This is a genomic window from Bacteroidota bacterium (assembly GCA_005882315.1).
Classification (GTDB): Bacteria; Bacteroidota; Bacteroidia; order Chitinophagales; family Chitinophagaceae; genus VBAR01.
In genome coordinates this window covers 346,029-403,699 of record VBAR01000001.1, presented here as the reverse complement: position 1 = coordinate 403,699, position 57,671 = coordinate 346,029, and the positions used below count along the sequence as shown (strand labels likewise).

General features: G+C 38.2%; 52 protein-coding genes and 1 pseudogene (2 of these 53 cut by a window edge). 37 read left to right on the top strand and 16 right to left on the bottom strand.

Annotated elements, in window-relative coordinates:
• The 6 genes from E6H07_01590 to E6H07_01565 form a co-directional block, all read left to right on the top strand.
• Window positions 1-711, top strand: the 3' portion of a protein-coding gene (locus E6H07_01590; protein TMI64635.1) for an MFS transporter. It extends 882 nt beyond the left edge of the window; 711 of the gene's 1,593 nt are visible here — the last part of the coding sequence; its start codon lies beyond the left edge, outside the window; it ends in the stop codon at window positions 709-711.
• Window positions 677-2,074, top strand: coding sequence for a TolC family protein (locus E6H07_01585; GenBank protein TMI64634.1), 1,398 nt, complete (start codon window positions 677-679; stop codon window positions 2,072-2,074). The genes E6H07_01590 and E6H07_01585 overlap by 35 nt, the downstream gene beginning before the upstream one ends.
• Window positions 2,075-2,152: 78 nt before the next feature.
• On the top strand, window positions 2,153-4,795 hold the full coding sequence (locus E6H07_01580) for a glucosidase (GenBank protein TMI64633.1): 2,643 nt from the start codon (window positions 2,153-2,155) through the stop codon (window positions 4,793-4,795).
• 126 nt (window positions 4,796-4,921) lie between these two features.
• The gene (locus tag E6H07_01575) at window positions 4,922-5,566 is read left to right on the top strand and encodes an ABC transporter substrate-binding protein (GenBank protein ID TMI64632.1); all 645 of its coding nucleotides are present in this window, start codon (window positions 4,922-4,924) and stop codon (window positions 5,564-5,566) included.
• Window positions 5,567-5,973: 407 nt separating this feature from the next.
• Window positions 5,974-6,780 carry an acyl-ACP--UDP-N-acetylglucosamine O-acyltransferase gene (gene lpxA, locus E6H07_01570; protein TMI66436.1) on the top strand — a complete coding sequence of 269 codons (807 nt, stop codon included), beginning with the start codon at window positions 5,974-5,976 and terminating at the stop codon, window positions 6,778-6,780.
• Window positions 6,761-7,396, top strand: coding sequence for an ABC transporter ATP-binding protein (locus E6H07_01565; GenBank protein ID TMI66437.1), 636 nt, complete (start codon window positions 6,761-6,763; stop codon window positions 7,394-7,396). The genes lpxA and E6H07_01565 overlap by 20 nt, the downstream gene beginning before the upstream one ends.
• A gap of 106 nt (window positions 7,397-7,502) precedes the next feature.
• On the opposite strand, the gene E6H07_01560 is transcribed toward E6H07_01565, so the two are convergent.
• The 3 genes from E6H07_01560 to tsaE form a co-directional block, all read right to left on the bottom strand.
• Window positions 7,503-7,853, bottom strand: a complete 351-nt coding sequence (locus E6H07_01560) for a hypothetical protein (GenBank protein TMI64631.1) — start codon at window positions 7,851-7,853, stop codon at window positions 7,503-7,505.
• 57 nt (window positions 7,854-7,910) lie between these two features.
• A complete protein-coding gene (locus E6H07_01555; protein ID TMI64630.1) occupies window positions 7,911-9,125 on the bottom strand; it encodes an alanine dehydrogenase in 1,215 nt (404 codons plus the stop codon).
• Between the two features lie 193 nt (window positions 9,126-9,318).
• On the bottom strand, window positions 9,319-9,744 hold the full coding sequence (gene tsaE / locus E6H07_01550; protein TMI64629.1) for a tRNA (adenosine(37)-N6)-threonylcarbamoyltransferase complex ATPase subunit type 1 TsaE: 426 nt from the start codon (window positions 9,742-9,744) through the stop codon (window positions 9,319-9,321).
• 92 nt (window positions 9,745-9,836) lie between these two features.
• Here tsaE and cadA point away from each other — a divergent pair, with 92 nt between their 5' ends.
• From cadA to E6H07_01530, 4 genes are all read left to right on the top strand, one after another.
• Entirely contained in the window at window positions 9,837-11,963 is a 2,127-nt protein-coding gene (cadA, locus tag E6H07_01545; protein TMI64628.1) for a cadmium-translocating P-type ATPase, read from the top strand.
• Window positions 11,964-12,035: 72 nt separating this feature from the next.
• Window positions 12,036-12,386: a four helix bundle protein gene (locus tag E6H07_01540; protein ID TMI64627.1), complete on the top strand. Its 351-nt coding sequence runs from the start codon at window positions 12,036-12,038 to the stop codon at window positions 12,384-12,386.
• On the top strand, window positions 12,386-14,320 hold the full coding sequence (locus tag E6H07_01535; GenBank protein TMI64626.1) for a RecQ family ATP-dependent DNA helicase: 1,935 nt from the start codon (window positions 12,386-12,388) through the stop codon (window positions 14,318-14,320). Before E6H07_01540 ends, E6H07_01535 begins: the two co-directional genes overlap by 1 nt.
• Before the next feature lie 78 nt (window positions 14,321-14,398).
• A complete protein-coding gene (locus E6H07_01530; GenBank protein ID TMI64625.1) occupies window positions 14,399-15,415 on the top strand; it encodes a tryptophan 2,3-dioxygenase in 1,017 nt (338 codons plus the stop codon).
• 1 nt (window position 15,416) lies between these two features.
• On the opposite strand, the gene E6H07_01525 is transcribed toward E6H07_01530, so the two are convergent.
• The 3 genes from E6H07_01525 to E6H07_01515 form a co-directional block, all read right to left on the bottom strand.
• Window positions 15,417-16,304, bottom strand: a complete 888-nt coding sequence (locus E6H07_01525) for an alpha/beta hydrolase (GenBank protein TMI64624.1) — start codon at window positions 16,302-16,304, stop codon at window positions 15,417-15,419.
• An 86-nt stretch (window positions 16,305-16,390) separates the two neighbouring features.
• Entirely contained in the window at window positions 16,391-16,882 is a 492-nt protein-coding gene (locus E6H07_01520) for a hypothetical protein (protein ID TMI64623.1), read from the bottom strand.
• A gap of 69 nt (window positions 16,883-16,951) precedes the next feature.
• Entirely contained in the window at window positions 16,952-18,151 is a 1,200-nt protein-coding gene (locus tag E6H07_01515; protein ID TMI64622.1) for an MFS transporter, read from the bottom strand.
• A gap of 94 nt (window positions 18,152-18,245) precedes the next feature.
• Between E6H07_01515 and E6H07_01510 the strand changes: the two genes are divergently transcribed.
• The 7 genes from E6H07_01510 (at window position 18,246) to gldN (ending at window position 27,271) form a co-directional block, all read left to right on the top strand.
• Complete coding sequence (locus E6H07_01510) at window positions 18,246-19,187, top strand: DUF4271 domain-containing protein (protein TMI64621.1); 942 nt, start codon at window positions 18,246-18,248, stop codon at window positions 19,185-19,187.
• Between the two features lie 38 nt (window positions 19,188-19,225).
• Complete coding sequence (locus E6H07_01505; GenBank protein ID TMI64620.1) at window positions 19,226-20,026, top strand: uroporphyrinogen-III synthase; 801 nt, start codon at window positions 19,226-19,228, stop codon at window positions 20,024-20,026.
• Window positions 20,027-20,115: 89 nt separating this feature from the next.
• Window positions 20,116-22,170 carry a thioredoxin domain-containing protein gene (locus tag E6H07_01500; GenBank protein ID TMI64619.1) on the top strand — a complete coding sequence of 685 codons (2,055 nt, stop codon included), beginning with the start codon at window positions 20,116-20,118 and terminating at the stop codon, window positions 22,168-22,170.
• 160 nt (window positions 22,171-22,330) lie between these two features.
• Entirely contained in the window at window positions 22,331-23,650 is a 1,320-nt protein-coding gene (locus E6H07_01495; protein TMI64618.1) for a gliding motility-associated lipoprotein, read from the top strand.
• 125 nt (window positions 23,651-23,775) lie between these two features.
• Entirely contained in the window at window positions 23,776-24,597 is an 822-nt protein-coding gene (gene gldL, locus E6H07_01490; GenBank protein TMI64617.1) for a gliding motility protein GldL, read from the top strand.
• A gap of 109 nt (window positions 24,598-24,706) precedes the next feature.
• Complete coding sequence (gldM, locus tag E6H07_01485) at window positions 24,707-26,239, top strand: gliding motility protein GldM (GenBank protein TMI64616.1); 1,533 nt, start codon at window positions 24,707-24,709, stop codon at window positions 26,237-26,239.
• A gap of 15 nt (window positions 26,240-26,254) precedes the next feature.
• The gene (gene gldN, locus E6H07_01480) at window positions 26,255-27,271 is read left to right on the top strand and encodes a gliding motility protein GldN (protein TMI64615.1); all 1,017 of its coding nucleotides are present in this window, start codon (window positions 26,255-26,257) and stop codon (window positions 27,269-27,271) included.
• 237 nt (window positions 27,272-27,508) lie between these two features.
• Here gldN and E6H07_01475 read toward each other — a convergent pair whose 3' ends face one another.
• The 6 genes from E6H07_01475 to E6H07_01450 all read right to left on the bottom strand — a co-directional run bounded on the left by E6H07_01475 (window position 27,509) and on the right by E6H07_01450 (window position 34,386).
• The gene (locus E6H07_01475; protein ID TMI64614.1) at window positions 27,509-29,314 is read right to left on the bottom strand and encodes an excinuclease ABC subunit C; all 1,806 of its coding nucleotides are present in this window, start codon (window positions 29,312-29,314) and stop codon (window positions 27,509-27,511) included.
• The gene (locus tag E6H07_01470) at window positions 29,311-29,901 is read right to left on the bottom strand and encodes a hypothetical protein (GenBank protein TMI64613.1); all 591 of its coding nucleotides are present in this window, start codon (window positions 29,899-29,901) and stop codon (window positions 29,311-29,313) included. Before E6H07_01470 ends, E6H07_01475 begins: the two co-directional genes overlap by 4 nt.
• A 98-nt stretch (window positions 29,902-29,999) precedes the next feature.
• Window positions 30,000-31,394 carry a PorT family protein gene (locus E6H07_01465; GenBank protein ID TMI64612.1) on the bottom strand — a complete coding sequence of 465 codons (1,395 nt, stop codon included), beginning with the start codon at window positions 31,392-31,394 and terminating at the stop codon, window positions 30,000-30,002.
• 39 nt (window positions 31,395-31,433) lie between these two features.
• Window positions 31,434-32,012, bottom strand: coding sequence for a sigma-70 family RNA polymerase sigma factor (locus E6H07_01460; protein TMI66435.1), 579 nt, complete (start codon window positions 32,010-32,012; stop codon window positions 31,434-31,436).
• A gap of 317 nt (window positions 32,013-32,329) precedes the next feature.
• Window positions 32,330-32,845 carry a cytochrome C gene (locus E6H07_01455; protein ID TMI64611.1) on the bottom strand — a complete coding sequence of 172 codons (516 nt, stop codon included), beginning with the start codon at window positions 32,843-32,845 and terminating at the stop codon, window positions 32,330-32,332.
• A 17-nt stretch (window positions 32,846-32,862) separates the two neighbouring features.
• On the bottom strand, window positions 32,863-34,386 hold the full coding sequence (locus E6H07_01450) for a 2,3-bisphosphoglycerate-independent phosphoglycerate mutase (GenBank protein ID TMI64610.1): 1,524 nt from the start codon (window positions 34,384-34,386) through the stop codon (window positions 32,863-32,865).
• Window positions 34,387-34,580: 194 nt separating this feature from the next.
• Here E6H07_01450 and E6H07_01445 point away from each other — a divergent pair, with 194 nt between their 5' ends.
• The 3 genes from E6H07_01445 to E6H07_01435 all read left to right on the top strand — a co-directional run bounded on the left by E6H07_01445 (window position 34,581) and on the right by E6H07_01435 (window position 36,261).
• Window positions 34,581-34,970, top strand: a complete 390-nt coding sequence (locus E6H07_01445) for a DUF4783 domain-containing protein (protein ID TMI64609.1) — start codon at window positions 34,581-34,583, stop codon at window positions 34,968-34,970.
• A 61-nt stretch (window positions 34,971-35,031) separates the two neighbouring features.
• Entirely contained in the window at window positions 35,032-35,886 is an 855-nt protein-coding gene (gene nadC / locus E6H07_01440) for a carboxylating nicotinate-nucleotide diphosphorylase (GenBank protein ID TMI64608.1), read from the top strand.
• 30 nt (window positions 35,887-35,916) lie between these two features.
• Window positions 35,917-36,261: a translation initiation factor gene (locus E6H07_01435; GenBank protein TMI64607.1), complete on the top strand. Its 345-nt coding sequence runs from the start codon at window positions 35,917-35,919 to the stop codon at window positions 36,259-36,261.
• Here E6H07_01435 and E6H07_01430 read toward each other — a convergent pair whose 3' ends face one another.
• Window positions 36,262-36,486 carry a (4Fe-4S)-binding protein gene (locus E6H07_01430; GenBank protein TMI64606.1) on the bottom strand — a complete coding sequence of 75 codons (225 nt, stop codon included), beginning with the start codon at window positions 36,484-36,486 and terminating at the stop codon, window positions 36,262-36,264.
• Window positions 36,487-36,511: 25 nt separating this feature from the next.
• Complete coding sequence (locus E6H07_01425) at window positions 36,512-37,963, bottom strand: NADP-dependent isocitrate dehydrogenase (protein TMI64605.1); 1,452 nt, start codon at window positions 37,961-37,963, stop codon at window positions 36,512-36,514.
• Window positions 37,964-38,085: 122 nt separating this feature from the next.
• On the opposite strand from E6H07_01425, the gene apaG reads away from it, so the two are divergent.
• Entirely contained in the window at window positions 38,086-38,472 is a 387-nt protein-coding gene (apaG, locus tag E6H07_01420; protein TMI64604.1) for a Co2+/Mg2+ efflux protein ApaG, read from the top strand.
• 64 nt (window positions 38,473-38,536) lie between these two features.
• Here apaG and E6H07_01415 read toward each other — a convergent pair whose 3' ends face one another.
• Complete coding sequence (locus E6H07_01415; protein ID TMI64603.1) at window positions 38,537-39,553, bottom strand: hypothetical protein; 1,017 nt, start codon at window positions 39,551-39,553, stop codon at window positions 38,537-38,539.
• A gap of 81 nt (window positions 39,554-39,634) precedes the next feature.
• Here E6H07_01415 and E6H07_01410 point away from each other — a divergent pair, with 81 nt between their 5' ends.
• Window positions 39,635-41,317, top strand: a complete 1,683-nt coding sequence (locus tag E6H07_01410; GenBank protein ID TMI64602.1) for an NAD+ synthase — start codon at window positions 39,635-39,637, stop codon at window positions 41,315-41,317.
• A gap of 11 nt (window positions 41,318-41,328) precedes the next feature.
• On the opposite strand, the gene E6H07_01405 is transcribed toward E6H07_01410, so the two are convergent.
• Complete coding sequence (locus E6H07_01405; protein ID TMI64601.1) at window positions 41,329-41,784, bottom strand: hypothetical protein; 456 nt, start codon at window positions 41,782-41,784, stop codon at window positions 41,329-41,331.
• Window positions 41,785-42,028: 244 nt separating this feature from the next.
• Here E6H07_01405 and E6H07_01400 point away from each other — a divergent pair, with 244 nt between their 5' ends.
• From E6H07_01400 to E6H07_01330, 15 genes and pseudogenes are all read left to right on the top strand, one after another.
• Window positions 42,029-43,030, top strand: coding sequence for a MoxR family ATPase (locus E6H07_01400; GenBank protein ID TMI64600.1), 1,002 nt, complete (start codon window positions 42,029-42,031; stop codon window positions 43,028-43,030).
• A gap of 62 nt (window positions 43,031-43,092) precedes the next feature.
• Window positions 43,093-43,470 carry a four helix bundle protein gene (locus E6H07_01395; GenBank protein TMI64599.1) on the top strand — a complete coding sequence of 126 codons (378 nt, stop codon included), beginning with the start codon at window positions 43,093-43,095 and terminating at the stop codon, window positions 43,468-43,470.
• Between the two features lie 26 nt (window positions 43,471-43,496).
• A complete protein-coding gene (locus E6H07_01390) occupies window positions 43,497-44,369 on the top strand; it encodes a DUF58 domain-containing protein (protein TMI64598.1) in 873 nt (290 codons plus the stop codon).
• A 12-nt stretch (window positions 44,370-44,381) separates the two neighbouring features.
• The gene (locus E6H07_01385) at window positions 44,382-45,260 is read left to right on the top strand and encodes an LPXTG cell wall anchor domain-containing protein (GenBank protein TMI64597.1); all 879 of its coding nucleotides are present in this window, start codon (window positions 44,382-44,384) and stop codon (window positions 45,258-45,260) included.
• Entirely contained in the window at window positions 45,260-46,264 is a 1,005-nt protein-coding gene (locus tag E6H07_01380) for a VWA domain-containing protein (GenBank protein ID TMI64596.1), read from the top strand. The genes E6H07_01385 and E6H07_01380 overlap by 1 nt, the downstream gene beginning before the upstream one ends.
• Window positions 46,265-46,313: 49 nt before the next feature.
• Window positions 46,314-47,243: a ribosome small subunit-dependent GTPase A gene (rsgA, locus tag E6H07_01375; protein ID TMI64595.1), complete on the top strand. Its 930-nt coding sequence runs from the start codon at window positions 46,314-46,316 to the stop codon at window positions 47,241-47,243.
• A 31-nt stretch (window positions 47,244-47,274) separates the two neighbouring features.
• Window positions 47,275-48,846 (top strand): sodium/solute symporter, encoded by a 1,572-nt coding sequence (locus tag E6H07_01370; protein ID TMI64594.1) that lies wholly within the window; start codon window positions 47,275-47,277, stop codon window positions 48,844-48,846.
• 92 nt (window positions 48,847-48,938) lie between these two features.
• The gene (locus E6H07_01365) at window positions 48,939-49,916 is read left to right on the top strand and encodes a dihydrodipicolinate synthase family protein (protein TMI64593.1); all 978 of its coding nucleotides are present in this window, start codon (window positions 48,939-48,941) and stop codon (window positions 49,914-49,916) included.
• 13 nt (window positions 49,917-49,929) lie between these two features.
• Complete coding sequence (locus E6H07_01360) at window positions 49,930-51,078, top strand: iron-containing alcohol dehydrogenase (GenBank protein TMI64592.1); 1,149 nt, start codon at window positions 49,930-49,932, stop codon at window positions 51,076-51,078.
• Entirely contained in the window at window positions 51,079-51,921 is an 843-nt protein-coding gene (locus E6H07_01355; GenBank protein TMI64591.1) for a dihydrodipicolinate synthase family protein, read from the top strand. It abuts the gene before it with no gap.
• A gap of 160 nt (window positions 51,922-52,081) precedes the next feature.
• On the top strand, window positions 52,082-53,083 hold the full coding sequence (gene pdxA, locus E6H07_01350) for a 4-hydroxythreonine-4-phosphate dehydrogenase PdxA (protein TMI66434.1): 1,002 nt from the start codon (window positions 52,082-52,084) through the stop codon (window positions 53,081-53,083).
• Between the two features lie 72 nt (window positions 53,084-53,155).
• Window positions 53,156-54,235 (top strand): hypothetical protein, encoded by a 1,080-nt coding sequence (locus E6H07_01345; protein ID TMI64590.1) that lies wholly within the window; start codon window positions 53,156-53,158, stop codon window positions 54,233-54,235.
• A gap of 48 nt (window positions 54,236-54,283) precedes the next feature.
• Window positions 54,284-55,825, top strand: a complete 1,542-nt coding sequence (locus E6H07_01340; GenBank protein TMI64589.1) for a sodium/solute symporter — start codon at window positions 54,284-54,286, stop codon at window positions 55,823-55,825.
• A 200-nt stretch (window positions 55,826-56,025) separates the two neighbouring features.
• Window positions 56,026-57,402, top strand: a pseudogene (locus tag E6H07_01335) (acetylxylan esterase).
• A 57-nt stretch (window positions 57,403-57,459) separates the two neighbouring features.
• Window positions 57,460-57,671, top strand: the start of a protein-coding gene (locus E6H07_01330) for a sugar phosphate isomerase/epimerase (protein ID TMI66433.1). 553 nt of this gene lie beyond the right edge of the window; only the first 212 of its 765 coding nucleotides appear in the window; its start codon is at window positions 57,460-57,462; its stop codon lies off the right edge, out of view.

Below are 57,671 nucleotides of genomic sequence, written 5' to 3'. Positions count from 1 at the left end.
ATGCCGTTACAAGATATTTTTCATTTTGTTAATTTCCTGGCCCTTGTAATTTTTATTTCTTTAATAATCAGTTTTATCCTGATCGTAAAAAAGATCAGCGCTTACTGGATAATGATCACCGGTCTTTGTTGCATAGCATTTGGCGCTTATTCTCTTTCACTACTAAATACAGAGTTTAGCTTTAATAATATCGTTACTCCTTCTTTGGTTGGAATGATGGGCGCAGGTATGGTTGCCATTTCAGTAGTAATAATTGCTATGAAAGCGGTACCACCAAACCAGATGGGTAAGGTTGCCAATTTCAGATCTGTTGCTTTTTTGATGGGCATTGCAATTACAGCAGTTGACCTCGGTCGCATACTGGATTGGGGAAGAGTAAAAAATTTTAATTCCATGCTGAGATATACGGACCCTTCAAATTCTCAATTCATGGAAAGGTTTAATGCGTTGCAGTCATTTTATTCTGGTAAAGGTTATGATCCTGATGAAGCTTACCAGGCGGCAGTGAACGGTGTAACAGGAATGATAAAATTGCAGGCCTTTTTTAAAAGTATGAGCCAGGTGTTTCAAATCGCAGTTGTTGTATGCCTCGTATTGATAGCTGTGATTTTTATTTTATGGATACTGCAGAACTACCGTATGCTTATTGATTTTTTTACATTCAAAAATAAAACGAATGAAAATGCAAATGCTGTATCACCAAAAGCTTAATTTATTTTTGGTGATATTATTTTTATACGGATCACAGTCAATATATGCACAGAAGACTTTTTCCGCCCAGCAATGTGTGGAATACGCTTTTATGCACAACCCATTGCTGCAGGCATCATCAACCGATACTGCTATCAGCGACCTTGATATTAAAAGAGTAACCGGGCTCTATTTGCCAAGGGTAAATTTCGGCGCAGCAGTTCAATATTTTATTACTAAGAGGAACCTGCTTGTTGAAGGAGGAACTGCTCTTGCTCCATCAACTGTGCCATCGGGTGAGCCGTATGCAATTCCTGTAGGTTACAACAATACATGGTTCCCTACACTGAGTGTGAACCAGCTTATTTTTGATCCTTCTTATCGTAACTCCTATAACATTGCCTCGCAAAATAGAATACTGCAACAACAGGAAATAGCAGATTTTAAAATTGGCCTCGTCTCAGGAATTTATAAAGCCTATAGTGCATGCAGGTTATTGGAAGTACAGGCAAAATTTCTTGTAGAAAATATTAAGAGAATTGATACACTGATAGAACTTACTCGTGTAAAATTTAAAGAAGGGGCAGGTATAAAAATAGAAGTGAATCGTGTAGAAGTTACTGGTAACCGGATGCGCAGTGCATTGGCAAATGTTAGGAACAGCTTTGCCGGAGCAATGCTTGGTTTACAGTTCCAGATGAATTACCTGGAGAAAGATAGTATGATACTTTCCGACGCATTTTCTATACCCCAAATTTTAAGCGTTACGGATCCTATAATGCAGGAACTCTTATTGGGTGATCCGGCAAAGCGAATAGAAAGCCAGATGCTAAAAACTCAAATTGCATTGGCTGATGAATCAATCAAACTGGAGCGGGCAAGAAAACAGATCAGCATTGGCGCTGACGGCCAACTGGGTTTTACACCGGCTGCCAATAGTATTGATAAAATTTTCCAGGGCGAAAGATGGAAGCCTTATTCCTACGTCGGTGTAAGTGTTTTTGTGCCTATATTTAATGGGAGTGATGTAAACAGGGCTGTTGAACAAAAAAAGTTTCAGGCATCCCAGGTAAGAAATTATTTTGATCAGTTTACAAGTCAATTTGAAAATGAAAAGAAAACAGTTTTTTACCAGATAAAAAATGCAAGGGAAAAATTTCTATATGCTGAAACAAATTTAAAACTGGCCGAAAATAATATTTATTTACTCCATGAGGCCTTTGTGAATGGTGTAGCTGATAACCAGGATCTGATATTGGGTGAAAATGATCTTTATGAAAACCAGGCCCGCTATTATGACGAGTTATTACAATTATTATTGAGCCAGATCGAAGGACGACATGTAACCGGCTCATTTAATACAATTGTTGGCTTATCGAATTAAAATAATTAAACAGGAAAATAATTATGTTATCATCTTTATCAATGATTCTAAAATTAGCCCAGACTTTATAATACTGGAATGAAAAAAGACCTTTCTCAAACAGCCGAACAAAAAAGGCTTGATGAAAATTTAAAAAAGACTATTCCACTTGAACTTTGGGGGCCTTATTTAAGTGAAAGACAGTGGGGCACAGTACGTGAAGATTACAGTGCCAATGGCGATGCATGGAATTATTTTACTCACGACCATGCCCGTTCAAGAGCTTACCGGTGGGGCGAAGATGGTATTGCAGGTTTATCCGATTATAATCAATACTTATGTTTTTCACTTGCATTATGGAATCATAAAGATCCAATCTTAAAAGAAAGAATGTTTGGCCTTACCAATTCGGAAGGGAATCATGGAGAGGATTGTAAAGAATTATATTATTTCCTGGAGAATACGCCTACACATAGTTATATGAGAATGTTGTATAAATATCCGCAGGCTCCATTTCCATATGAAGAATTGATAAAAGTGAACCAACAACGGGGAAAACTGGATCCTGAATACGAATTGCTGGACACGGGGATCTTTGCATATAACAAGTATTTCGATGTATACACTGAATATGCTAAGGTAGATAGTACGGATATTATGATTCGCATAACTGTCATGAACCGCGGCACTAATACAGCTGAACTGACCTTAATGCCTACACTTTGGTTCCGTAATGAATGGTCATTTGACCCTGATGCGATAAAACCAAAAATGCAACTGGTAACAAATGAATTTGGAAAATATATTTCTGCAGATCATCCACAACTTGGTAAATATCATTTGTATTTCAACCAACCTGCAGATATTTTGTTTACGGAAAATGAAACCAACCAGGAAAAATTATTTGGTATACCGAACCCACATCCTTATGTAAAAGATGCTTTTCATGATGTGATCGTAAATGGCAAAGCAACTTTGTTACAAGGTAAAACAGAAGGCACTAAAGCTGCTCCTGTTTATAGGTTAAATGTAAAAGGCGCTGATAAAGAAGAAATTTATCTTCGGTTATCTCAAACTCCCGTTATAGGCTCACCGGTGGAGGATCCGGGAAAAATTTTTGAACAACGGCTTAAGGAAGGAAATGAATTTGGCAAATGCCTTGTCCCTGACAATGCAGACACTGACCTGGCTGTTATAATGAGGCAGGCCACAGCCGGACTTTTATGGAGTAAACAATTTTATTATTATGAAGTTGATGAATGGCTTACTGGTGATAAGGGCACTCCTTCTCCGCCTCCTGAAAGATATTTTGGACGCAACAATGAATGGAAAGCTCTTTCAAACAGGGATATTATTCTAATGCCTGACACGTGGGAGTATCCGTGGTATGCTGCGTGGGATCTTGCATTTAATTGCATACCGATGGCATTTATTGATTGTCAATTTGCCAAGCATCAAATGATCTTATTGCTTAGAGAATGGTATATGAATCCCATGGGTCAGCTTCCTGCTTATGAATGGAATTTTTCAGATGTCAACCCTCCTGTTCATGCATGGGCCAGCCTCAATATTTACAGGATAGAAAAAACAATTCATGGTAAAGGTGATGTTGATTTCCTGAAAAGAGTATTTCAAAAACTACTGATCAATTTCACCTGGTGGGTTAATAGAAAAGATAAAGACGGGAATAACATTTTTGGGGGCGGGTTCCTGGGTTTAGATAATATAGGTGTTATAAACCGGAATGAGATACCAGAAGGTTATGCATTGGAACAAATAGATGGAACCAGTTGGATGGCCATGTATGCCCTGAATATGTTGGATATCGCTCTTGAAATAGCTAAAACAGATCCAACATTCGAAGATGTAGCTACGAAATTTTATGAACACTTCGTACTTATTTCTGAATCTCTTAATCAAGCACATCTCTGGCACCAGAAAGATGAATTTTTTTATGATGCATTTGTCAATCCAAATGGAAAATTATTTCCTGTCCGGGTCAGATCTATTGTAGGACTCACTGTGTTATTTGGAGTTTCTGTTATATCCGGCGAGACCATGAAATCTTTAAAGGATTTTCAAAGACGCACCCAGTGGTTCAAAGAGAATCGTAAAAGAAAAAATCGCCATTTGCCAAACGAAGAAAGAAAAGAAGATAATGCAATGCTGCTTTCTCTTATAAGTAAAGAAAGGCTGGAAAAAATATTGAGGACAATGCTGGACGAAAAAGAATTTCTTGGACCCGGTGGCATCCGTGGGTTATCAAAATACCACCATGAACATCCAAAGCATTATTCGCATGAGGGTAAAAACTATGATATCAGTTATGATCCGGCAGAATCTACCACAGATATGTTTGGTGGTAATTCCAATTGGAGGGGCCCTGTTTGGATGCCGATCAATTATCTTTTGATCAAAGCTTTAAAGAAGTATCACCAGTTTTATGGTGATACTTTTAAAATGGAATATCCAACGGGTTCTGGCAACTGGCTCAATCTTGGCGAAATATCACACGAACTTGCCAAACGGGTTATCAGTATTTTCAGAAAAGATGCAATGGGAAACCGACCGGTACATCATGATCATGCTGAGTTTTATAATCGTCCTGAAAACAAGGACTTGGTATTGTTTTATGAATATTTTCATGGAGACAATTCAAAGGGTTTAGGTGCTAATCACCAAACTGGATGGACTGCATTGGTTGCAGAACTCATCAATGACGATGCATGGGAATGGGAGTAAAAAAGAATTAATAAAAATAGCAGTCAGAAAGGGACAATTCTGAAAATACAGGTCATCTTGTTTTTGAATTAACGTATCATTGTAATACTATTTTATAAATTCATATTAATCTTAAAACTAAAGACCATGAAAAAAAGCCATTTACCATTACTGGCTCTTATTATTTTAATTTTTGGAGCATGCTCCTCTCCCAAGCAATCGACAGGTGTATGGGTAAATAAGGAAAAGATACAGGGGAAGACCTTCAAAAAACTATTCATTGTAGTGATGACGGCCGATATTGAAGCGAGGTCTGTAGTAGAAAATGATTTAGCAAAAGTGGCAACTAAGAAAGGTTTGGAAGTGGTAAAAAGTATAGATGTGATGTCGCCAAATCTAAGTGACCCGCTGGCTCCTGCAAAAGATGAAATAGTGAAACAAGTAAAAGCTACCGGTTGCGATGCTGTATTAATTGCGGCCCTATTAAAACAGGACGAAGATGCACATTACACACCGGGTGGCACCGCTTATACAGTAATGCCAACTGTAGCATGGAGCGGGACCTATGTTGGATATTATAGCTACTATCAACCTACCGTTTACACTCCATCGTATTATTCAAAGGAGAAATCCTATTTCATGCAGAGTAATTTATATGATGCAGCTTCACAGGAGATCATGTGGTCAGTACAATCAGAAATTTTTAATCCCTCCTCTCTTGATAAATTTAGCAGAAGTTATACGCAAACATTGATAAAACAGCTGCAGGATGATGGATTGGCGAAAAAATAGTATTTGCCGGTTTATTAGAAAATAAATTGATAAAGCAATATAGTCAGGCAGATTTATTACATTTAATGTATAAAATCTGCAGTAGCAATGCAGCATTTATAAATGCTGCATTGCTTTTTGCATTCAATGATCTTAATACTTATAAGGATCATAAATGCAGAGTGAATTAAAGTTTTTATTTTATAAAGGCATACAGCCATGCTCATTGAAGATTTGTTACCCTTGGAAAAACTAAAGGCATTTTAGTATTTCATTATATTGATTTTTAAAAAGCGGCATCATTTTTTCTGATGACTGCTGCTTTTATACTTAAATACTCTCTTATGAAGCCAGCCAAAAAACCAAAATCAGAAAACCACCTGAAGGTAATCGGGTCATCAAATCAGCCTATATTTGCACCACTTTTTATGATTCACCCGCATACCTATATACATCCGAATGCAAGACTGGCAACTAATGTAAAGGTTGATCCTTTCACTGTCATCCACCAGGATGTAGAGATCGGCGAAGGCACCTGGATAGGCAGTAATGTAACGATTATGGAAGGCGCAAGGATAGGTAAGAACTGCCGCATCTTCCCCGGTGCAGTTATTTCAGCTATTCCGCAGGATCTAAAATTTCAAGGTGAATATAGTAATGTGGTAATTGGCGATGGTACAACCATCCGCGAATTTGTAACCATCAATCGCGGTACAAAAGACAGAGATAAAACAGAAGTTGGAAAGAATTGCCTGATCATGGCTTATTGCCATTTGGCACATGATTGCCTTGTGGGGGATAATTGTATCATGAGTAATAACACACAGGTGGCAGGTCACGTTACCATTGGCGATTGGGTGATACTCGGTGGTATGTGTGCCGTTCACCAATTTGCAAAGATCGGTTCACATTCTTTTGTAAGCGGAGGTTCATTGGTAAGTAAAGATGTACCTCCATATATCAAAGCAGGTCGTACACCCTTGAGTTATGCAGGTGTAAATTCTATTGGTTTAAAAAGAAGAGGTTTCAGCATAGAACGTATCAATCATATTCTCGACATCTACCGTGTGCTGTATAATAAAGGGATGAACACGAGCCAGGCAATCGAATTTATAGAAGAAGAAATGCCGGCTACTGATGAACGGGATGAAATTGTAACTTTCGTACGTGAAAGCCCAAGAGGAATTATTAAACGTTTTACAAAAGGCAGTGCCGATGACGATCTCCCTGTCTGATGCCGGCAAGCGGTATAACCGCGACTGGATCTTTCGCCACCTTACTTACACTTTTAAAGCTGGTAAATCATATGCTATCACAGGACCTAATGGTTCTGGAAAATCAACATTACTTCAAGCAATAGGAGGGGCCTTGCATTTGAATGAAGGGAAAGTTGAGTTTCAAGTCGGAAATCAGGGCTCAGGAATCAATAACCCAATAGCTCCTGAAAATTTTTACCAGCAAGTTTCTATCTGCGCCCCTTATTTAGAAGTAGTGGAGGAAATGACGGCGAAAGAGTTTTTAGAATTTCATTCTCAGTTTAAACCACTTCTTTCATCAATCTCTATTGATAATATCATTGCACTCGTTGGTTTGGAAAAAGCAGTGAACAAACAGATCCGTTATTACTCGTCAGGCATGAAGCAAAGGGTAAAACTGGCACAATGTATTTTTTCTGATGTGCCGGTTGTGTTGCTTGATGAACCTTGCACTAATCTTGATGCCGAGGGAATTGCCTTATACCAGAAACTGATTTCAGATTATTGTGCTGATCGTTTAGTTGTAGTAAGTAGCAATGATGAAGTGGAGTTTGGGTTTTGTAAAGAAAGAGTGAGCATAATGGACTGGAAGTAATGAAAAAAAAATGACCGGTTTGCCGACCATTTTGGAGCTTTCCCTTTATCATCCCAGGTTGTACGCTGTGTCCAAACAGGAGAGTCAATTAATATTACCCCTTTTATTAAAGTTGTTCGACTTGCCAATGTCCCCAACTAATAATATTAAACTCCTTTTGTGAATATGCTGAATTGTCTGATTTATTAAAAATCAGTTCAACTTCGTTTTTTTTAAAGAATACTAACCACGGAGAACATAGTTTATTTGTTATATCTAAACTTTCCGTAATTGAGTTTGCAGTATTATGAAAATTTAATATAAAATCGAATTTGTATGAATTTTCAAATTTTGAATATTTATCAATTTGGTAATTCTTACTTGCGCCAGTCACTTTACAAATAAGCTTAGCAAGATTCTCTGCTTTTGTGGCGTTATTCTGATTCTCTGTTACAATTGATAACCTCGCAATTTTCATTTCCTCATAGTTTATCGCAGATGTAGTTAATGCGTAAGTATTTATTGGCTAATAATTTTACCTCTGACTTGCAATCAGTAAATTTAAATCAGTAAACTTTAAACTGAAACGTTCACTTAAATAGAAATTAGTAAGTGAACCTTTGAATAAATAAATACCACTGCGCAGATTGATATTATGCCAGATGAGATTTTCAAATCCGCCATCTTCACCGGCTTCGAGCAACAATGGCATCAGCACATTACTGATTGCCTGTGAAGCTGTTCTTGCAAAACCGGATGGAATATTAGGAACGCAATAATGGATCACGCCATATTTCATAAAGATGGGATGTTCATGCGATGTGATCTCTGAAGTTTCAAAACAACCGCCACGGTCAATGCTTACATCAATGATAACAGCACCGGCCCGCATATTACTTACCATTTCTTCTGTTACTACCATTGGTGTTCTTCCTGTTTCGCTGCCCAATGCACCAACAGCTACTTCACATGTTTTAAGTTGTTTGGCCAGCATGCGGGGCTCAATCACTGAGGTCCATAAACGATGACCAATATTATTTTGCAAACGCTTTAAACGATACACACTATTATCAAAAACTTTTACGGAGGCTCCAAGTGAAAGAGCAGCTCTTGCTGCGTATTCACCAACAATACCTGCACCAATAATAATAACTTTTGTTGGCGCAATACCACTGATACCGCCAAGTAATACACCTTTACCATGATTGGCTGAACCTAAATACTGCCCGGCTATCAATGCAACAGCACTTCCTGCGATCTCACTCATGCTGCGAACGATAGGATAAGTACCACTGTCATCTTTTAAATTTTCAAATGAAATAGCCGTAATGCGTTTATCCATCATAGCCTGTAGTAGTTCCCTTTTCATCACAGAAAGATGAATAGGCGAAATGACGATCTGGTTAAATTGTAATAAAGGAATATCCTCATCAATGATCGGGGCACTCTTGACAAGAATAGGTGATTTAAAAACTTCTGCCCGATCATATACGATCTTGGCGCCGGCTTCACTATAATCTTTATCGCGGAAATGAGATGCTTCACCTGCATTATGTTCTATCACAACCTGGTGGCCATTACTTACCAGCACACTCACTGCATCAGGTGTCAGCGCAATACGGTTTTCCTGGAAAGCAATTTCTTTCGGAATGCCAATCATCATCTGCTGGCCTTTAGGTTTTATATCCAGGGTTTCTTCCAGCGTTTCGTAGCTGAACGATGTGCTTATTTTAGGCTTTTGCTGGCTCATTTGCTCGTTGTGGTTTCTGGTTGTCGGCTATTGGTTTTTGTTGCCAGCTTTTGTAATTCTATTAAACTGTTGTGGCGACGCTTCGTTCAGGCTTTTGTTCTTTATTCGAATATGCCGAATAGAAAACAAAATGTATAAGAGTGCGACGCAACGGAAGCTGAATAGTAGCACTGTTGCCGGATACCAAAAATAACTATTTATCTGTGATAGTGAGCCGCCGGGTCTGTGAATCTATGATGGATAAATGAACATGCATGGTATCCGGCGGAAAAATACCGGGGGCCTTATCGGGCCACTCAACAAAACAGGGATAATCGCTAAAGAGGCAATCTTCCACACCGGTTTGGATGGCTTCGGCCTCATCCTTCAGGCGGTAAAGGTCAATATGAAATAAGATCCGCTTTGTACCATCACAGTTATACGCATATTCATTGATGATTGAAAAAGTGGGGCTGCCAACCACATCTTTTACACCTTTTGCATCGCAAATGGCGTGGATAAAAGTCGTTTTACCGGCTCCCATTTCACCATGAAAAGCGAAAACTTTTGTATCGCCAGCGATCTGGAGAAACTGTTTTGCGGCTGTAGGTAATTGTTCTTTGGTAAAAATTAAATCCACGTTGCAAAGATATTCGCTGCATTTGCAACGATGATGAAAAGATTGCTTTTTTCGTAAGAATCCATGCAGACAGTATTCGGTAAATTTGCAGTATGGAAACAGAAGTTGTAAAATGGAAAGTAGAGGGCATGGATTGTACCACTTGTGCACTCAATATTTCAAAGTACCTGGAGAGAGAAGGATTAAAAAATGTGAAAGTAAACTTTGCAACGGGTGATGTATTGTTTGAAGAAGTAAGTGATGAAACCAAGGAAAAAATTGCAAAAGGAATAGATGGGCTAGGTTATAAGGTTGTGAACGGACACGGGCATGCTGAAGAAGATGTGAAAACCGCTTTTCTTTCTAATCATTTTCAACGGTTTCTTTTTTGCCTGCCATTTACGGCTATTCTTATGCTGCACATGTTCGAAAAGTGGATCCCTATTCATTGGTTGATGAATCCATGGGTACAACTTGGATTATGCATCCCTGTTTATGTTGTTGGTATGAGTTTTTTCGGCAGAAGTGCATGGAAAAGTATTCGAAACCGGATGCCAAATATGAATGTATTGATTGCAGTAGGTGCAACGGCTGCATTTGTATATAGCTTATATGGTACCCTTACCGGGCAGGCAGAGCAATATATGTTTTATGAAACAGCGGCTACCATCATCACATTGGTTTTCTTCGGTAATTATTTAGAAGATGCTTCAATTGCTTCTACACAAAAAGCATTGAAAGCGTTGACCAAAAGCCAGAAAGTGATGGCCAATATGATTGCCTTTGATGATGAACATAAGGAACAGATCTTCCAGGTAGAAAATATACAGTTAAGAGTTGGTGACCTTATTTTGATAAAATCAGGAGAACAGGTTCCTATTGATTCTAAAATTTTGTGGGGTGATGCACATGTGAACGAAGCAATTGTAACAGGAGAAAGTACTCCTGTGCATAAATATCAAAAAGATAAACTGATTGGCGGAAGTGTTATTTCGGATGGAACAGTGAAGGCGCAGGTAACTGCTGTAGGTGATGAGACCGTTTTATCCCGGATATTAAATATGGTAAAAGAAGCACAGGGAGAAAAACCTCCTGTGCAGCAACTGGCTGATAAGATCAGTGCTGTGTTTATTCCTATTGTTCTCATTATTGCATTGGGAACTTTAGTTATCAGTTGGATCGTTTTAAAAGAATTTGAACCTGCACTGATGCGCAGTATTGCTGTATTAGTAATTGCATGCCCCTGTGCAATGGGATTAGCAACACCTGCGGCTATTGCAGTGGGATTAGGACGTGGGGCAAGAAACGGAATTTTATTTCGGAATGCAACAAGTCTTGAGCAGTTTAAAGATATTAAGCAGGTGGTGTTTGATAAAACAGGAACGCTGACAACGGGAAAATTCAAAATAGCTAACAAGGAACACGGAACTATGAATGAGGATTTGTTTAAATCAATTGCATATTCATTAGAGAAGTATTCCAACCACCCGATCGCAAAAAGTATTGTTGATGAGTGGAAGACAAAAGATGAAATGAAATGGAAGCAAATTGAAGAAATTAAAGGAATGGGCATGAAAGCAGAAGATAATGAAGGCAATATTTTTATTGCTGGTTCATTTAAAGCTGCTGAAAAACTAACCAACGACGAAACACATAATGTTTATATCCTAAAAAACAATGAACTGCTGGGCTGGATCGATGTAAAGGATGAATTAAGACAGGAGTCAAAAGAAGTGATTGCATACCTGCACAGTAAAAACATTAAAACCATTTTGCTCAGCGGCGATCGTTATTTAAAAACCAAATTGATAGGGGATGAGTTAGGTATTGATGAAGTAATAGCTGAACAAACACCCGAACAAAAACTACAAAAGATCACGGAACTGAATGCTGCAACCCCAACTGCCATGGTTGGTGATGGAATTAATGATGCGCCTGCATTGGCAAAAGCTACGATTGGTATTTCCATGAGCGATGCATCGCAGGTAGCTATGCAGAGTGCACAAGTGGTGCTGATGAATCATGGGCTTAAAAAACTACCTGATGCGCTGGGACTTGGCCGGCACACTTATTTAACTATCAAACAAAATCTTTTCTGGGCATTTGCCTATAATATTGTTGCTATTCCTGTGGCAGCATTAGGTTTTCTTTCTCCAACGTTCGGTGCCTTGATAATGGGTTTGAGTGATGTGGTACTTGCGATAAATTCAGTGAGGTTATTTGTGAAAAAGATAGTTTAATCGTGAGTCGTGAGACGTGAATCGTGAGTGTATCCAATGGTTTAATTTTTCCTTAGCTTAGGGAAAAAAATTATGTTTTTAGAATTATCACATACAAAACTTGATGTCTTTGTTGTGTCTAGGGAATTTGTTCTGTCCTGTTATCGTGAGACAAAATCATTTCCGTCAGATGAAAAATTCGGAATTATTTCACAAATCAGGCGTGCAGCATTGTCAGTGCATCTTAATGTAGCGGAGGGCTGTTCAAGAAAATCACTTGTTGAGCGAAAACGATTCTATGAGATTGCTCGTGGCTCTGTTATCGAGATAGATGCAGCAATTGATATAGCCGTAAATTTGAAGTATGTTTCAAAAGAAAACCTCAAAGAACTGGGTGTTTTGATGGTGAGGGTATTTCAAATGATTTCAAAAATGATAGGATAATGACGCTGAAGGATTCTACTCACGATTCACGTCTCACGACTCACGAAATACTTAAACAGTATTGGGGCTATGAAGCTTTCAGGCCTCTTCAACAGGAAGTAATAGAGTCAATACTTTCAAATAAAGATACGTTAGCATTGATGCCAACCGGGGGAGGTAAATCTGTCTGTTACCAGGTTCCGGCAATGTGTAAAGAAGGTTTATGTCTTGTTATTTCCCCGCTCATCGCTTTAATGAAAGACCAGGTTGAAAACCTGCGTAAAAAAGGGATCACTGCATTTGCTGTTTATTCCGGAATGAGCAGAAAAGAAGTAGAGAATGTTTTTAAAGTTGCCGGAAACAGTAACTGCAAATTTTTATATGTAAGCCCGGAACGGCTTGAAACTAATTTGTTCAAGGAATTTCTTCCTTCACTTGGGGTAAATCTTATTGCAGTTGATGAAGCACATTGTATTTCGCAATGGGGTTATGATTTTCGTCCGCCTTATTTGCGTATAGCTGCATTGCGTGAAGAACTACCGGGCATACCCATACTTGCTTTAACTGCTACTGCAACACCCGATGTACAGAATGATATTTGTGAGAAGCTAAACTTTAGTAATCATAATATTTTCCGGCAATCTTTCGAACGGCCCAATCTTTCTTTTAGTGTGTTTAATGTTGACTCAAGAGCAAAAAAGATTACTGAGATTTTCTCTAAAGTACAGGGGAGTGGAATTGTATATTGTAAAAGCAGGAAGCGGACAAAAGAAATTGCAGAATTGCTGAAACTTCAAAAAATTTCAGCAGATTTTTATCATGCAGGTTTAAAACAGGAGGAGAGAAGCAAAAAGCAGGAAGCATGGATAAAGAATGAAGTAAGAGTGATCGTTTGCACCAATGCTTTTGGAATGGGGATCGATAAACCCGATGTACGAATAGTCGTGCATGCCGATATGCCGGATTGTTTAGAGAATTATTACCAGGAAGCGGGCCGTGCTGGAAGGGATCTGAAAAAATCCTATGCGGTATTATTATATGATGAAACTGATGTGGCGGAGTTGGACAAGATGGCTGCTATTCGATTTCCTTCATTGGAAGATATAAGATCTGTTTATCATGCGGTTTGCAATTATTTGCAAATTCCATCTGGTGGCAGTGAAAGAGTGTATTATGATTTTGATATCAATGATTTTATTAAAAAGTTTAAACTGAATGTGCATACTGCTGTTTATTCTTTAAAGGCATTGGAGCAGGAGGGCTGGTTGAGTTTTAATGAACAGGTTTTTGTTCCATCAACTATCCGGTTTACTGTTAATAAAAAGGATTTATATGAATTTGAAAAGAGCCATGCTTTATTAGAACCAATGATAAAATCCTTGCTAAGAGCCTATGAAGGAATATTTGATTTTCCTGTCCCTGTTTCTGAAGTTGTAGTTGCCAGGTTGAATAAAACAGATACTGATACTACTAAACTGCAATTACATCAATTACATAAAGCCGGAATTATTGAATACAATCCGCAAAAGGATTCGCCACAAATACTCCTGCTTCGTGAAAGAATAAAAGCAGAAGATTTGAAGATTGATATAACAGGATTTAAAACAAGGAAAGAAAAATTTATTAACCGGAGTAAGATGATGGTGCAATATGCTCATGAAACTGTTTACTGCAGAAGCCGAATATTGGGAGGTTATTTTGGTGATAAAGAAATTAAGAGTTGTGGTGTATGTGATAATTGCCTTAGTCAAAAAGCTCTTGTGGTAAACAGGGAAGATTTCAACAAGATCTCAGGTATAATTTCTTCAGCATTAGCGGCCCAGCCATTGCCTAGTAAGGATCTGATCTTGCAATTAGGAAGTATCAAAAAAGAAAAAGCATGGAAAGTACTTGATCTGATGCAGGCAGAAGATAAAATTGAAATGGATGCATCGGGATGGATAAGATTAAAATAAACACTGTTATGATTGAAAAATTTTAAATCTTGAATAAAATCTACAATTGAAAGAAACTTGCTTTCTTACATTTGCAGCATGTCAAATATGAATTATCACGATTATCTTCAATTGGAAAAGATTCTTAACGCACAAGCACCTGAAAGCGAAAAGAAAAATTTGCCTGCCCACGATGAGATGTTGTTTATCGTTATTCACCAGGCCTATGAACTTTGGTTTAAACAACTGCATCATGAAGCCGATTCCATTGCAGCTATTATGAACAAACCGGCGTTGAATGATAATTCACCTGAATTGCAGACTGTAGTTCATAGACTGAAAAGAACAATTACGATCTTACAGGTGTTGGTTCACCAGATAGAGATTATGGAAACAATGACGCCAATGGATTTTCTTGATTTCCGTGATATGCTTCGCCCTGCATCCGGTTTTCAGAGCTGGCAGTTTAAAGAACTGGAAGCAAAACTCGGATTGAAATTTGAACACCGACATGGTCAGCAGTATTATACATCACAATTGAGAGACGAACATGTATCGGTTATAAAAAAGGCAGAATCAGATAAATCACTTTTGCAATTAGTAAACGCATGGTTGGAAAGAATGCCATTGGCTCCTGCATTGTCGGATGATAAAAATTCTTTCTGGCAGCAATACAGGTCAGTTTATCAAAGCAGTCTTGCTGATGCTGAAAAAGATAACCTGGAACCATTTGATAATTTATTTATGAATGAAAGCAGCCAGCAATCAGCAAACGTCAATCAGCTTTCTTCAAAAGCCAACCGTTCAGCTTTATTTATAATGTTATATCGCGGCTACCCATTATTACAATTGCCTTTTCAGTTGTTAAACTGTTTACTGGAAATAGATGAGCAACTTAGTTCCTGGCGTTATCGCCATATGAATATGGTGCATCGGATGATTGGTACAAGAATCGGTACTGGAGGCAGCAGCGGGAAAGACTATTTAAAGGCAGCAGCTGATAAACATTATATCTACAAAGAGATCGCACAGCTTAATAGTTTTTTGATTGAAAGAAGAAAACTCCCTCAACTACCCACTGAACTGGAACAAAGATTGGGTTTTGTACATCAGTAGATCAGAAGAATCTTTTTGCTGCATCAAAACTCCTGAAAGGTTGTTTGAAGAAGTCATCAATCTTTTTATTAAACTCATCTGCATAAACAATTGGCGTGCTATGACCTGAATTTGGCAAGATCCATAAATACGATTTAGGAATATTCTTATATATTTCCATCGTATGTTCTTCTTTGATCACATCATGGTCACCTCCAATAACGAGAGTAGGACAACTTATTTTATGTAAATCAGTCAATGGAATATGGGGTTGTTCTGATAGAAGACGCATCATCTTAAGTGCATTTTTTTGAGCTTCATTCTTGTTTACAATATTTTTTAACTCATTGTAGATTGGATATACCAAATCCCAAATGGATTGAGGAACAGCGGTTGTATCTGGCCTCAAGTTAGCCCCGGTTATTGCCAACTTCTTTACTTTTTCAGGATGATGTATTGCTAATAATAACCCGTTAATTCCACCATCACTCCAACCTACAACATAGGCTGAGTCTATTTTCATAGCTTCCAGCAAGGCAGCATAATCATCTGCCATCATTTCATAAGTTATTGAATCTTTGTTATCTTTTGAGTTGCCTTGTGCTCTGCTGTCAGCAATAATCACTTTATATTTTTTGGAGAAATAGGGAATTTGATAGGTAAAATGATTGATCGAACCGCCATTGCCATGTATGAATAAAAGCGGTTGTCCTTCACCATATACTTCTGCATACATTTTAAAACCACGGATGTCATAATATTTACCAGCTTCTTTGTTTTTGCCATAAATATTTTTCGGATCATTTACTAATTTCTCATATTCCATTTGCAATTTTTCAAAATCAGTTTGCGCAGAACCAAATAAAAAAAATGCAAAGAATGTTATAACAGACAATAATATTTTCTTCATAAAAACATATTTACGGGTTAAGGTAAATAAAAAGAGGAACATCTCTGTTCCTCCTTTTAGCAATGAATACAAAGTGAACGATATATCTAGAAGGTGTAACGGATTCCAAGTCCTCCCCAATTCCCATAGAAACCAGCATAATCTCCAAATTCAAATGCGGGTTGCCAGTCCAAAGAAATATTGATCGGGGCTCCTTTAAATTTATAATCCAATCCTAATACGCCATCAATACCAATCATGGTATGGCTATCAGGATAATAATAATTTCTATGATAGTAGCCGGCATCATAATATCCAACATGAAGACCGGGGCCTATATACCATTTTAGGCCTGGTGCTCCCGAAATATTGCCGTGAATTTCATATAAACCGGTAATGCGCATACCATGTTGCCAGAAATAGGCAATCAACTCTCCGGCGTTTTGTGGATTAAAAAAATGTTTGAATGTGATACCTGCACCATCCCACACTTTTATGCCCAGTGCAGATCTGTAAGTGGAACTGTTGGCTGATTTACTTTGTGCATTTGCTACAGAAAAAAATACAACCGCAAATGCAGTAAAAATTAAGCGTCTCATAAAATACGTTTCTTATTGAGCACAGCTTGCGATTATTATGCCAAAAAGACCGTTATGAACGATTTTCTCTTACAGCCGTTTGAATTTCAATAGAAAATAAAGTAGAACTATCAGGGCGATAAACGATGTGGCAAGAAAAGTAACGATGCTGCCAAAACCGGCCCACACTGCTCCTGCCATAGCACTGGCAGCAAATGCACAGATACTTTCGCAGCTTGTATAAAAACCAACTGCGGTTGCCGTATTACTTTCATGTGCTGTATTGGTTATCCATGCTTTTGCGATGCCTTCTGTGGCGGCTGCATAAATACCGTATAAAAAGAAAAGAAGAAAAATAATATTCAATGAAGGGTTAAAAGCAAAACCTGCGTATACAATTGCAAACAACATAAGCCCAATCATAAAAATTTTTTTCATTCCCCATTTATCTGCCAATATTCCCAGCGGGTAGGCAGCAAGGGCAAATATAAGATTGTAAAATATATAAGCCAGTATAGTTATTGTTTCGCTTTCGAAAGTAATATTGAAAATTGTAAGTGTCTGTTCGCCTAATGCTTCCTTCGTTTTTAATAAAAGAAAAAAGTCTGAGCTGTTGAACAATGCAAACAATAATAATCCCGGCACTAACTTTTTAAATGCCGGTGTCGCAATTTTCCAGTAACTGAAATAGCTAAAAAAATTTCCCTTACTAAGTGTCGACGAAGGATGCTTTTTTTCTTTCAATAAAAAAATCAACAGCACAGCAAGAATGCCCGGCACAAAAGCGATAAAAAAAAGTGATTGATAATTCCCCGGACTATATAAAAGAAAAACTAAAGCAATGATAGGACCTATTGCGGCGCCGAGTGTATCCATACTACGATGAAATCCGAATACTTTTGCTTTATTCTCTTTTGTGGCTTCTTGTGAAAGCAAAGCATCTCTTGCCGCTGTTCTCACACCTTTCCCCAACCGGTCTACAGTTCTGGCAAAAAATACCCAAAGCTTGGCAGTGAATAATACAATTATAGGCTTGGAAATAGCACTTAATAAATACCCGAGCTTTACAAATGGTAGCCTGACACCTTTTTCATCACTTAATTTTCCAAAATATCCTTTACTGATGCCGGCAGTAAAATTGGCAACTGCCTCCAGCATCCCGATCCAGAAAACATTAAAACCAATTTCATTAAGGTAAAGGGGAATGACGGGATAGATCATTTCACTTGCTACATCGGCAAGAAGGCTAACGAGTGAAAGAATGACTATGGTCCGGGTAATGATGCGCATCTACTGGTGAAAATACTTAAATCAAAAAAAAGTGTTGTAAACTAATTCGTACAGGTTGTTTCTGCTCCTTTATTTTTGCTTTATAAATATACCCGTGAGCCGCCTATTTTTATTTTGTCTTTTTTTATGCCAGTTTTTTTCTGCAACTGCACAAACCGATTCACTAAATGAGGTAAAGCAGGATACGCCTATAATAAAAAAAAATATTCGGAATTCTGCAAAAAAAGCCAATAAGACTTCCCTTACGGATTCTTTACCTGTGAAGGATTCCTTGAATATGCAAATTGATAGTATTACTGCTGCCTTCAAAAAAAAGCAAAAGGATTCAATACAAACTGCTGCTCTCAAAGCGAAACCCGTTCAACAAATGTTTTCATTAAAGCAATTTAATGGAGAAGAGTTACTTTTTTATTCGCTGATCATCATGTTGATCTTCTATGCGATACTGAAACAAATGTTTCCAAAATACTTTACAGATCTGTTTCGTGTTTATTTCCGTACCACACTTAAGCAAAGCCAGGTGAGAGAGCAGTTATTGCAAACCCCCTTACCCTCATTATTATTAAATGGTTTTTTTATTGTCAGTGGTGGAATGTATGCTGCCTTTATTTTTCAGCATTTTAATATTGCGCCTAAGTTTAATTTCTGGCAGTTATGGCTATATAGCGCAATACTGTTGAGTATTATATATATGATGAAATTTGCCGGTGTCTGGCTGGCGGGCTGGCTCTTTAGTAGAACTGATGCGGCCGCTGCATATACGTTTATTGTTTTTATGAACAATAAAATAACCGGAATAGTGGTACTTCCCTTTTTGGTGTTGTTAAGTTTTGGTAATGAAAAGATTTACCCCGTAACATTGATTGTTTCAATTACAGCGGTTGCTTGTCTGTATTTATATCGATTTTATCTTTCTATTGGAGTGATCCGGTCACAGGCCCGGGTTAATATGTTGCATTTTCTTCTCTACCTCACCGCATTTGAAGTCTTTCCTCTACTAATATTATTTAAATGGGTAATGTCGTTTCTTAAATAAAACGGCTACCTTTGCAGCCAATTTTAGCCGAACCGTATATGAATAAAACCGTGGTTAGCAAGACACTCGTTCAGCACAAAGAAATTAAGAAAATCCTGGTTACCCAACCGAAGCCCGAAAGCGACAAATCGCCTTGGTATGAGCTGACCAGAAAGTATAGCGTTGAACTGGAGTTTCAGCCATTTATCCGGCTTGAGGCTATAAATGCAAAAGAATTCCGCAGGCAGAAAATAGAAATTCAGAATTACACTGGGGTTGTCTTCACCAGCCGTAATGCCATTGATCATTTTTTCCGGATGTGTGAGGAAATGAAAGTGAGCATCTCACAGGATACAAAATACTTCTGCATTACCGAAGCTGTGGCACTTTACCTGCAAAAATTCATTCTCTATCGTAAACGCAAAGTGTTTTATGGAACAGATGGTACGAATAAAAGTATGTTTGATTCCATAAACAAGCATAAAGGCAACGAAAAGTTTATGTATGTATGCTCAGAAAACCAGCAGGATAATGAGATCGTAAACTGGCTGAAATCGAATAATTGTGAGTACGTTTTGGCATTTATGTACCGCACACAGAGCAATGATGTAAAGGAACTAATTACAAAAACCAATTTCGATGTGATCTGTTTTTTTACTCCAAGTGGTGTTAAAAGTCTTTTCGATAATCTTCCCAAATACAAACAAAACGGAACATTGATCGGTGCGTTTGGAAGCAATACAGTAAAAGCTGTAGAGGAAGCCGGTCTTAAGCTGGAAATAAGGGCACCCCAACCACTCGTTCCCAGTATGGTTTCTGCATTAGATCAGTACCTTTCTGCGCAATTAAAAAAGAAGTAACTTATCAGATACTATAAATGAAGCCAGGCAAACAGAAGCCTGGCTTTTTTGTTATGATATTAAACGAAATTTGTTATTCAACCCTGGCAATGAATCATAAATATTCCAACCACCTCATAAATGAAACAAGTCCTTACCTGCAGCAGCATGCACACAATCCTGTTGATTGGTATGCCTGGGGAGAAGAGGCTTTACAAAAAGCGGCCAAAGAGAATAAACCTATTCTCGTTAGCATTGGTTATTCAGCCTGCCACTGGTGTCATGTAATGGAAAGAGAAAGTTTTGAAGATGAAGCTACGGCCACTCTCATGAATGAACATTTTGTCAATATAAAAATCGATAGAGAAGAAAGGCCGGACCTGGATCATATTTACATGGATGCAGTGCAGGCAATGACAGGAAGTGGTGGCTGGCCGCTAAATGTTTTTTTAACTCCGGAGAAAAAACCTTTTTATGGAGGAACTTATTTTCCGCCGGTGAGAGCATTCAATCGTTCTTCATGGAAAGAAACTTTAATTGCTGTATCAGATGCTTTTCGTTTAAAAAGACATGAAATAGATGCACAGGCAGAAAATCTTACAGGGCATCTGCTTAATTCAAATGCTTTTGGACTACAGAAACAAAATGTCAACGAAAATATTTTTTCAAAGGAAAAAGTCGATGAAATATTTCAAAACATCATGAAATCGGCCGATAAAGAATGGGGAGGTTTTGCCAAGGCCCCAAAATTCCCGCAGACCTACACAATCCAGTTTTTGCTACGTTATGCTCATTATCAAAAAAATGAAGAAGCGTTAAAGCAGGCATTATTAAGTCTTGATAAAATGATGGAAGGAGGGATCTATGATCATATTGGCGGTGGGTTTGCAAGATATTCTACAGACACAGAATGGCTGGTTCCTCATTTTGAAAAAATGCTTTATGATAATGCCTTACTTATTTTTGTTTTAAGTGAAGCATACCAGCTTACAAAGAATGAAAAATACCGAATTGTGATTGATGAAACATTGGGGTTTATTAAAAATGAAATGACTCACCCTCAAGGAGGTTTTTATTCAGCTTTGGATGCAGACAGCGAAGGGGTAGAAGGTAAGTTTTACATATGGAGTAAAAATGAGATAAATGAATTACTTGGAACTGACGCTGCATTGTTTTGCGAGTATTACCAGGTGACTGATAAAGGAAATTTTGAACACAAAAATATTTTGCACACTAGGGAAGATGCAGATGCTTTTGCAAAGAGCAAAAATTTTCCTTCCGAAGAGTTTAATTTATTCTTGATAAAAACAAAAAAAACACTGCTGGCAGAAAGGAACAAACGCATTCGGCCGGGAATGGATGACAAGATTATTCTCGGATGGAATGCACTGATGAATACAGCTTATTCAAAAGCATTTGCTGCTACCGGCAATGAAGATTATAGAAAGACAGCTATCAGGAATATGGATTTTATACTGGCTGTGTTTTCAATTGAAAATAAGGTTGAGCTTTTTCATACATGGAAAAACAATATCGCTAAGTATTCTGCTTTTCTTGATGATTATGCTTATCTCATTGAAGCGTTAATTAATCTGCAGGAGGTAACTGGCGATACAAAATGGCTCGTAAAGGCAAAACAACTTTCGGAGTTTGTTATCGATAATTTTTCAGAAGATGAAACGGGATATTTTTTTTATACACCCCTAAACAATTTGGATGTTATAATCCGGAAGAAGGAAGTATATGACGGTGCTACTCCGTCCGGGAACAGCATAATGGCTTTTAACCTATACCGGCTGGGTCTTTACTTTGACCAAAATGAATGGCGAGAACACTCGACAAAAATCACGGGTTTGTTGAGCAATGCCGTCTACCGCTATCCCACATCTTTTGGCTGTTGGTCCAATTTGGTCCTTGAGGGATTTGTAGGCACAAACGAGATTGCCATTGCCGGAGAAAATTTTGATAAAAGCTTACGGGAAATATTGGGTGAATACATTCCCAACAAAGTGGTTATGAGCTTTCAAGGCGGAAACAGCTCCTATGCTTTACTGGATGGTAAAACAGCCTCCGAACCTCCATTCATCTATTTGTGTCGTAACTATTCCTGTAAACAGCCCGTACAAACCGCAGCTGCGATTGTAGAATTACTTCTAAAGGCCTAACAGTCAGGAGAATTTAATTTGCCCTGGAAACAATAAAATAAATTAAGTTCCGTTAGAAACTTTACCGCGTAAAATGCGCTTTGATATTTAAAAAATAAACATTAGCCTTGTGGTTAAGAACTGTTCAAAATATTATATTTGCCCAATACCCTTTAAGTATATGAAAATGAGAAACCTTTATTTTAAATTAATCGCAGCGGCTTCACTTACAGTGTTGCTGTCTAGCTGTGGAATGTTTGGAAAGAAAAGTAGTAAAGGAAGTGTGCTTCCGAATGATGGCCAGGTGCATGGTGTTGCCCCAGGCGCAAAGTATACACTTCCGAAACCTCCAGGTATGGTTTACATACCTCAGGGAACTTTCCATATGGGTCCCAGTGATGAGGATCCAGCTTTTGCATTTAGTGCCCGTAACCGTGCAGTTTCTATCAGCGGTTTCTGGATGGATGCAACAGAAATTACCAACAACGAGTATCGCCAGTTTGTTTATTGGGTTCGTGATTCTATCGCAGCCCGTAGACTGGGAGGTAATTATGTAAAAGATGATAAAGACGGCAACCAGTATATCAACTGGGAAGCTGCTAAGAAAATAAAATATTCTGACCCTAAGATCGTCGAAGACCTTGCAGCAACTGATTTTATTCTTCCTCCTGACGATAGGCTGTATGGTAAAAAAGAAATCGATCCTTCTAAATTAGTTTACCAGGTTGAGCGTATGGATTTAAAAGAAGCAGCAAAAAGAGAAAACGCTGGTAAGCCTCGTTCTAAATTCATCCAAAAGTATCCGGTAGCTATTTATCCCGACACTTTATGCTGGATTCGTGACTTCTCTTATTCTTACAACGAACCAATGACAAAAAGATACTTCAGCCATCCATCATTCGGTAACTATCCGGTGGTAGGTGTAAACTGGAAACAGGCTGATGCTTTTTGTAACTGGCGTACTTTATACCTCAACTCATATCTTATCTCTAAAAGCCGTGCGCAGGAATCAGATTTCCGCCTGCCTACAGAAGCTCAATGGGAGTATGCAGCAAGAGCCGGACGTTCACAATCAATGTTCCCTTGGGGTAACTATTATCTCCGTAATAAGAAAGGTTGTTTAATGGCCAACTTCAAACCTGGTCGTGGTAACTATCCTGAAGATGGAGGTTTTTATACAGTACGTGCCGATGCTTACTGGCCAAATGATTTTGGCTTGTATTGCATGAGTGGTAACGTGGCTGAATGGACTTCATCAATCTATTACGAAGGAAGAAACAACTTCCAGCATGATATGAACCCTGATGTTCGCTGGAATGCAAAAGACGATGATCCTCCTCTCATGAAACGTAAAATAATTCGTGGCGGTAGTTGGAAAGATGTTGGTTATTTCCTTCAAACAGGTACCAGCACTTACGAATACCAGGATTCAACCAAAAGCTATGTTGGTTTCCGTACAGTGATCGATCTGCCGGCACCATCATCAAAAGGCCATAAATAAATAATTACGAGAGGTTATAAAATAAAAATTATAACCTCTCTCTTTTCCTGAAACAATTTTCAAACACTCTTTTTCGTTTAATACAATATCGTAATTTTTTAATTCACCTATAAAACGAGCCTATTATGCTTTTCTTTAAAACCCATAAGGGTCAAGTAACCCTTAACTTTATTTTCGCCTTTTTTGCCGCTGTGGTAATCCTTGGCGCATTGTTTAAAATCCGTCACTGGCCAGCAGCCGATGAAATGATCACTATTGGTCTATTATCAGAAGTGTTAGTGTTTTTAGTAATGGCATTACTTGTACCGCCGCCAGAAGAACCACATTGGCAGCGTTATTTCCCTGACATTAACAAACACCCTGATCTTGAAGGTCCGAATTTTAAACCAACTCCATTAGCATTAGCTGGTGCAAGCACAGGTAATCCTGCGTTGAACAAATTAGAAGATATGCTGCAAGCTGCAGATATCACACCTACTAATCTTGGCCGCTTGAGTGATAACTTCAAAAAGTTAGGCACTACAGTAGACAAAATGGGAGATATTGGTGATGTAGTAGCTGCTACCGGCGACTATACCGCTAAAACAAAAGAAGCTTCTGTTGCCCTTAGCGCAATGAAAGATGCATATGTTGGTGCTGCAAGCAGTATTCAGCATTTCAATCAGGCAGCTGATGGTACTAAACAGTTCCATGAGCAGGTTCAGGTATTAACTAAAAATCTCGGTTCATTAAATACTATTTATGAACTGGAATTGCAGGATACTAATAACCACCTGAAAGCAATGAACAAATTTTACAACAACCTGGTACAAGCTTCTGATGCAATGCAGGGAAGTGTGGATGATGCTAAGAAAGCACATGACCAGATTGCTGTATTGGCCGGAAACCTTGGTCGCCTGAACAATATTTATGGAAATATGCTCAGTGCAATGCAGGGCCGTGCTTAATTAGTTGGGTTCGTTTTATAGGAATGAATCCGTATCCAGTAATTTGAAAAAGTTACCATTAGTAAAAACCATTTCCGCTGTAAAGCAGAATAAATAAAAATTAAAAGTCATGTCTTTACCTAGAGAACCACGGCAAAAGATGATCAACATGATGTATCTGGTGTTAACAGCGCTGCTGGCACTGAATGTATCTGCTGAAATTCTTAATGCCTTCAAAACGGTAAATAAAAGTTTAGAGACTACAAATGCTACTGTCAACAATTCTACCACTGCAATCATGCAGTCATTAGAAGACAAACAGAATGATCCTAAGACTGCTGAAAAGGCTGCTATATGGCTGCCAAAAGCAAAGGCTGTTCAGGAGTATGCAAAGTCGATGAACACATTTATACAATCTTTAAAAAACGAGATCATTAAAGAAGGCGGCGGTGATCCTGATAAAAGCAGTTTTAAAGCTGATAACCTGGATATCGCTACCCGTTTAATGCTTGATAAAGGAAAAGCTAAGGAGTTATTAGCTAAGCTCACCGAATTCAAGAAGAACATTCTGAAGAATGTAGATCCTTCGATTGATTCAGCGTTTTCATCTACATTACCAATTTACCTCGAAATACCGAAAGGGGTATCGAAATCAAATAACACATGGGAAAGAGCTTATTTCCATATGGTGCCGACTGTTGCTGCATTAACTATTCTGAGTAAATTTCAGAATGACGTTAAGACGTCTGAAAATAAGATCGTTGAATTTTGTCATAACAAAGTAGATAAAGTTGTTGTACGTTATGATACGTATGCAGCTTTTGCACAGTCAAATTCAAGCTATGTAATGCCTGGTGATGAAATGGAAGTTACTGCTGGTGTAGGTGCTTTTAGTAAAGCAGCCTTGCCGACTGTAACAATCGCAGGCGCAGTTACACCGTTGGGTGATGATGGAGCTGCTCATAAATTATTAAATGCTGAATCAACTTTAGGTGAACATAGCATTAATGTAAATGTAGAATACACAGACCAGGAAGGAAAGAAGCAAACAATCCTGAAAACAATTAAGTACACTGTTGGTCAATCAGCAGCATCTATTGCTTTGGATAAAATGAATGTACTTTATATTGGTGTTGATAATCCTGTATCAATTGCTGCAAGTGGTGGTGGATCTGAAGCAATTCAGGTTTCCATTTCTGGCGCCGGAGGTGCACTTCAGAATTTAGGAAAAGGTAAATACATTGCCCGTGTAAATAGTGTTACTGATGATTGCAAAATAACTGTAACAGTAGGTGGCAAAGTTGCGGGAGCTTCAGTTTTCCGTACACGTACAATACCTAAACCTATAGCTGTTGTTGGTCCTTATGAAAGTGGCGCTAGCATAAATGCTAATGCATTCAAGGCTCAGGCTGGTGTGGGTGCCGGTATTAAAGATTTTCCTTTTGAATTAAAATACCAGGTTACAAGGTTTATTTTATCAGCCGATAATGATGAGGGCTATATTGACGAAGCTCCTTGCCAGGGTAACTTATGGAGTAGTGCTGCTCAAGCTGTTTTGAGCAAATTAAAGAGCGGTCGTACCATAACCATTGACGATATTTATGCAACAGGGCCTGATGGAAGAAGCCAAAAATTGCCTTCATTGGTATATTATATAAAATAATTAAACTGGATAGATATGAAAAGGTGTTTTGTAAAAATCAGTTTGCTGGGAATATTTGTTATGATTATTGCATCTGATGCTGCTGCACAGCGTTCCGGTAGATCAGGCAGAAGAAATCCTGCTGATACTTCTAACCGTCAGCCTCAGCAACAGGTAAATAATAATAATGCTCCGGCTTATAATCCAACAGCCGGTATTCCGATCGTTGTAGATTCAGCAGGCATGAAGCAAGCAGAAGTTAAAAAAGGCTTGCGTAACGATAATGCCTTTGATAAAGGAAACCTGACTGCCCGCACTCCCTTACCTTATGAGCATATCCGCTGGGATGATGCGTTTTATGCTGAGAAGGTTTGGAGAGAACTGGATCTGCGTGAAAAATTGAATCTTGTATTCAAATACGAGACTGAAGATGATAACGGAAGCCAGATGTTTGTAGACATTCTTATGAAAGCAGTTCAGAGCGGACAGGTTACAGCTTTTTCTGATGACAGATTTACAACACCTTTATCAGTTGACGATATTAATCAAAAAACAGCAGGCCAGAATGATACAGTGCCGGTTACTGATCCTAATGACATCAATAAGACATTATATTATAAAGTGACCAAATCAAGCTTTGATGTCAAATCAGTAAATAAAATTGCAATGAAAGAAGAGTGGGTGTTTGACCGTGAATCAAGCAGACTTGTCTGTCGTATTTTAGGTCTGGCGCCTTTACAAACTAAGTATTTGCCAAGTGGCCAGGAACTGGGCCAGTCAGTTTTATTCTGGGTTTATTATCCTGACCTGCGTCCTACATTGGCTAAATATGAAGTGTATAATCCAAAGAATATGGGACAAAGCCGTATGACATGGGAGGAGTTATTTGAAAGCCGCATGTTCAGCAGCTATATTGTTAAATCTACTTTGGATAACCCATCGTTCAAACCAATCAGGTCATTATTGAACGGAAACCAGATTCTTGCCCTTCTTGAAGGTGATAACATTAAGGATAAAATCTTCAATTTCGAGCAGAACCTGTGGTCGTATTAATTACAAACTGTATTTACTTTCAATACTCAAAATGTCCCGCCAAAAGCGGGATATTTTGTTTGTATGAACATCCAAATATTTATTAAAAAAAACTTCAGTAAATCGTAATTATCCTATTTGTTATATTGAATAATGTTGTATTTTCGTCATGGTTTTTCATAGGATATTGGATTTTAAAAACGGGGCTGGATTTCTATCCGGGCCCCATTTTTTTTATAGACACTTCTAACTAATTAATTAGCTTTTATCCCTGAAATAGCCCAAAACCGTACTTGCCTTTGAATGCCCTATAACTAAAGCAAGCTCCTCTATCGTTTTATTCCTGATATTCTTTATTGATTTAAACTCTTTCAATAGCATATCTGCAGTTGCTTTCCCAATACCCCGTATATCCTCTAGTTCATTTTTAAAGGTGCCGGCACTTCTTTTTTTCCGGTGAAATGTTATGCCAAAACGATGTACCTCATCCCGGATCTTTCGGATAAATTTTAAACTTTGGCTGTTAAATGGGAGCTTAAGGGAGTCCCTATCACCCGTAAAAAAGATCTCTTCTTCATTTTTTGCTAGCCCAACAAGTGTCATCTTCCCTTCAAGCCCCAGTTCACGAATAGCCTCACTAGCTGAGCTTAATTGCCCTTTTCCTCCGTCAATGATCACAAGTTGAGGGTAATCCTTGCCTTCTTCAGTAAGCCTTTTATAGCGCCGAAAAACAGTTTCCTTCATCGAGGCAAAATCATTGATCCCGACCACAGTTTTGATGTTAAAATGCCTGTAATCAGCTTTTGATGGCTCTCCATTTTTAAAGCAAACCATCGCTGATACAGGGTAGCTTCCCTGGAAATTGGAGTTATCGAAACATTCAATATGTACAGGTAGACTTGAAAGTTGAAGATCTTTTTGCAGTTGCTCAAGAGTTTCAAAGCTGGTGCTGTTTTTTATACCTAATTTCAATCGATCCTTGTTTTTGATCTCTTCTATATAATAACCAGCATTTTTAAAAGAAAGATCCAGCAGTTTTTTCTTATCACCTGAGCGGGGCACTGTTATCATTACATCCGGTTGGCATGGGGTAATAATAACAGGAACTATTATTTCTTTTGCATCACTGTTGAAGGTGGTACGCATATTTTGAATACAGAGTTCAAGAATTTCTTGTTCGGTCTCTTCAAGTTTGGCTTCAGCTCGTATTGTATGAGACTGTACGATTGTGCCACTTCTCACCATCAGGTAATTGATATAAGCGATTTGATTTTCTTTTACAATAGAAAAAACATCAGCATTACCAAACCGCGGATTTACTACCACTGAACTAGCCTGGTAGTTTTCAAGAAACTCAATTTTCTTTTTTAGTATAGCTGCCTTTTCATAGGCGAGGTTTTCAACGGCAGATTTGATCTCTCTTTTAAAGTAATTAACCACCTCCGAGAGATTACCTTTAAGAATGTTTCTTACCTGTTTAAGATTTTCATTGTAATTGTCTACATCCTGAAGTCCTTCGCATGGACCTTTACAATTGCCCAAATGATATTCCAGGCAAACCTTAAATTTTCCTTTTTCAATATTTGTTTTACTGAGATTAAGTGAACAGGTCCTGAGCGGAATTGTATTCCGAATGAACTCAACCAACTCTCTAACTTTTTTTACTGATGTGAAAGGGCCCAGGTATTCCGAACCATCTTTTATAAGTCTGCGGGTAAAAAATATTCTCGGGAAAGGTTCTTTTTTTATTACGATATAAGGATATGATTTATCATCCTTTAAACTGATATTATACTTGGGCTGAAATTCTTTTATCAAGGAATTTTCAAGCAGCAACGCATCTTGTTCAGAGCCGACAATGACAAACTCGATCTTGCTGATTCGTTTTACCAGCTCATGTGTTTTATATCCGGTAAAAGTTTTTGTGAAGTAGGAGCTGACTCTTTTCCGCAGGCTTCGGGCCTTACCTACATAGATCAGCTCATTGCCGGCATCGAAATATTTATAAATACCGGGATTATCAGGAATTGTTTTTTGTATTTTTCTAAATTCAACAGACGTCATTCTGGTTTAGTATAATCTTTCCAGGTAACTTTTAAAATATGTGTGGTTTCTGGCTGACCGGGTAATTGTTTTAATGTTAATACCTGGAAGTATTCATCTACCTGCCATATCATTTTTTTTATAACCGAACTGTCTTTAGTTGTAATCTCCCTGTCAATATAAATTGTCCTGATTTTTCCACCATCTGCATCAGGTTTAATAATTACTTCCTGCTTCTGAATATCTGATGACTGGGATGTAGACTTTGGTAAGGTGAGAAAGGAGATGAGCTTTAAATCCTGGTCATAAGTCTGGCTCTCTTTATATTGATCTTTATATTTTTCAAGACTTATGTCTGGTATGTCAAGAAAATCTTTTGCCTGAGCACGAAATTCAGTCCTGGAAATATCAATTGTATCCGAATGCAGACTATCCAGTATTTCAATTCTTCTAATTGCAAAAAGTGAAGTGTCAATTTGCGCAACCTGGCCTTGTATAAAAGAAAGCACAGGAGTGACCCGTTCATTTTTATTGTCGTCTTTTTTTTCAGGAGATTTACAAGCGGCTATAAACAATAGCGCCATGAGCAAGGGAATAGATGTTTTCATGCCCAAAAATAAATGAAAACAATCTTTTATAAACGATTATCCCGGTCGAATAAACGAACCGGGATAATTCTGCAAGCATAGCAGCAGTTAGTGTCGGATCAATAATTAAACGTAACGCCTGCCTTCAGGCCAAAAGTGAAAAGATTTTCTATGACAGGATATTTGTCTTTAAAGCTTGACAGGGCCTGGTAGCGAACCTGCGGACCAATCTGCCAGTTTGATCTTTTTGCTTTAACATCTACAATTATTTCAGCAGCTCCATTCATATTCCAACGGCGCATCAGGTCGGGTACTTTTACATAATTCTTAAAATCGGTTGAGAGCAGGTAAGCCCTGTTATCCAATAAATAGGTTGGTTGTGCTGTTAATCCTAAGCCGAGATCCACCTTTTTACCATCTAAAATTTTTACATCAGCTCCGATAGGCATTGAAAGAGAAAAATAAACATTGGTCAGCCAGTTAGGGCGGTAGCCGCTGGAGTTCCTGTAGTAGGATGTGCGGATAACCGATGGCTGATTATTACCTTGCATGGCAATAGTTGCCGGTTCACCTGAATAACTGAATGCACGGATATCGTATTTACTTATATTAAACTGTAATCCTGTTTTTAAAGCAATTCTTTTACTGAGTGGGTATTTTACTGCAATGCCCAATTCAAATCCTATATCAGGTTTATGTGTTACTACATTCTTTACATCCTGCAAAGCCAGGTTTGTGGGAATAGAAGGGCTACCTGATGCTGCAAGTATCGTTTCTTTATTTTCTGACAAGCGGCGATAAGTTACGCCAGGTGTAAAGTAGACCTGGAACCCGATGTATTTTCTTTCAATTTTTTTAGGAGTAGCGACTGCTTGTTCTGAACTTGGTTTTGAGGCATCTAAAGAAAATGAATTTTGTTTTACCTGAGCGGCTTTGATTTGTCTTTCGCTATTTACCTGGAAATTCTGATCAAATGCTGCAGGTTGTTCACCAATAACCAGTGAAGGGGAATAAGATTTATTTTTTACTTCATACCAGTCTTCTGTAGCTACTTCTGCAATGCGTTCAGTTTTTTGTTTTTCAGAATGTGCAGTTGTTGTAAAATCTTCAGGCTGCATGACCGCTTCTTCTGTATAGCTTGTTACTGTTGAATTATCATATATGATAGAAGGAATCCTGATCGATGCAATTGGTTTGTCTGCCTCTGCTACTCTTAATACAGAAGCAGGTTTAGTTGTTATTTCAGGAATTGCTTTTTGTGATTGACTGGTCTTTCCAGCTTGTGATTGTTGAGTTATTTCATTATTTGAAGACCCCGGGCTCAAAATCATTACAGATGAAACAATAGCTCCTGTAACTAAAAGCAGTAATGCCCCAATGCCTATCCATCTCCGGCGGGGGTGAAGCGAATTATTAATTTCGTCCCACACTTTTCCAGATGGATACATCTTATATTGATCAGCATTCGTTTTTAAAAACTGCTCAAAATCCCTGTTATCAAAATTTCTCTCCATAGTCAGTCGGCGATTATAGGATACGTGATATGGTTTAAATTATTTTCCTACGGCCATCAACCAATCCACATTCTGCTTTGGTTTGTGCAAAATTCTTTTTCTTATCAGTATATCTTCCAGCATTGCTCTTGCACGGGTATACTGGCTTCGGCTTGTGCTTTCTTCAATATCCAACATCACTGCAATTTCCCTATGATTGTAACCTTCCACAGCATAGAGGTTCAATACTGTGCGGTAACCAATTGGTAAAAGCCTGATACATTCCACTATCTGTTTAGCCTGGATGATAGCGGGTATCGACTCTTCCCTTACTACAGCAGTGGTAGCATGAATCAAGTCAACACTTTCATTGAACTTTTTGTTACGCTTCAGGATGTTAATACAGGTATGTACAACGATCCGGCGAATCCAACCTTCAAATGATCCCCTGCCTTCGAAAGAATGCATCTGCGTAAAAACCTTAATAAATCCTTCCTGAAGCATATCCTCAGCATCCTCCCGGTTATGAGCGAAGCGATAGCATACCGCCAGCATTTTAGAACTGTATTTGTTATACAATTCTCGCTGAGCTATCGAATCATTTTTTAAACAACCTTGTAAAATGGCTTCCTCGGTCATAGTCTCCCTTTGGGTTGCCTGTAAATTAGACATTTTTTTGACACGAATGCTGCATGGAAATGTAAAATTTAAAAGGTTTCAGGAATTAATTCTACAGCTTGGGGGAGAAATTTAAAGGGCTGGGCAGCTACCGCAAATTAAAATCCGGTAAGCTGCCCAATTCCTGTTATTTTATATCAGTTCTAAGAGCAACGATAAAAATCCTTCCTGCTAATGAAAAACCAGACGCAAAGGTTGTACAAAAAAACAGATAGAAAATATCACCGGCATAATTGATAATGCCAGCAAAGGAATAGCCAGTATTTTCTTAAGCGTTTTTATTGTTTAGGAGGTTCAGGTCTTTTAGGTCGCTTCAGACTATCGGCAGGAAATTTTGCTTCCATTTCAGTCATTATGCCTTGGGCCCAACCAGTAAGTTTTGCTTTTTCTTCATCATTCAGAATTGCATCTTTATGTATCCATGTATAACTGTCCAGCGGCATTTCATTTTCTTTTACTGTTTTAACTACATCTTTCATTTTATCGTACCGTCTCCAGATCGGGGCTTTCCCCAATTCATCAAGGTTAAATTTTCTTTTACCTTCTACGATATGGTCATCTAGCCACCAGTCTACAGGTTGTATTTTACTATACCAGGGATAAACAGTGTTATTGGTATGACAGTCGTCACAGGCTTTTTTTAAAATAGACTTTACATCATCCGGTATGGCATGAAGTTTTGCAAAAGCATTAGGCTGGTCGCCTTCGCTTTTGTTTTTCTTTGGATGAAAAAACTGGATAGCTAAAAAGGCAATCAACAATATCCAGGCAACTGTCTTAAAAAATTTCTTCATACTTATTTTTTGATGCGCTAAATTAGGATTTCTCCTGTCATTTCTTTAGGAATGGGCAAATTCATCATGGTAAGAATAGTTGGTGCCAGATCACCTAGCTTACCGGGTTTGATCGTTCCTTTCCATTCTTTATCAATAATAAAAAAAGGAACAAGATTTAGTGTATGTGCAGTATTAGGAGTGCCATCTTCGTTTATCATGTAATCTGCATTTCCATGATCGGCAGTTAAGAAAACAGTATAACCATTTGCCAAAGCAGCAGTAACTATTTTTTCTACGCAACTATCAACTGTTTCCACCGCTTTAATAGCGGCTTTCCAAATGCCGGTATGGCCAACCATATCAGCATTGGCATAATTCAGGCAGCAAAAATCGAAGGTCTTATTTTTTATCTCTGGTAAAATGGCATCGGTTAATTCAATTGCGCTCATCTCAGGTTTTAAATCGTATGTTGCCACTTTTGGTGAAGGTATCATGATTCTTTTTTCACCGGTAAAAGGCTCTTCACGGCCTCCGCTGAAAAAGAAAGTGACATGCGGATATTTTTCTGTTTCGGCAATCCTGATTTGTTTTAATCCATTTTGTTCTATTACAGCGCCAATTGTATTATTCAGATTATCATTTTCAAAAATAACATTTACCTTTTTGAAAGTCTTGTCGTATTCCGTCATCGTTGTGTAGTGAAGCGATAATTTTTTCATTCCCTGATCAGGCATATCTGTTTGTGTAAGTACCTGTGTGATCTCCCTGCATCTGTCCGTACGGAAATTGAAACAAATAACGACATCATTATTTTTTATAACAGCTAATGGCTGCTGGGCCTCATCAACAACCACGGTAGGTTTTATAAATTCATCAGTAACATTTGATGCATAAGAATTTTCAACGGCAGCTATTGCATCAGTAGCTTTTGCACCGGTTCCATTTACCAAAGCATCGTAAGCCAGTTTTACCCGTTCCCATCTTTTATCCCGATCCATCGCATAGTAACGGCCACTTACAGATGCAATTTTGCCAACTGAGCTATTCAGATGAGCCTGTAGATCTGTTATAAAACCTAACCCACTTTTAGGGTCACAATCACGGCCATCGGTAAATGCATGTATAAAGACATTTGAAAGATTTTCTTTTTTGCAAACATCAACAATTGCTTTCAGGTGATTAATATGCGAATGCACGCCACCATCACTTACAAGACCGATTAAATGAAGCGGTTTATTATTCGCTTTTGCAAAACGAATAGCATTGAGAAAAACACTGTTTTGTGCTAACTCGCCGGTTTTTACAGCCACATTAATTCTTTGTAATTCCTGGTAAACCACCCTGCCGGCACCCAAGTTCAAATGACCAACTTCAGAGTTACCCATTTGGCCATCCGGTAATCCTACCAGTTCGCCACAAGTGGTCAAAGTAGTGTTGGGATATTTGTTGTAAAGCGACCGGGTAAATGGCACATTGGCATTTTGTATGGCATCGGCAGAGACAACTTTTCCAAGTCCCCAGCCGTCCATAATGACTAACATTACTTTTTTAGAACTCATTTATTAACAATTTTTAGCCGGTTCGTAAAAAACCGTTCATTTACAGGTATAAATGCGGGGCAAAACTAAGTTTAAAAGAAATAACAGTTGGCAGTTTGAGCTTAAATGTACAGTTTAGTAGTTTTACAGGGAAATAGAAGGCCTAACTGTGGCACATTTTTAGATTAACTACTGGTGAATTAAAATTACACATTATGAAAACATTGTTTTCTTCTTTGGTTGCGGTTGGCTTAATAATGCTTTCAGCATTTACCCAACCCGGTACTATTGATGGTGTGATAAGTGCATTAAAAAGCGGTAATGCAAATGAGTTCGGAAGTTATTTTGACAATAATGTTGAATTAACCCTTCCGGACAAAAGTGATACTTACAGCAAAGCCCAGGCACAGAATATTGTAAAAGATTTTTTTGCCAACAATAAAGTGAAAGGCTTTGAGGTAAAACACAAAGGCGATCAGAATGGTGGTGAATATTGCATTGGTACGCTGACCACTTCACAAGGTAGTTTCCGTACTACTGTTTTTGCAAAAAACAAAGGCGGCAAGCAAATGGTGAATGAAGTAAGATTTCAATCTATCGAGTAAATAATTAGGATAATATTTTAAAAGCCCCGCTGTTTGGCGGGGCTTTTTTATTTTTGATGTAATGAATAAGGAACAACTCCGGCATTTAATAGATGAAGCATTAAAAGAAGATGTGGGTGATGGTGATCATTCCACATTAAGTTGTATTGAAGCAACGGCAAAAGGCAAAGCTATTCTTAAAATAAAACAGGATGGAATATTGGCGGGAATGGAAGTAGCAAAAACAATATTCTCCTATAAAGAGCCGGCTTCAGTTTTTACCGCTTTTAAGAAAGATGGTGATGAAATGAAACATGGAGAAACAGCTTTTGAAGTGGGAGCATCTGTGCATACTATTTTAAAATGCGAACGACTTGTGCTGAATTGCATGCAAAGAATGAGTGGTATAGCAACACTCACAAAACAATACACCGATAAGCTAAAAGATTATAAGACGCAACTTTTAGACACAAGAAAAACCACACCAAATTTCCGTTTGCTGGAAAAAGAAGCAGTAAGAATTGGAGGAGGAGTAAATCATCGTTTTGGATTGTATGATATGATAATGCTGAAGGATAATCATATTGATTACTGTGGCGGGATTGAAAAAGCAATTGATAAGGCATGGCAATATGTGCAGAATATTAAACCAGATTTGAAAATTGAAATAGAGACAAGAAGTATTGAGGATGTAAAAAGAGTTATTACTGTTGGAAAAGGAAAAGTATTCCGCGTGATGCTGGATAATTTTACACCGACTCAATTAAGTGAAGCAGTAAAATTGGTTGGAGAAATATTTGAAACGGAAGCAAGTGGTGGGATTAATCTTGAAAATATTCAAGAGTATGCTGAAACCGCAGTGGATTATGTAAGTGTGGGAGCTTTGATTCACCAGGCGAAGAGTTTGGATTTGAGCTTGAAAGCTGTGATTGCCTGATTATGGAATGAAATTATATTAAATGATTTTATGAGTAAAAAGAATAAACCGGATAGCAGGGGTTTTGTTTATAGCACTGATCCGGGTTTTAAATTTGAAGAAGAGCAGAAGTCAGCGATTACATTATTTCCGGCTCAGCAAAAACTCAGAATTTGGCTCGATGCAAAACACAGGGCCGGTAAAGCCGTGACATTAATTACTGGCTTTATTGGAAAACCCGAAGACCTCGAAGATTTGGGAAAGAAATTAAAATCATTTTGTGGCACGGGTGGTTCTGCAAAAGACGGCGAGATAATAGTACAAGGCGATCAGCGGGATAAAGTGTTGCAATGGCTGATAAAGAATGGGTATAAGGATTCAAAAAAAGCTGGTTAATTATTTTGCATCTTCATCGATCATTATACTCAATGCTCCGCTTGGACATTTTTTTACCTGCTCAATGATCTGATGTGTTTCGGCCTGGCTCGTATCGATCCAGGGCCTTCTTTTAGGATCGAATACTCCCGGTAAACCTCTTGCACAAATACCAGAATGAATACACAAATCCGGCTTCCAGATCACAGTTATTTCTCCATTGGGATATTTAAAAGTTTTTTGCATGATACTTTGAATAATTACAAGTTAGCTACTGCCCCTGTGCCAAACTATATGCTTTCTTGCCTTCCCACATATTCAATAATTCGAATGAACAGATTTTGAAACTCCCACTCATGCTTACATACAGTCCGATCACATCCTGTTGATTAAGCGGTTCATCATTGATGCTTTCAAAACGAACATTGTATTGATTAACGAGATTGGTATATACTGAACCTGTTGGCCATACCTGCGTACCGCGGTTACTTATACTTATCAAATTGAATTTTACACCCCCATGTTGTTTGCATTTTTCCGCGATAGCCATTGGCTGCTCATTACTTTCAATAAATAGATCAACACCAACGATCAACTCATTTTCAGGTTCTATAGAAACCATCATTGAATTGCTGAATAATTTTAATGGTGTTGGTGTACCGGGAACGTTCGGAATAATTTCCCTGGGATTTGTTTTTGGCTTCTTTCCAAAATTGCCAATAATAGCATTTGCAAATTGAGTTGTATTAACTGCAGGAATTGATTTGTCACCAAAGTCACCGGTATGCACACCGTTTTCCAAAGTATAAAGCAATGCATTTTCGATGATCGCTGCATTTTCAGTAAGCCCAACATGACGGAGCATTGCAAGGCCACTTAATAATAATGCAGTTGGATTTGCAATATTTTTTCCTGCAATATCCGGGGCTGTGCCATGCACAGCTTCGAAGATGGCGATATGATCACCAATATTTGCGGAAGGCGCAAAACCCAAACCACCAACAAGACCTGCGCATAGATCACTTACAATATCGCCTTGAAGATTAGTTAGTACTACTACATCGAAAGTATCAGGTTTTACAACCAGTTTCATGCAGAGGTCATCAACAATCACGTCATCTGCTTTGAGCTCGGGATATTCTTTTGCCACTTCATAAAAACAATCGAGGAATAAACCATCCGTTATTTTCATGATGTTCGCTTTGTGACCACAGGTGATGCGCTTTGCATTTTTCTGTTTCGCCATTTCAAAAGCATAACGTATTACCTGCATACTGCCTGGGCGGGTGATGAAGCGACGGCTCAAGGCCACATCATGTGTAAGCATATGTTCAATGCCACCATAAGTGTCTTCAATGTTTTCCCTTACAATTGTAATGTCAATTAGTATTCCTGCTTTACTGAAAACGGTATCTACTCCATGCAGGGTTTGAAAATCTCTTTTGTTTGCAAATGTGTTCCATGTTTTACGTGCAGTTACGTTAATGCTTTTTACTCCTTTGCCTTTTGGTGTTTCCATCGGGCCTTTAAAAAGCAACCCGAGATTTTCGATGGATTGTTTGGCTTCCGGTGTCATACCATTATTAAAACCCTTATCGAAAACCCATTTGCCCATATCTACATATTCATACTCCAAAGGCACATTGTTAGCAGTAAAAATACTAAGGACAGCCTCCATTATCTCCGGTCCGATGCCATCTCCTTTCGCAACTGCAATTTTCATACTTAAATTTTTTGATTTGATTCAATGATTGAATCGCAAATCTACTATGTTGAAATGTTTTATTCGCAAACATGTGTGATAATAATTTTGTTTGCATATCTTTATTAAACATCTCTGCTTGTATGGTAAGTAAAATCTCAGAAGGCGTTACAATCAGCGTAGAAACTTTCTACCAACCCGACTACAGTAATCCTGTTCAGTTCGAATTTATGTTTGCTTATCGCATTACCATCGAAAATGGAAATGAATTTCCTATTAAGTTACATCGTCGTCAATGGTTCATCTATGATAGTAATGGTGCCCAACGTGAAGTAGAAGGTGAAGGTGTTGTTGGTGTACAGCCTGTACTAAAACCAGGTGAAAGATATCAATATGTAAGTGGTTGTAATCTTCGTACTGAAATGGGTAGAATGACCGGTACCTACCAAATGGAAAACATGCATTCTAAAAAATTCTTCGATGTAAATATTCCTGCTTTTGAAATGATGGCACCCTTTAAGAATAACTAATTACTGATTTAGTAGCCCATATTTTTTGATCATTCACACATTCGCAAATTAACTAATTTGCTAATTACATCGGTTTGTACTTTGCTTCATCTAAAATTTTTCTTGCATCCGTACGCATGATATCGGCAGGTTTTAGTGATGGATTTTTTTCTGCATATTTTTTTACGATCTGCCAGCCAAACCACTGACCCAAATTTCCCGGAGAATTTTCCTGCGAGAAACCTTGTGTAAAAGGTCCTTCGCCAATATACGTTTGAATAACTGTAGGGTTAACTGAATTCAGATCTTCATTTTTAATTATTGTACTCCATACCTCACCTTCATTTTTTTTACACCAATCCAATTGTTTTTTGGTATAGCCGGTTTTTACTGAATCGGCCGCATTGGGTAAAAATAGATCAACGAGATACCATTGTTTTCCTTTTTCAATCATTTGTTCTACCAATGGCTTGCCAATTGTTTGCTCAGGAAATAATTCATCCGCAATGGCCTTCATACAATTGGCAGCAATAAACTCTTCATCAAAACGGCGGGAGACATAGCGGGGGAATAACCGCTGAAATTCTTCATCGAGGTAAGGAACGAAATCTTTTCCAGCATACTGTTGCAGGCCGATTGCAATATAGTTACTGGTCAATGCAACACCAGGTCCATCGAGTGTACTGAGAAAAGTAATGAACCCGGGAATTTTATAATCAGGAAAATAATATTTTACATGCTGTAGCCCATTCTTTATTTCTTTCTCAACATCGGTCGTTGATTTATACTTAATAAGCAATGAATCGTTGAAAGATTTATAAGCCGCATAAAACTCTTTCACTTTTGCCTGTTCTTCGAGGTTTGAAGGGTCGCCGTTAATACCAAGCATCCCCTGCATAAAGTCTGCATAGAATCCGGGATATTTAGTTAGTAGTTGCGTAAGGTTTTCGGAGATCTTATTAGTGTCAATTGAAAAGAAATCCTTTTCGAACCGTTCGAGTTTCAGGTCAATTTTAATGTTTGAAACATCCGGGCCTTTCGGTTTATTGTTACAGGAAATAACGAGTAAAACGCAGATTATCGGTAAAAAGAGTTTTTTCATGGATTATAAAACGGGGTGGAGTTAATAATGTTGTGGCGAAATTAGGGCTAATTCCTTTTTTCAAATCTGTAAATTTGTGTTATGAAAATAGCACTGGCCCAGCAGAACTATCATATCGGGAATATAGAAGGAAATACTAAGAAGATTATTGAAGCAATTAACTACGCAAAAAAGCAAGGGGCCGATCTTATCGTTTTTTCTGAGCAAAGTGTAAGTGGCTACCAGGCCCGCGACTTTCTAGACTTTAATGATTATATCAATAAATGTTATGCCGCGGTTGATGAAATAAAACAACATGCTGATACGATTGCAGTATTAGTGGGCTCACCTGCCCGCAACCCCAGAAAGGAAGGTAAAGACTTATTTAATGCAGCATTTTTCCTATATGAAAAAGAAATAAAGGCTGAAATACATAAAACACTGTTGCCAAACTATGACGTGTTTGATGAGTATCGTTATTTTGAACCGGCTTATGAATGGAATGTGGTGGAGTTTAAAGGAAAAAAACTGGCAATTACGATCTGTGAAGATATCTGGAATCTTGGCGACAACCCATTATACCGTATTTGCCCGATGGACATCCTCATGAAGCAAAACCCAGATGTAATGATCAACCTTTCTGCTTCGCCGTTTGATTACACTCATGATGAAGACCGCAAGGCCACTATCAAAGCGAATGTGATGAAATATAAATTGCCGATGTTTTACTGCAATGCAATTGGCAGCCAGACAGAAATTGTGTTTGACGGAGCATCACTCGTATTTGATAAGCATGGCAATCTTTGTCACCAGTCGCCAATGTTTAAAGAAGCAGTTGATGTGATTGAATTAAATGACGACGGTACTATCAATGGAAAAATTCTTGAACCAGCGAGTCGTGTGCCTGATAAAAAGTTAACGCCATTACATTTTGAAAAGGACCTTAATATTCACCAGGTTCATGATGCAATCGTACTCGGTATCCGTGATTATTTTTTAAAAATGGGTTTTACCAAAGCGATCATTGGAAGCAGTGGCGGTATTGATAGCGCTGTTACTATTGCTCTTGCATGTACTGCATTGGGAAAAGAAAATGTAAGGGCTGTTTTAATGCCTTCACAATTCTCTACTTCGCATTCAGTTGATGATGCAGAACAATTAAGTAAGAATATCGGGAATCCTTATGATATCGTTCCTATTAAAAATATTTTTGAATCATTTCTTACTGAGCTTAAACCCGTTTATAAAGATTTGCCATTTGGGCTGGCAGAAGAAAACATACAAGCAAGGGTGAGAGGGAATTTATTAATGGCTATCGCCAATAAATTCGGCTATATATTATTAAACACGTCCAACAAAAGTGAACTGGCAACCGGTTACGGAACATTGTATGGCGATATGGCCGGTGGATTGAGTGTGTTGGGTGATTGTTATAAAATGCAGGTGTATGAATTGGCTAAATACATAAACCGCAACGGAGAAATCATTCCTCCAAATATAATTACCAAAGCCCCGAGTGCAGAGTTGAGACCTAATCAAAAAGACAGCGATAGTTTACCAGATTATGAAATACTCGATAAAGTTCTATATCAATATATAGAAAGAATGCAAGGGCCGAATGAGATCAAAGCATTAGGTTTTGATGCTGCATTGGTTGACCGGATTTTGAAAATGGTAAATATAAATGAGTATAAGCGAAACCAATTTTGCCCTATCATTCGCATATCACCCAAAGCATTTGGTGTAGGCAGAAGGGTGCCGATAGTTGGTAAATATCTCAGTTAATTGTTCTTCAATTAATGCTGGAATATAAATGTTATCAGTAAAGGAGTTGAAAGCGGCGGTGTTACTGTTTGTGAAATTCTCAATTCAGTTTCGCTGACAGATATGAAATTAAACGTCTGTGAACCTCCGGGGAATAATACCGTTGATATAAATAATTGTGTTTCGTTTGCTTGAAAACTCCAGGTAAAAGGCCCCGCAGAAGATGGTGAGCAGATATCGGTGCTTTCATTCACGCTGCCGGTACCGTTTGATACAAATACATTCAGGTTGTCTTTATAGCAGGCAGGGATATTTCCTGATACATCGCCGATACCCTGAGCAGAGGCAGATTTGAATTTCCATGAAGAACGAACGAGTAATTCAGAATTGGATGGTGGTGGCGGCGGTGGATCGCTTTTACTACAATTGCTGTAAATAAAGGCCATCATAATTAAACTGCAAACTAAAAGTGTAGAGTATCTTTTCATATTCATGGATTTAAAGCATAAAAATACTAAACGAATTTCGGGCCGGGAAAGTACTTTACCGGGATATTTTACCCAAATATTACGCCATTCAGCATAACGGCAGGCATTTTGCTAAATGCAAGTTCGTATTTTGCCGGGCAGAACCACCGGAGGTGCAAGAGTTCCTTCGCTTTGTACAGGCTAAACTGTGCAACGATAACCTAACACAACCACTAAACCCGGCTCAACAAAATAAAATCTAACAATGTTAAAAACTGCTGAAGACATCAGGAAACTTAATGAACGCATAAGTAATGCGGGACAGTTTACAGAAAAAATAAGAGAGGAAGTGGGCCATGTAATCGTGGGCCAATCCGCCATGCTTGATAAACTACTGATCGGGTTATTGAGTAATGGTCACGTATTACTCGAGGGTGTGCCCGGGCTTGCAAAGACGCTTACCATTAAAAGTCTGGCGCAAGCTATTCATGCAAAATTTAGTCGTATACAGTTTACACCCGATCTATTGCCTGCCGACGTGATCGGTACAATGATCTATAACCAGCAGCGTAATGAATTTGTAGTACGCAAGGGTCCCATCTTCGGAAATTTTATCCTTGCTGATGAAATAAACCGTGCACCAGCAAAAGTGCAGAGTGCTTTGCTGGAAGCTATGCAGGAAAAACAAGTGACTATTGGTGACTCTACTTATAAATTGGAAGAACCATTTTTAGTTCTTGCTACGCAAAACCCATTGGAGCAGGAAGGAACTTATCCATTGCCTGAAGCACAGGCTGACCGGTTTATTATGAAAGTGATCGTTGATTACCCAAAAATGCATGAAGAGCAAATGATATTGAGGCAAAATGTGCAAGGAATAACTTATCCTTCAGTGAAGCAGGTTGTATCTGTGCAGGAAATCATGAATGCGAGAGAAATGGTAAGAGAAATATATATGGATGAAAAGATCGAGCAGTATATCCTGGATATTGTTTTTGCAACACGTAAACCTGAACAATATAAATTGGAAAAGCTGAAACCGTTGATCAGTTATGGGGCTTCACCAAGAGGAAGCATCAACCTGGCGCTAGCATCAAAAGCTCATGCTTTTTTAAATAAGAGAGGATATGTAATACCGGAAGATGTAAGAAGTATCTGTATGGATGTATTGCGTCATCGTATTGGATTAACATATGAAGCAGAAGCAGAAGGAGTGGATGTTGCCAATGTTGTTGAAGAAGTGGTGAAGGCTGTTAATGTGCCGTAAGATACAAGATGTGAGTTGTAAGGTGTCGGATGTCAGGTTTGGTGGTGTATTATTTAAGTTTAATGTCAGAATATAAAACATACCGGGAACTAGATGTTTGGATTAAGGCAAGAGCTTTTGTCAAAGAGATTTATCTTTTTACAAAAGAATTTCCCAAAGAAGAACTTTATGGACTTACATCACAGATGAGGAGATGCGCAATTTCAATACCGTCAAATATTGCAGAAGGATATGGCAGGCAATACAAAAAGGAAACCCTTCACTTCTTTCATATTGCAAGAGGTTCATTGTATGAATTGGAAACACAATTGTATATCGCATATGATTTAATGTACTTGTCAGGACCAGTATTTGAAAGTTTAATTTTGCAAATGGAAGAATGTAGAAAACTTTTAGGAGGCCTGATTAAATATTTTGAAAATAATTCTAATTTAAAATAACTGACACCCGACACCTTACACCTTGCATGCTCACAACAACCGAGATAATAAAAAAAGTTCGTTTGCTTGAAATCAAAAGCAAAAAACTCACCAGTGATCTGTTTACGGGTGAATACCATAGTGCATTTAAGGGAAAGGGGATGAGCTATAAAGAAGTTCGTGAGTATGCGGCAGGGGATGATATCCGGTTTATAGACTGGAATGTATCAGCAAGAATGGGTCATCCTTATAGTAAGTTGTTTGAGGAAGAAAGAGAATTGACTGTGATGTTGCTGGTTGATATCAGCAATAGTTCTTTGTTCGGAACCATAAACGCCAGTAAGAAAGATATTATCACTGAGATCGCAGCAGTGCTTAGTTTTTCAGCAGTAAATAATAATGATAAAATAGGTGTGATATTCTATGACGGTGATGTGGTAAAGTTTGTTGCTCCGAAGAAAGGAAGACAGCATGCTTTGTTTATCGTTCGTGAGTTGCTTACTATAGAACCAAAGAACGGTGGCACAGATCTGGGTAAGGCGCTGAAATATTTTACCAATACTACCCGGCAAAAAAGCATTGCGTTTGTGCTGAGCGATTTTATTGACAGCAATTATAATGATGCCCTGCGGGTGGCGGGAAAAAAGCATGATGTGATCGGCATTAAGATATATGATAAAATGGATCAGCAGTTACCGGCTGCAGGTATGCTGCATATACATGATGCAGAAACAGGCAAGGAAAAATGGATCGATAGCAATGATTCATTTGTACGTTATAATTATGAACAGGAATTTTTCAGGGTAACAAATTATAGTAATGAAACTTTTAAAAAAGCAGGATGTGATCTGCTACACCTGCGTACGGATGAGGATTATGTAAAGGTGCTGCAGCGATTTTTTATCAGCCGTAACCGCTAATGCACTTACGAAATGAATAAAATGAGTTTATACCGGGTAGTTTTTTCTTTTTTACTGGTTTGTTTCCTGGGTCAGGTTGCTGCGCAGAAAGACATACAAATAAAAACATCGGTTGATAAAAATAAAATACTGATCGGCGAGCCACTGAAGTTTACTGTAGAAATAGTTGTTCCTTCAAAGTATAATGGTCGCCTTCCTGTAATTGATACCATTGAACATTTCGAATTTTTGCAACCGGCACAAATTGATTCCTTTTTTGAGGCAAAGAGCAAAGCCATAAAAACTGTTTATACCCTTACAAGTTTTGATTCAGGGCATTGGGTAATTCCCTCTTTTGTATTAAACGCAAAAGTAAAATCAGATACGATACCTATTGATGTTGCTTTCTCACCCTTTAACCCGGAGCAGGAGTATCATGACATAAAAGACATCATTGAAGTAAAAGAAAAAGAAAAAAAGGATTGGCTTTGGTATGCCGTTGCCGGAACAGTTTTGATTCTATTATTGATTTATTTACTACTTAGAAAGAAAAAGAAACCTGTACCGGTAGCAGCGCTGGCTTTAAATGCTTATGAAGAAGCAATGAAGCAGTTGGCTGAATTAAAAAAACAAAACCTGCCTGGTAAAGATTTTCACACAAGACTTGTCGAGATTTTTAAACTTTATGTGCTGCGAAAGAAAAATATTTTGTCGCTACAGAAAACAACAGATGGCCTGGTTATGCAGTTAAGAATGATAATGCCAGATAAGGATAAATACAATCAGTTGCAGCAGGCATTACAGTTGAGTGATTTTGTAAAATTTGCAAAATATCAGTCTGCTGTTGAAGATGATACTATAGCTTTTGAAACAATGAAAAACACAATTCAATATTTAGAACAATTACCCTGATGCTTTACGAATGGTTACGACATATTGATTTTGCTTACCCTTTTTGCTTCAGTTTATTTATACTGCTGCCCCTAATGATCTGGTGGTATGTAAAAAGAAACAAGCAGGCTTCGTTCACAGTAAGTACAAGTGAGTCTTTCAAGGTGATCACCTATAAAAACCGGTTACGCCATTTTCCTTTTATATTCCGGTTACTAGCATTGAGTTGCCTGATTGTTGCACTGGCTCGTCCGCAGCGTCATCACAGCGAAACTAATGAAGAGGGTGAAGGGATTGATATCGTACTCTGCATGGATGTAAGTGGAAGTATGGGTTCAAGAGATATTTTGCCTTCCCGAATGGAAGCAGCAAAAGAAGTAGCGGTCGATTTTGTAAAGAACCGGCCCATTGACAGGATCGGCCTCGTTATTTTTTCCGGTGAAAGTTTTACACAGGTTCCACTTACAACTGACCGCAATACACTCATTGCACAAATTCAATCACTGGAAAGCAGAAAATATTTAACCGATGGTACAGTAATAGGAGAAGGTCTTGCAACAGCGGCAGACAGATTGAGTAAAAGTGAAGCAGCAAGTAAAGTAATTATTCTGCTGACAGATGGAAAAGAAGATGCGCCGGCAACAAGACTGATTGATCCGTTGACTGCGTTGGAAATTGCCAAGTCCAAAGGGGTAAAAGTTTATACGATAGGCATGAGTGCTATTGTTCCGAGAGATATTGTTACCGAAAATGTAAGCCGGAAAAAAAATGCGGCTGGCGATCATCTTGATGAAGAATTATTGAGAAAAATTGCTAATGAAACAGGAGGTCAATATTTCCGGGCTACTAATAAAGACGGCCTGAAAAGAATTTATGAACAGATAGACGTGCTTACCAAATCAAGAATTGAGGTTACTACTTTTAAAAGAGCAGAAGAAAAATTTTTACCATTTGTACTGGCTGCACTGGGTTTATTATTTTTAGAAGTGTTACTCCGCTTTACCCTGCTCAAAAAATTCCCCTGATACACATAATCAGAAACATTCCCTCTCATTCCTGTAAATTAGCAGTCGAATGAAAGCAATCGTATATAAATCAACAGGCAGTTGGTACACTGTAAAAGATGAAAATGCCAACTGGCATAATGCCCGTATGAAAGGCGTATTTAAAATTGATGAAGAGATAACAAGTACCAATCCCGTTGCTGTGGGTGATGAAGTGGAAATAGAAGCAGAGAATGAAAACGAAGGAACGGCTATGATCACTGAAATTCTTCAACGCCGTAATTACATTAACCGGCAAAGTCCAAGAATGAAGCATCAGCATCATATTGTTGCTGCAAATCTTGACCAATCCATGCTGGTGGCAACTTTAAAAGAGCCAAGAACTTCACAAGGCTTCATCGATCGGTTTTTGGTTGCTTCTGAAATGTATCATGTATCCGCAGTTATCGTTTTTAATAAAAGTGATTTACATAAAAAGAAAGAATCGGATAAGTATGAACAATGGAAAAAAATGTATGAAGCAGTGGGCTACAAAGTTTTTTTAACGAGTGTAGCAGACAATGATGGTATAGATGCATTAAAAGAACAACTCAAAGACAAGATCACATTGATCAGCGGGCATAGTGGTGTAGGTAAATCATCTTTGTTGAATACAATCCTTCCTGACCTGAACCAGAAAACAAAAGATATTAGTGGCTGGAGTGGTAAGGGGCAGCACACCACCACATTTGCCGAAATGTTTGACCTGCCGGATGGAGGTTCCATCATTGATACACCCGGCATGCGGGAATTTGGGTTGGTAGATATTTCAAAACAGGAACTTTCACATTATTTTCCTGAAATGCGTGACAGGCTAAACGGTTGCCAGTTTAATAATTGCCTGCATATAAATGAACCGGGCTGTGCTATAAAAGAAGCTGTGTCGAATGGAGAAATACATGAAGACCGCTTTGTAAGTTATTATGGAATTTTAGAAAGCATCGAGGAAAAGAAGTATTGATCACGACGGAGGGTCCATTTAAAATACCGGAATGAATAATCTTCCATTAATAGATATTACCATCATCATCATTTACCTTCTTGCAATGGTGGCGATCGGTTTTTATTTTTCCAGGCGAAATAAAAATAGCGAACAGTTTACAAAAGCATCCGGCAAAATTCCCGGCTGGGCAATCGGGCTTTCTATTTATGCAACATTTTTAAGCAGTAATACTTTTCTCGGAGTGCCGGGCAAAGCATTTGGCAGTAACTGGAATGCTTTTGTGTTCAGTATCTCTATGCCACTGGCTGCATGGGTAGCCTCAAAATATTTTGTTCCGTTTTACAGAAGCACAGGTGAAATATCAGCCTATACGCATTTAGAAAAACGTTTTGGCCCATGGGCAAGAACCTATGCAGTGATTTGTTTCTTACTTACTCAGTTTGCAAGAATGGGCTCCATATTTTTTGGAATGGCGTTGAGTCTACAGGCACTGACTGGTTTTTCTATGCAAAGCATTATGATTGTAATGGGTATTTGTATAATAATATATACAGTGCTTGGCGGTATGGAAGCGGTGATATGGACAGAAGTGGTACAGGGAATTATTAAAACATTGGGCGCATTGCTCATCTTATTCTTAGTGATAAGAGAAATCCCTGGAGGAATAAATAAAGTAATTGAGATCGCAAAAGCTGATAATAAAATAAGTCTTGGAAGCCTGTCGCCCAACTTTACCACGTCTACATTCTGGATGGTATTGTTGTATGGCTTTTTTATCAACCTGAATAATTTTGGCATGGACCAGAATTATATTCAACGTTATCATACCGCAAGATCTGAAAAGCAGGCTGCAAAATCAGTATGGCTTTGTGTGGCTATGTATGTGCCTGCCTCCTTATTGTTTTTTATCATTGGTACTGCACTTTATTCTTTTTACCAGACACAACCTGAATTAATAGATCCTGTACGAATAAAACAGGCGGCTGAACAATTAGGGAGTGGAGCATCATCACAACAAATTGCTTCGTTGGCTGCATCTTATAACCCGGCAGATTATGCCGATAAAGTGCTGCCACATTTTATGGTAACAAAAGTGCCAACGGGGTTAGTAGGACTGATTGTAGCTGCCATACTTTCTGCAGCTATGAGCACTATCAGCAGCAATATGAATGCAAGTGCAACGGTATTCACGATGGATATTTATAAAAAATATTTCAAACCAAATATTAATGATAAGCAGCAATTGTTTTCATTGCATATTGCCACAGTTATTTTTGGTTTAATTGGTTTATGTACCGGATTGGCAATGATCGGTTCTAAAAGTTTGCTTGATATCTGGTGGGAACTGTCAGGAATTTTTGCCGGCGGTATGCTGGGTTTATTTTTACTGGGATTGATAAGCCGCAAGTCAAAAAATGCAGAAGCGTTTACAGCAACGATTATTGGTATCGTGGTTATTTTATGGATGACATTCAGCGACAGACTCACAGGTGAATATAGTTTTTTGAAAAGCCCCCTTCATAAGAACATGATCATCGTTGTGGGAACGCTGACGATATTTTTAGCAGGTTTATTGCTAACTAAATTAAAAGCTGCAAGGGCAGCAGCGGCAGAAGGGTAAAACAGGAAAATTCTGCATCAGAATAGTCAGATTTTACATTTTTGGGGGTGACAAAACTTTGAATATTTATACATTCTAAATTCAGGAAAATTATGTCTGATAAGAAATTTGTGCCGGTGATGATCACACCTTTCAACCTGAAGGCAAAGGTTGACCTGGATGCGGTGAGTACACTGATTGATTTTTATCTCGCTGCCGGCGTAAAAGGTTTTTTTGCCAACTGCCTGAGCAGTGAAATGTACAGCATTACCGAAGATGAGCGACTGGAATTGACACAGCATGTAGTGCGGTATGTAAATGGTCGTGTGCCGGTGGTGGCTACTTCATCATTTGGTTTAACGATTGATGATAAGGCAGAGTTTACAAAAAAGATTTATGATACCGGTATCGATGCTGCGATATTGATAACGGGCCACTATGCGAATATTGAAGACAGTGATGATATCCTGCTTCGCAATTTTGAAAGGATGTTTAAGCTCACCGGAAATATTCCGCTGGGTATGTATGAATGCCCGGCGCCGTACAAAAGAATATTGGGCACAGAAGTTTTTAAAACGTTGTTAGCATCTAATCGCTTTGTATATCATAAAGACACTTCGATAAGCCTGGAAAGTGTGAAAGCAAAACTGGACGTAGTAAAAAATGCCAACAGCAACTTTGAATTTTATGATGCGCATTCACCCAATGCAATGTATAGTTTACAGATGGGCGCAAAAGGGATGTCATCTATCAGTGGTAATTTTTATCCGGAGATACTGGTATGGATGGTGAGCAATGCAACCAACCCCGACAAGCAGGAAGATGTGAAATGGCTTCAGGGGGAAATCAGCCGGGTTGATCCGCTTATACATATTGCTTACCCTATGAGTGCAAAATATTTTTTACGTAAACGTGGTTTACCAGTAAGAACGATAAGCCGTGCAACGGCACTGGAACTAACACCGGAACAAAAGAAAACACTGGATGAAATTCACGATAGTTTTAAAACATGGTGCGAACGATTGGAAATAAAACCTGTGGATATTGAATCACTGATGCTGCCAAAATATCCGCTGGATGCTGCTATTTAATTTATGAATAACGATGCTTGACTCTTCGCTTAAAATATTTTTTCCGGGCAAATTAGTTTTTGGTAATGGTATATTGATTCAATTAGCTGATGAAGTAGTTCAGCTAAAACCCAACAGGGTTTTTATTGCCACCATTTCTCCTCTGCTGAATTCAATCGCAGATTTTACGGGTGCACTAAAGCAAAACAACATTGAGGTTGTAACAGATACATCGATTGTACAGGAACCAACCTTTGCTGATTTTGAAAAGCTGATGAAAATTGCAACTCCATTCAATCCCGATGTGATCATTGGTATTGGGGGAGGAAGTGTTTTGGATATTGCAAAACTTGTAGCGGCACAACTGGAAAATGAGCAACAACTGAAAGATTATGTTGGCATTGGTTTATTAAAAGGAAGAAAAAAGAAATTGATTTGTGTACCTGCTACTTCTGGTACTGGTAGCGAAGTTTCTCCTAATGCAATTTTAGTAGATGATGAAAACCAGAAAAAAGGAATCATTAGTCCTTACCTGGTTCCTGATATTGTTTATGTTGATCCTTTATTAACTATATCTGTTCCTCCTGCTATTACGGCAGCAACAGGGCTCGATGCATTGACACATTGCTTAGAAGCATATACAAATAAATTTTCTCAACCTTTTATTGATATGTATGCTTATGAAGGTATGCGGTTGATAGCTGCGAATATTGTTACCGCAGTGAAGGATGGAAAGAATATCGAAGCAAGAGAAAAAGTTGCAATGGGAAGCCTGCTAGGCGGTTTTTGTTTGGGGCCGGTAAATACAGCCGGTGTTCATGCCTTATCTTATCCATTAGGAAGTATGTTTCACCTGGCGCATGGATTATCTAATGCTTTGTTGCTTCCTTATGTAATGGAGTATAATATTCCGGCAGCAACAAAGAAATATGCAGAGGTTGCTATCGCTTTAGGTTGCGAAAGGCAAAGCAAGGATGAAGCAACAGCTTGTGCAGGAGTAAAAAAAATAAGAGAGTTGATCAAGGCTTGTGGTATCCCCGCAACATTAAAAGAAGTCAACGTTCCTGAATCAGCAATTCCGCAAATGGCGGTTGATGCTTTAAAGATTCAGCGATTATTAAAAAATAACCCAAGGCTAATTGAAGAAAAAGATGCAATTGAAATTTATAAAGCGGCTTATTAAATGAGCAAAGAAAAAAAATATACAGGAGTAATTGTTCCGGCAGTAACACCACTGACTGAGAAACTGCAGATAGATGAAAATGCTATAGCAAAACTTTTTACTTCATTTTACCAGCTCAGTATTTCCCCATTTATTCTGGGTACAACAGGTGAGTCAGCATCATTGTCTTTACAGTTAAAGAAAGATTATGTGCTGGCTGCCGGAAAAAATAAAAAGATGGGTTCGCTGCTTTATGCAGGCATTGGTTCAAATGTATTAGCAGAGAGTATAGAATTTGCATCATACTGTTCACTGCATGCTATTGATGTGGTAGTGGCAACACTCCCTTCTTATTATGGCTTGACTGAAAAACAGATGCTGAAATATTTTACAACACTGGCAAACAACATTTCAATGCCATTGTTTATTTATAATATTCCGGCTACTACGCATATGAGCATACCGCTGCATGTCATTGATGAATTGAGTAATCATAAAAACATAGTGGGGGTAAAAGACAGCGAACGAAGCGAGGAAAGAATGAATGAGTCATTGCGACTTTGGAAAGACAGGAAAGATTTTCACTATATCCTTGGGTGGGCAGCTAAAAGTGCTGACGCGTTATTGCGTGGTGCAGATGGATTGGTACCCAGCACAGGAAACCTGTATCCCGAAATTTATGCAGATATGCTGAAAGCTTTTGCAAAAGATGATAAAGAAAAAATGTTTGCTATGCAAAAGCTAAGCAATGATTATGGAGCTTTGTATCAAAGCAACCGGACACTTGGCGAAAGCCTGCATGCATTAAAATTACTGATGAAGGAAAAAGGATTATGTAACGAATATGTGATGCCACCATTATAAGCCCCCTAACCCCCTGAAGGGGGAAACTGAGGTGCTTGAGAACTTGTAGTTTATTTACTTAACGGATAACAAATAAAGTTGTATACAAAGGAAAATGGAAAATAAGAGTGTTCATAACTCCCCTTTAGGGGATGGGGGTAAGCCAATTATAGCAATTACTATGGGTGATCCGGCCAGTATCGGACCGGAGATAGCCGTGAAGGCATTACAGGAAAAATCAATTCATGAGATATGCAAACCGCTTTTAGTTGGGGATGCAAAAGTTTTTGAACAAATCATCATCAAGCTAAAGTTGAGTGTAAAAGTAAATACAGTCAGCAAAGTATCGGATGCAAAATTTGAACTGGGAACTATTGATGTATTTGATTTGAATATTACTGATATCAGCAAACTTGAATTTGGAAAAATTAATGCAATGTGTGGTGAAGCTTCTTTCCAGGCAGTGAAGAAGGCTATTGAATTGGCGATTGCAAAGGAAGTAGATGCAACAGTAACTGGCCCGATCAATAAAAAATCAATTAACGAAGCGGGCCATCATTTTGCAGGGCATACAGAAATTTATGCGCATTATACTGGCACAAAAAAATATGCCATGCTGCTGGTGGAGGATAATATCAATGTGATTCATGTAAGTACACATGTGTCGTTGCGCCAGGCTTGTGATTTGGTAAAGAAAGATAGAATTGTACAGGTGATTCAATTGATTGTTGATGGATTGAAACGTCTCGGCAAAACAAATCTAAAAATCGGCGTCGCAGGATTGAATCCGCATGCTGGTGATAGTGGTTTATTTGGCACCGAAGATGATTTGGAAATTTTACCGGCAGTGCAGGAAGCAAAACGTTTGGGTTATGATGTAGAAGGGCCCGTACCCCCCGATACCATGTTTGCCAAAGCAGCCATGGGAGCTTATGGTGGTGTGGTAGCCATGTATCATGACCAGGGGCATATTCCTTTTAAGTTGGCCGGTTTTAAATGGAATGCGGAAAAGCAACAAATGGATAGTGTGAAAGGAGTAAACATTACTTTGGGTTTACCTATCATCCGCACATCAGTTGATCATGGGACTGCTTTCGAGATTGCGGGTAAAGGAATAGCGAGTGCAGATGCGATGATACTGGCGATCGAGAGTGCGGTGCAGTTAACTAAAAACAAACTATAAACTATGAATGATAAATGATGAATTTGTGAAGATTAAGATTTATCATTTATAGTTCATCATTCATCATTTTGTATGATTGCAGTTATAGCAGATGACTTCACCGGTGCAGCTGAATTGGCTGGTATAAGTCTTCGCTATGGCTTAAAAATAAGTGTTTGCCTGCATGATGAAATAAGTACAGATGCAGATGTTTTGATTATTTCTACAGACAGCAGGTCTTTGAAAAAAGAAGAAGCGTTAAAGGTTACAACTGATGCGGTTAGTAAAGTTGTTTCCTTAAAACCAAGTTTTATTTATAAAAAGATTGATTCGGTTTTAAGAGGTTATGTAATTGATGAATTAAAAGTACAGATGGAGTTATCAGGTTTCAATAAGGCCTTTATACTTCCTGCTAATCCATCACTCGGTCGAACAATCATGAACGGGGAATATTTTATTGAAGGCAAACGAATCAATGAAACTGCATTCACTACTGACCCGGAATTTCCAATAAAGAGTTCTTTAATAAAAGAAATAGTAAATGATGATTCAGTAAGAGTATTAAAACATTCTGAAGTATTGCCAACAAACGGCTTTGTTGTTGGTGAAGCCTCAAATGAAAAAGATATTAAGGAATGGACAAATAAACTGGACAATAGCTGGATGTTCGCAGGTGCAGGCGATTTCTATACAGCACTGTTGGATAGAAATTATCAATCGAGGCCAAAACAGGAATTTGAAACCCAGTTGCCTCATCTGTATGTATGCGGTACTGCATTTAAAGAAAGAAAAGAATTTATAAAGAAGCTGGGTTGTGGTTCATATTTACCTGAAGTAGTTAATGAAGATTGGTTGAAAACAACAGGGGATATTATAAAACAAAGACATAAAGCTGTTATTGCAATTGATAAAACCGACGTTTCTGCTTTATCATTAAGAACTAATATGGCAAAAGCTATAAAAGAAATAGTGGAGAGAGAATCAATAAAGGAAATATTTATTGAAGGAGGTTCAACAGCTGCTGCTATTTTACAGGAATTGGATATAAAAAAACTTTCACCGGTGAATGAATTGGAGCGTGGAGTAGTAAGGATGAAAGCAAAGGATTTGTTTATAACAGTTAAACCGGGAAGCTATGAATTGCCAGAAGAAATATTAAGACTGTATTCATAAAACCTGCTTGGTGCCCTTTGTGCCTTTGTGGGAAAACGAACGATTGAAATGAATCATTTACATGCCATAGATTATCTCATCATCTTAATTGTATTAGGAATTACATTGTATTTGGGTTTTCGCTTTGCCAAAAAACAAAATACCACTGAAAACTATTTTCTTTCAAAAGGTAATTTTCCTTCATGGGCTTTGGGTTTATCATTATTATCTACGCTTATAAGCAGCAATACTTTTTTAGGATATCCTGAACAGGGCTTCCAATCCAACTGGATCTATTTATTACAAGGATACATGGTGCCAATAGTGCTGTTGGGCTCTATATGGTTTATTGTACCGTTGTTTCGTAAAGTAATTGGCTTAAGTACATACGAATATTTTGAAAAACGTTTTGGAAAATTTGCCCGTTATTATTCATCATCATCATTTATCATCAGACAGTTTGCCGGTATGGGCTCTGTGTTGACCTTAGTTGCATTAGCCATTCATAAGCTAACAAATATTAATCCCATCTTTATTTTATTATGTGTAGGAATGGTGTTGATCATCTTAAACTTAAAAGGTGGTATGCAGGCTGTAATATGGCTTGATGTATTCCAGGGATTTATGTTATTTGCAAGTGGGTTTATTTGCTTAGGCATATTATTGTTTTCAATAAAAGGCGGGGTGCCTGAAGCAATAAAAGTGGCTAATGAAAATAGCCGTGCCGGTTTTGGACCTTATGATTTCAAATTAGATAGACTTACATTTTGGGTTTTGGTGATCAATGGAGCATTTTATGCTATTCAAAAATATGCAACGGACCAAACAGTAGTACAACGTTACCTTACAGCCAAGTCGGATAAATCGGCGATCAAAGCATCGTTAATGGGGATTTTTTTAACTGTTCCCATATGGACAATTTTTATGTTTATTGGTACAGCTTTGTTTGTTTACTACAAGCAAAATGCACTGCCTGCCGATGTTACTGCCAAAACCGTTTTTCCTTATTTCATGATGACCAATTTACCAACCGGGGTAATTGGTTTTATTGTTGCTGCTTTAATAAGTGCAGCTATTTGCAGTTTAAGTGCCGATATTAATTCAAATGCCGCAGTTGGAATGGAAGACTATTATAAAAAATTTCGGCCCAATAGATCCGATAAGCAAAACTTATATGCAAGTAAAATGATGGTGCTTTTATCATGCTTTTTCGCAATAGGAATGGGGTACTTTTATTTAAAGTTTAGCAGTGGCGGGATAATTGATTTGATCTTTACCGTATATGCAATTTTTTCAGGAGGTATTGTGGGAATATTTTTATTGGGTGTCTTCAGTGCAAGAGCCAACCGGCAGGGAGTTAATATCGGGATCATCACCTGTATTTTATTTACGGCTTATGCGTTTCTTACATCTACACCCGTCGGTGTAAAAAATCCGCAACTGCTGCTCGATTTAGGTAATTTTAATTTCACGCATCACAAACTCATGCTCGGTGTGTACAGCCACCTCGTAGTGATTGTGGTCGGATATATCGCCAGCTTGTTCTTTCCAAAACCCGTGCTTGAGAAAAATTTATTATACAGTAGCTGGAAAGCAAACCGGCATTTGTAAAACAGTATAACATGAAAGATTTTTTTAAATATGTAACCAGCCGAATTGCTACTATGATGCTTCCGTTGCGTCGCACTCTTGTACGTTCGGTTCGCTATTCAGCTTTTATTTCACGCAAAGACGCAAAGATTTTAATACATAAGACGCAAAGTGATAATTCAAACTCTCTTTGCGTCTTTGCGAGTTCTTTGCGCCTTTGCGTGAAGCCTTTCTTCATCCTCTGTGTGTTTATCTCTCTGTGGTTAAATCTATCAGCACAACAAAATACGGAGAACAATTATCGCAAACCACTCAAGGAAGTATTGAATGATATACAAAAGCAATATGGCATACAAATAAAGTATGACGAAAAAATGGTTGCTGACAAATTTGTGAACTACGCTGACTGGCGATACAGAACAGATGTTGAAGCTACATTGAATAATATTCTTTCATTATTTGATATGAAAGTAAAGAAAGAAAAAGACAAGGTTTATAAGTTGAGCAACTATGAGTACTATCGCTGGAGTCCCGAAGAAGGCTGGGCCGAACTCGATCGTATCGCATCACAATACAAAACAATAGATGAATGGGAAAAAAGAAAAGCAGAACTAAAACCTTGTTTACTCGAAGCATTACAATTAACGCATCTTCCTGCATCGCCCCGCACAGCACCCATCAGAGCCAACTTTAGAAAAATGAATGGCTATACGATTGAAAATTTAGCCATAGAAATATTACCCGGTGTTTGGGTAAATGGTTCTTTATATAAACCGGCAACATATAAAGGAAAAATTCCTGTTGTTTTACATCCACAGGGACATTGGGATAAGCATCGTTATCGAGCCGATTGCCAGTACACATCAGCAGCCATTGCAAAAATGGGAGCGATGATCTTTAATTACGACATGTTTGCCTGGGGGGAGTCAACGCTTCAATTCAAATATGAATTTCATCGTCAGAGTTTAGCAATGACGCTACAGACATTGGCTAGTATCCGCATACTTGATTATCTTTTATCACAAAAAGATGCAGATACGAGTCGAGTAGCAATAGTTGGTGGCAGCGGCGGTGGTACGCATACAGTATTTATGACAGCGCTGGATAAAAGAATAAAAGTTTCTGCACCTGTTGTTAATCTTTCCTCTTATTTCTATGGCGGTTGTCCATGTGAGAGCGGACAGAATGTGCATGGTTGCATGGGCCGTACAGATAATATGGAGATTGCAGCAATGGCTGCACCGCAACCGCAATTAGTAGTGAGTGATGGTGGCGACTGGACAGATCGAATGCCTGAACATGATTTTCCTTATTTGAAAAAAATGTATAGCTGGTATGGAAAGCCTGATAATGTGATAAATGTTCATTTGCCCAACGATAAACATGATTTTGGTTTTAGTAAACGTAAGGCAGTGTATGAGTTCTTTGCAAAATATCTCAGTCTGAATTTAAAACCGATACAAGCGGGAGATGGAAGCATTGTTGATACAAGCATCACACTCGAAGCTGAAAATGCTTTTTATGTTTTTGGTGATAAAGGTGAAAAATTACCAGCTCATGCAGTAAAAGGTTTTGATAACCTTGAAAAGTTATTTGCCGACGAAGTACAAAAAGCGAAGAGTAACCAACGATATAAAATCGGGTTGATTGATTTGATGCTGCTGAAAAGACAAAAGCTCGGTGCTATTACATTAACTGGACAATTAAAAGCAGATGGGGTAGAAGTAGATATGGGTGGTCTCGGTACAAGGCCTACATTCGATAACCAGTTGCTGATTGATTCTGTACGCAACCAGTTCTTAAAGACAGCAAAAGAAAATAATGTCGAAATATTCTCCTTGGCGATGACAGGCTATTATGCTCAATC

What these genes read in the sequence shown, in the direction of transcription:
- E6H07_01470 (TMI64613.1), bottom strand. Translation starts at nt 29,901, where the DNA reads ATGAAAACATCTATTCCCTTGCTCATGGCGCTATTGTTTATAGCCGCT.
- E6H07_01435 (TMI64607.1), top strand. Translation starts at nt 35,917, where the DNA reads ATGAGTAAAAAGAATAAACCGGATAGCAGGGGTTTTGTTTATAGCACT.
- E6H07_01370 (TMI64594.1), top strand. Translation starts at nt 47,275, where the DNA reads ATGAATAATCTTCCATTAATAGATATTACCATCATCATCATTTACCTT.
- E6H07_01360 (TMI64592.1), top strand. Translation starts at nt 49,930, where the DNA reads ATGCTTGACTCTTCGCTTAAAATATTTTTTCCGGGCAAATTAGTTTTT.
- apaG (TMI64604.1), top strand. Translation starts at nt 38,086, where the DNA reads ATGGTAAGTAAAATCTCAGAAGGCGTTACAATCAGCGTAGAAACTTTC.
- E6H07_01465 (TMI64612.1), bottom strand. Translation starts at nt 31,394, where the DNA reads ATGGAGAGAAATTTTGATAACAGGGATTTTGAGCAGTTTTTAAAAACG.
- cadA (TMI64628.1), top strand. Translation starts at nt 9,837, where the DNA reads ATGGAAACAGAAGTTGTAAAATGGAAAGTAGAGGGCATGGATTGTACC.
- E6H07_01475 (TMI64614.1), bottom strand. Translation starts at nt 29,314, where the DNA reads ATGACGTCTGTTGAATTTAGAAAAATACAAAAAACAATTCCTGATAAT.
- E6H07_01515 (TMI64622.1), bottom strand. Translation starts at nt 18,151, where the DNA reads ATGCGCATCATTACCCGGACCATAGTCATTCTTTCACTCGTTAGCCTT.
- E6H07_01505 (TMI64620.1), top strand. Translation starts at nt 19,226, where the DNA reads ATGAATAAAACCGTGGTTAGCAAGACACTCGTTCAGCACAAAGAAATT.
- E6H07_01415 (TMI64603.1), bottom strand. Translation starts at nt 39,553, where the DNA reads ATGAAAAAACTCTTTTTACCGATAATCTGCGTTTTACTCGTTATTTCC.
- E6H07_01430 (TMI64606.1), bottom strand. Translation starts at nt 36,486, where the DNA reads ATGCAAAAAACTTTTAAATATCCCAATGGAGAAATAACTGTGATCTGG.
- E6H07_01585 (TMI64634.1), top strand. Translation starts at nt 677, where the DNA reads ATGAAAATGCAAATGCTGTATCACCAAAAGCTTAATTTATTTTTGGTG.
- E6H07_01575 (TMI64632.1), top strand. Translation starts at nt 4,922, where the DNA reads ATGAAAAAAAGCCATTTACCATTACTGGCTCTTATTATTTTAATTTTT.
- E6H07_01580 (TMI64633.1), top strand. Translation starts at nt 2,153, where the DNA reads ATGAAAAAAGACCTTTCTCAAACAGCCGAACAAAAAAGGCTTGATGAA.
- E6H07_01565 (TMI66437.1), top strand. Translation starts at nt 6,761, where the DNA reads ATGACGATCTCCCTGTCTGATGCCGGCAAGCGGTATAACCGCGACTGG.
- gldN (TMI64615.1), top strand. Translation starts at nt 26,255, where the DNA reads ATGAAAAGGTGTTTTGTAAAAATCAGTTTGCTGGGAATATTTGTTATG.
- E6H07_01500 (TMI64619.1), top strand. Translation starts at nt 20,116, where the DNA reads ATGAATCATAAATATTCCAACCACCTCATAAATGAAACAAGTCCTTAC.
- E6H07_01345 (TMI64590.1), top strand. Translation starts at nt 53,156, where the DNA reads ATGATTGCAGTTATAGCAGATGACTTCACCGGTGCAGCTGAATTGGCT.
- E6H07_01390 (TMI64598.1), top strand. Translation starts at nt 43,497, where the DNA reads ATGCTCACAACAACCGAGATAATAAAAAAAGTTCGTTTGCTTGAAATC.
- E6H07_01410 (TMI64602.1), top strand. Translation starts at nt 39,635, where the DNA reads ATGAAAATAGCACTGGCCCAGCAGAACTATCATATCGGGAATATAGAA.
- E6H07_01520 (TMI64623.1), bottom strand. Translation starts at nt 16,882, where the DNA reads ATGAGACGCTTAATTTTTACTGCATTTGCGGTTGTATTTTTTTCTGTA.
- E6H07_01405 (TMI64601.1), bottom strand. Translation starts at nt 41,784, where the DNA reads ATGAAAAGATACTCTACACTTTTAGTTTGCAGTTTAATTATGATGGCC.
- E6H07_01450 (TMI64610.1), bottom strand. Translation starts at nt 34,386, where the DNA reads ATGAGTTCTAAAAAAGTAATGTTAGTCATTATGGACGGCTGGGGACTT.
- E6H07_01425 (TMI64605.1), bottom strand. Translation starts at nt 37,963, where the DNA reads ATGAAAATTGCAGTTGCGAAAGGAGATGGCATCGGACCGGAGATAATG.
- E6H07_01540 (TMI64627.1), top strand. Translation starts at nt 12,036, where the DNA reads ATGTTTTTAGAATTATCACATACAAAACTTGATGTCTTTGTTGTGTCT.
- E6H07_01445 (TMI64609.1), top strand. Translation starts at nt 34,581, where the DNA reads ATGAAAACATTGTTTTCTTCTTTGGTTGCGGTTGGCTTAATAATGCTT.
- E6H07_01495 (TMI64618.1), top strand. Translation starts at nt 22,331, where the DNA reads ATGAAAATGAGAAACCTTTATTTTAAATTAATCGCAGCGGCTTCACTT.
- E6H07_01460 (TMI66435.1), bottom strand. Translation starts at nt 32,012, where the DNA reads ATGACCGAGGAAGCCATTTTACAAGGTTGTTTAAAAAATGATTCGATA.
- E6H07_01340 (TMI64589.1), top strand. Translation starts at nt 54,284, where the DNA reads ATGAATCATTTACATGCCATAGATTATCTCATCATCTTAATTGTATTA.
- E6H07_01355 (TMI64591.1), top strand. Translation starts at nt 51,079, where the DNA reads ATGAGCAAAGAAAAAAAATATACAGGAGTAATTGTTCCGGCAGTAACA.
- E6H07_01380 (TMI64596.1), top strand. Translation starts at nt 45,260, where the DNA reads ATGCTTTACGAATGGTTACGACATATTGATTTTGCTTACCCTTTTTGC.
- E6H07_01455 (TMI64611.1), bottom strand. Translation starts at nt 32,845, where the DNA reads ATGAAGAAATTTTTTAAGACAGTTGCCTGGATATTGTTGATTGCCTTT.
- E6H07_01385 (TMI64597.1), top strand. Translation starts at nt 44,382, where the DNA reads ATGAATAAAATGAGTTTATACCGGGTAGTTTTTTCTTTTTTACTGGTT.
- pdxA (TMI66434.1), top strand. Translation starts at nt 52,082, where the DNA reads ATGGGTGATCCGGCCAGTATCGGACCGGAGATAGCCGTGAAGGCATTA.
- E6H07_01535 (TMI64626.1), top strand. Translation starts at nt 12,386, where the DNA reads ATGACGCTGAAGGATTCTACTCACGATTCACGTCTCACGACTCACGAA.
- rsgA (TMI64595.1), top strand. Translation starts at nt 46,314, where the DNA reads ATGAAAGCAATCGTATATAAATCAACAGGCAGTTGGTACACTGTAAAA.
- E6H07_01400 (TMI64600.1), top strand. Translation starts at nt 42,029, where the DNA reads ATGTTAAAAACTGCTGAAGACATCAGGAAACTTAATGAACGCATAAGT.
- E6H07_01525 (TMI64624.1), bottom strand. Translation starts at nt 16,304, where the DNA reads ATGAAGAAAATATTATTGTCTGTTATAACATTCTTTGCATTTTTTTTA.
- nadC (TMI64608.1), top strand. Translation starts at nt 35,032, where the DNA reads ATGAATAAGGAACAACTCCGGCATTTAATAGATGAAGCATTAAAAGAA.
- lpxA (TMI66436.1), top strand. Translation starts at nt 5,974, where the DNA reads ATGATTCACCCGCATACCTATATACATCCGAATGCAAGACTGGCAACT.
- gldL (TMI64617.1), top strand. Translation starts at nt 23,776, where the DNA reads ATGCTTTTCTTTAAAACCCATAAGGGTCAAGTAACCCTTAACTTTATT.
- E6H07_01365 (TMI64593.1), top strand. Translation starts at nt 48,939, where the DNA reads ATGTCTGATAAGAAATTTGTGCCGGTGATGATCACACCTTTCAACCTG.
- E6H07_01560 (TMI64631.1), bottom strand. Translation starts at nt 7,853, where the DNA reads ATGAAAATTGCGAGGTTATCAATTGTAACAGAGAATCAGAATAACGCC.
- E6H07_01395 (TMI64599.1), top strand. Translation starts at nt 43,093, where the DNA reads ATGTCAGAATATAAAACATACCGGGAACTAGATGTTTGGATTAAGGCA.
- E6H07_01555 (TMI64630.1), bottom strand. Translation starts at nt 9,125, where the DNA reads ATGAGCCAGCAAAAGCCTAAAATAAGCACATCGTTCAGCTACGAAACG.
- E6H07_01530 (TMI64625.1), top strand. Translation starts at nt 14,399, where the DNA reads ATGTCAAATATGAATTATCACGATTATCTTCAATTGGAAAAGATTCTT.
- gldM (TMI64616.1), top strand. Translation starts at nt 24,707, where the DNA reads ATGTCTTTACCTAGAGAACCACGGCAAAAGATGATCAACATGATGTAT.